Source organism: Methylobacterium sp. FF17 (assembly GCF_025813715.1).
Lineage (GTDB): Bacteria > Pseudomonadota > Alphaproteobacteria > Rhizobiales > Beijerinckiaceae > Methylobacterium > Methylobacterium flocculans.
On sequence record NZ_CP107532.1, the window covers coordinates 1814300 to 1871179 of the forward strand.

The window sequence follows — 56880 nt, forward strand, 5'->3', positions numbered from 1 at the left end:
TGGCCGAGGGCGGCGTCGACGGCATGCTCTGCGGCACCACCGGCACCTACCCGGCCCACCTCGCCGAGGTCTCGGGCACGATCGGCCTGAAGGCCGGCGCCCGCGGGCTTGCCGCCATGGGGCTGCTGCAGCTGCCCCGGCACACGCTGTTCATCTGCGACCCCTACATCCACCGCGACCCCAGCGCGGAGGAGATCGCCGAGATGACGGTGCTGGCGGCCGCCGAGATGCGCCGCTTCGGCCAGATCCCGCACGCGGCCCTGGTCGCCTCCTCGAACTTCGGCAGCGTGGACGATCCCGCGTCGCGCAAGATGCGGGAGGCCCTGGAGCTCATCCGCGCGCGGGCGCCGGAGCTCGAGATCGACGGCGAGATGTCGGCCGACACCGCGCTCAGCCGGACGATCCTCGGGCGCGTGCGGCCGGATTCCAGCCTGACGGCGGAGGCCAACCTCCTCGTCATGCCGAATCTCGACGCGGCCAACATCACCTTCAACGCCCTCAAGGTGATCGCCGGCCAGGGGGTCTCCATCGGCCCGATCCTGCTCGGCGCGGCCCGGCCCGTGCACATCCTGACGCCCACCGCCACGGTGCGCGGCATCGTCAACATGACGGCCCTGACGGCGGCCTCGGCCGACATAGCGGGCTGAGCCTGGATGCGCCTGTCCGGATCCCCGCAAGGGGCGCGGGCAGGCGCGCGATCAAAAAATAAGCCGGCTCTCCTGTAGGTGAGCCGGCTACGGACGAACCGGGGTCGACGCCCCGGATGTTGCGTACCCGCAAGGGCGCCGTCGAAAATCCCCGGCTAGCCGATGTGCAGGCGGGTGCGCGGGCCGACCCGGCGCAGAAGGCGCACGAGGTCCGCCCGCCGGAGGGCGACGCAGCCTTCGGTCGGCAGGTAGCCCGGCCGCGCCACGTGCAGGAAGATCGCCGAGCCGTGGCCGCGCCGGATCGGATCCCGGTTGTAGTCGAGGTCGACCACGAGGTCGTAGAGTCCGTCCTCCCGCCACATCCGCTCGTGCCCGACGCCCGGCGCCGGCAGGCGGATCGGCCGGTTGTAGCGCCGGTCGCGCGCGTCGTCGCACCATCCGTCGCCCGGCGCGCTCGGCCGCAGGGGGAGGGGGCTCGGCGGGCGCCCGCCGAAATGGTCCGGCCGGTACACCCCCCCGCGCAGGCGGAACGCGCCCCGCGGCGAGGCGCCGTCGCCCTCCCGCTTGGTCTGGGCGATGCCCGCGCGCCCCAGGGCGCAGGGGATCACCGCCGCGCCCGCCAGGAGCTGCCCCCGCGTCCGGTCGGCGACGAGGGCGCGCACGCGCAGGCGGGAGAGGGTGGTTCGCTTCATGCCTCGCCTTATCACCGCGGCGCGGCGCCGGGGCTACGAATTGCCGCGCACGTGTGAAACCTAAAGACACGCGCAGACGTTGTGGGGTAGTTTGACTGCGCACAACCGTATTGTGCGCATTCGGATTTGCTGCATAGGTATGCAGAAGGCGAATCTGCGGAGGCGGGAAACGGCGTCCATGTCATCATCTTCCCAACGGACACCGCGTCGCGCGCGCCTGCTGTTTCTCTTCCATCGTGCGCGGAAGCCCGCCCGCCGCCCTGCCCTGAAATCTGCCTGAAAGTCCTTCGGTCGATGCCGAATAAACACTGCTTGCTGATCTGTGACGACGATGAATCCCTGCGGGAGACATTGACCGAACAATTCGACCTCCACCCCGAATTCACCGTGATCGGCGCCGCCGACGGGCAGAGCGCGGTCACCCGCGTGACGGAGGGGCGGGTCGACCTTGCGGTGATGGATGTCGGCCTGCCCGACATGGACGGGCGCGAGGCGGTGCGGGCCATGCGCCGCAACGGCTATCGCGGCCCCGTCATCATGCTGACGGCCCAGGATTCGGAGGACGACACCGTCGAGGGGCTGGAAGCGGGCGCCAACGACTACGTCACCAAGCCGTTCAAGTTCGCGGTCCTGCTCGCCCGCATCCGCGCCCACCTGCGCAGCCACGAAGCCAGCGAGGACGCGGTCTTCCAGATCGGCCCCTACACCTTCCGGCCCGGCGCCAAGCTGCTGGTGGGCGAGCGCGGCTCGAAGCTGAAGCTCACCGAGAAGGAGACCGCGATCCTGCGCTTCCTCTACCGCGCCGGGCGCGAGGTGGTCGGCCGCGACACGCTGCTCGCCGAGGTCTGGGGCTACAACGCGCAGGTCACCACCCACACGCTGGAAACCCACATCTACCGCCTGCGCCAGAAGATCGAGCCGAATCCGGCGCTCGCCGCGATCCTGGTCACGGAGGGCGGCGGCTACAAGCTGCTGCCCTGACGGATCGCAAGGTTGCCCTGACGGATCGCAAGGCTGTCCCGACGTATCGCAAATCCGCCGCCTCGGCTAAGCTCCCCGCCTGATCGCGACGGGATGAGGCGGCACGTGGGGCTCGACGACGACATCGCGATCCTGAGCGCCGCGCCGCTGTTCGGGTTCATGGACCGGGACGCCCTGCGCCTGCTCTCCTTCGCCGCCGAGCGCCGGAGTCTGGCCGCCGGCGAGCGCCTGTTCGCCCGGGGCGAGCGCGCCGATGGCGGCTTCGTGGTGATGTCGGGCACCCTCACGCTCACCCCTCACGGAGCCCAGGCCGCGCCCGTCACGGTGGGACGGTCGAGCCTGATCGGCCGCCTCGCCCTGTTCCAGCGCGGGGAACGCCCGTGCGACGCCGATGCGGCGCAGGCGGCGGAGGTGGTCCGCATCACGCCGACGCTGATGCGCCGCGTGCTGGAGGAATTCCCCGACGCCGCGCGGGCGATCCACGCGGACCTGCGCTCCGATCTCGCCGACTTCGCGGGGAGCCTCGTCGGCCTGAGCGTGCGGTTCGACGCCATCGCCCCCTGAGGGCGCGCACGCACGGTCCGCGTTTCGAAACGATTTGTCACCACATTGCGTCCATTCTGGCGAAGCGAAAGGGTCCCGCGCGGGGCCGACACGCCACCTCGGGGTTCGTCGGGGCCGCGCAGGGATTGGGGATGTGATGACGGGGCGCGCGGAGGACGAGCGGAAGGGATGGCCCGCGCAGGCGGCGGCCATCGCCGTCTTCGCGACGGTGATCGCGGGGGCGGGCTACCTGCTCTACGAGCGATCGACCCGCCTGCTGATCTGCTACGAGACCAACGCCACCCTGCCCGACGAGGCCTATGTCGACATCATGATCCGCGACATCGTCAAGAACGGCGATCACGGCGGACGGGCCTATGCCAACCGGGTCGAATATCTCGAAGACAAGACCGAATGCTGCACCATCGAGCGGGTGCCCAGTGCCATCGTGGAAGGACGGACGGGCCGGCGCGAGGTCGCGGTCTCGGCCAAGTACTACAACACCGCGATGAAGGACTACTTCTTCATCGAGCGCCGCTACGACGCCTGCGGCCATGCCAGCGGGAAGCCGATGACTGCGGGGTGATGACTGCGGGGCGATGACGGCATGCCGAGGCGGTCTCGTCGGTCACCCGCCGCCAGGGCCGGGATGATCGAACCGAAACGGCGTCTCGCGCGCGCGCGGATGCGTGTCCCCGCGTGACGCTCAGGGTGGAGGGAACCGTGTCCGGGCCGGTGTGAACGACCCGCTGCTCCCGAAAGTCCTTCGACTGCTCCCGAAAGTCCTGCGACGGCTCCCGAACGTCCTGCGACGCACCGGCTTCCCGGCAACGTCGCTCCGCACAGAACGCTTCACGGGAGGCCGCCCACGGAAGGCGCGCCGCGAAGGTGACAGGCCGGGCGGGCTTTTGTAAGCACGGGGCCCGTTCCCCGAGCCCCTTCCGGAAGGCCCCGTCCATGTCCCACGCCGACCTCGCCGCCACCATCGAGTCCGCCTGGGAGGAGCGCTCCGGCATCGACACCGGCACCAAGGGCGCCGTGCGCGAGGCCGTCGAGGCGGCCCTCGACCTGCTCGATTCCGGCGAGGCCCGCGTCGCCGAGAAGGCCGGCGACGACTGGCAGGTGAACCAGTGGCTCAAGAAGGCGGTGCTGCTGTCCTTCCGCCTCAACGACATGGAGATCATCCATGGCGGCCCCGACGGCGCGACCTGGTGGGACAAGGTGCCCTCGAAGTTCGAAGGCTGGAAGAAGAAGCATTTTCGCGAGGCCGGCTTCCGGGCGGTGCCCGGCTGCATCGTGCGGCGCGGCTCCTACATCGCCCCCGGCGCGGTGCTGATGCCGAGCTTCATCAACCTCGGCGCCCGCGTCGGCGAGGGCACCATGGTGGACACCTGGGTCACCATCGGCTCCTGCGCGCAGGTGGGGAAGAACTGCCACATCTCGGGGGGCGCCGGCATCGCGGGCGTACTCGAGCCGCTCCAGGCCAACCCGGTCATCATCGAGGACAATTGCTTCATCGGCGCCCGCGCCGAGGTGGCCGAGGGCGTGATCGTCGGCGAGGGCAGCGTGCTCTCCATGGGCGTCTACATCGGCGCCTCGACCAAGATCATCGACCGCACCACCGGCGAGGTCATGTACGGCCGCGTGCCGCCCTACTCGGTGGTGGTGTCCGGCACCACGCCGGGCAAGGACCTGCCGGACGGCAGCCCCGGCCCCGGCCTGTACTGCGCCGTGATCGTCAAGCGCGTCGATGCCGGAACGCGCTCCAAGACCGCGATCAACGAACTCCTGCGCACCTGATCCGCAGCGGGCCCCATCGCACGACCGGGCTCCGAGCGTCGTCCCATCCGGGGCGGCGCTCGGTCGCGTGCCGGTGCGGGCGGTGCCGCCCCATCTGGGGGCCGTGATATCGTCCGGGATGCCAGGATCCGGGATCCTGAGTCCCGGATCCAGGGTCCCGTATCCAGGACCCAGAAGGCGAGGACGAGGCGAGCGATGACCGAACCGGCCCATTCCACCCGGACGTTCGAACTCGGGTTCGCCGGGCGCCGCGTTCCGACCCCCTACGACGTCGTCGGCAACGGTCCCGACGCCCTGCTGCTGCCGGCCCTGTCGTCGATCTCGGCCCGGGTGGAGATGCGGTCCCTGGCCAAGGATCTCGGGCACGGCTACCGCTGCCTGGTGCCGGACTGGCCGGGCTTCGGCGATCATGTCCGCGCCCGGGTGCCGATGACTCCGGGGACGATGCACGCCTTCCTCGACGCCCTGCTGGCGGCGGCGCCCGGTCCCTACGCGCTGGCGGTCGGAGCCGGCCATGCGGCCGGCTACCTCGTGGCCGCCGCCCGGCGCCATCCGGGGGCCTTCGCGCGCCTCGTCCTCGTCGCCCCGACCTGGCGTGGCCCGCTGCCCACCGCCCTGGGGCCGGAGCGCCAGGGCCTGTTCGCCGGCCTGCGCCGGGCCGTCGAGCTGCCGCTGCTGGGCGACGCCCTCTACCGCATCAACATCAGCCGCCCGGTCATCGGCCGGATGATGCGCGCCCATGTCTACGCCGACCCCGACCACGTCACCCCGGGGGTGATCGCCGACAAGCACGCCATCACGCGCCAGAACGGGGGCCGCTTCGGCACCGCCGCCTTCGTCACGGGCGGCCTCGACCCCTTCGCGACGCGCCGGGACTTCCTCGACCAGTTCGAGGCGCCGGGCCTGCCGCCGATCCTGGTGCTGCGGCCGGAACGGGCGCCCCGCCGCTCGGGGGCCGAGATCGACGCGCTGATCGCCACCGGCCGGGTCGCCCGCGCCTCGGTGCCGGGCGCCCTCGCTCCGCACGAGGAATATCCCGGCGCGGTCGCGGACGCGATCCGCGCCGCCTGAGCGGATTTTTGCGCACGGATCGCCCTGCCGTTGCGGGGAGGGCCAGGGTGCCGGCACGCCGGTCCTGAATTCCTGCGAACCGGATCGCCTGGAGCGCTTCAGCTTCCGAAGTGAGGCGCCGGCACCCCCACCTCCGGCTCCTCCCCGCAAGGGGGAGGAGAGCGGTGCTGGACCTTTGTAGGCTTGCGCTCGTGCGATCGGTTTTCCTGCCCCGAGCGCGGATGTGAAAGCTGACGCTATCGGGAGTTCGAACCACAACGGCTTCCCCTCCCCCTTGCGGGGAGGGCCAGGGTGGGGGTGCCGGCACGCCGCTCCTGAGGTCCCCCAAACCGGATCGCCAAGGGTGCCTCAACGTCCGAAGTAAGGCGCCGGCACCCCCACCTCCGGCTCCTCCCCGCAAGGGGGAGGAGAGCGGTGCTAGACTGTCTTGGGTTCGTGCTGGGAGGATCGGTTTCTCTGCCCCGAACGCGGCTGTGAAAGCTGGCGCTATACGGCGTTCGAACCACGACGGCCTCCCCTCCCCCTTGCGGGGAGGGTCAGGGTGGGGGTGCCGGCACGCCGGTTCTGAGTTCCCCCGAACCGGATCGCCAAGGGTGCCTCAACGTCCGAAGTAAGGCGCCGGCACCCCCACCTCCGGCTCCTCCCCGCAAGGGGGAGGAGAGCGGTGCCGAACGGACTTGGGTTTATGCTGGGCCAATCCGTTTCTCCCACCCGAACGCGGATGTGAAGGCCGGCGAGATCCGGCGTTCGAACCACGACGGCCCCGTTGCGGCAGGGCGTCCGGCGGCATCGAAAGCCCCGCCACGCCGTGTCATCCCGGAGCGGCGCAGGGGAACCCGGGACCCACAAACCCAGGTTCGACAAGGTCCTGCTCCGGCGGCGCCCGGAATGCCAGCGCGGCCATCTGGGATCACCCGCCCGTCACGGCAGGGCTGAGGTGAGGTGGCGCCCATCTCCGGACAGGTCACGCACCGCACCCCGTTCCTCTCTCGAAGGAGAGGAAACCCGAGTCACATCTGCTGGGTCTGGGCGCCGCTGTCGGGCCGCGCCGGACCGAGGTTCGGCACGTCGCCCATGGGCTCGTTCTGGACGACGGTGAACTCGCCCTTGCCGTCCAGCGAGGGGCCGCTGGTCCAGCGTCCGGCCGGCGGGGCCGAGCCGTCGCGGGTGGTGGCGAAGAAGTTGTAGTTGAACTTCTCGTGCTCCTTGCTCTGCGGGAAGCTGTTGGGGATCGGCAGGTTGCCCTCGTAGCCGCCGAGCTCCTCCACCACCGCGAGCCATTGCTGCTGGTGCATGGTGTCCCGGGCGATGAGGAAGTGCAGCATGTCCTTCATGCCGGCATCGTGGGCGGCGTTGAACAGGCGCACCGCCAGCACCCGGCCTGTCGCCTCGGCGGCGACGTTGCAGTACATGTCCGCCGCGAGGTTGCCGCTGGCATAGACGTGGCTCATGTCGAAGGGCAGGCCGTCGCAATTGGCCGGGTAGGCCGCCATGCCGGTGGAGAGCACGTGCCGGTGCAGCATGCCCTCGATGGTGTGGCGCGGGTTGCCGCCGCCCATCACGGCCCCGACCACGCTGTCGGCGGCGCCTTCCTCCTGCAGGGAGGTCGGAGCGTTCTCCAGGTTCAGCGCCACGGCCGTGGCGAGCATCTCGATATGCCCGACCTCCTCCGTGGCGGTGTTGAGGAGCATGTCACGGTACTTCGTCGTCGGTCCGCGCGCGCCCCAGCCCTGGAAGAAGTACTGCATGCAGACGCGGATCTCGCCCTCGATGCCGCCGATCGCCTGTTGGAGCATGCGGGCGAAGATCGGGTCCGGGCTGTCGACCTTGACCGGATACTGGAGGCGCTTGTCGTAGTATAACATGCGTTAATCTCGCTCAGCTCGAACAAAAAGAGCCCGCACGTCATGAAGACGGCGGTGCGATCGGGGCCGCATCGAAAGCATCGTGCTTCGATTAACCGGAGAACCGACGTATTCACCTCGGGTTCAGTCCTTCGTTTGCTGAAATTTATCTCCGCCTTTGTGCCTGCCGCGGGCGAATCCGGGCCGAACCCGATCGCCGGATCGGGGTTGACCGACGCGGCCGGACAAGCGGCGGAGTCAGGCGGGGGAGGGGATCGTGAGCGAGTGGCGGGGAGAACCCGGGACGCTGGGGGCGACGTGCCTGCACCTGTGCGTCGACATGCAGCGCCTGTTCCGGGAGGAGACCGACTGGCACACGCCCTGGATGAGCCGGATCCTGCCGAACGTGGAGCGCCTCGTGGCGTCGCATCCGGAGCGGACGATCTTCACCCGCTTCATCCCGGCCCAGCATCCCGGCGAGGGGCGGGGCACCTGGGCCGGCTATTCCCGGCGCTGGGCCGCGATGACCCGGGACCGGCTCGCGCCGGGCCTCGTCGACCTCGTGCCCGAACTCGCGCGGTTCGTGCCGCCGGCGCAGACCCTCGACAAGGCGGTCTACTCGCCCTGGCTGGGCAGCGACCTCGACGCGCGCCTGCAGGCGCGGGGAATCGACACCCTGGTGGTGACGGGCGGCGAGACGGATGTCTGCGTGCTCGCCTCGGTGCTCGGCGCCGTCGATCTCGGCTACCGCGTCGTCCTCGTCACCGACGGCCTGTGCAGTTCCTGCGACACGGCGCACGACGCGCTGATCACGATGTACCACGCCCGCTACGGCCAGCAGGTCCATCCCGCGACCACCGAGGAGGTCTGCCGGGCCTGGACGTGATCACCCGGCGAGGCTGAAGCGGTCCACGTCGCGCAGGAGGTCGAGGAAGGCGCGGGCGCCGTGGTCGAGGGCCCGGGCACCGGCCTCCGCCGTGCCGAGGCGGGCGTCCCCGATGGCGCCCGCCGGGTTGAGGTCCTCCGCCTTCCAGGCGAAGGCGGCGGGCCGGCCGGCGCGCAGGTGGGTGAAGGTCCGGGCCATCACCACGGTGCGGGGGGTGAAATCCGCGACGGCGTCGCGGCGGACGAGGTCGGGCCGCAGGGCCAGCATCAGGGCGGTCTCGATGCCGCCGCCATGGATGCCGTGGCGGATCTCCTCCTCCGGGAACAGCCCCTCGGGGTAGCCGAAGCGGCTCCAGGCGGTCGTCACCGCCACCATCCCGTGGCGCCCGCGCAACTCGCCCGCCACGAGGTCGATGAGGCCGCTGTTGCCGCCATGCGCGGTGACGAGGACGAGCTTGGCGCAGCCCGCGCGGTGGACGGCGTCGCCGAGGCCGGTCCAGGCGCGCAGGGCCGTCTCGGTGGAGAGCGTCAGGGTGCCGGGGAAGCCGTCATGCTCGTCGGACTTGCCGATCGCCTGCACGGGCAGCAGCAGCACGTCGAGGTCGTCCGCCGGCAGGGCCGCGAGGCGGGCGAGGTAGCCCTCGGCGATGAGGGTGTCGGTGGCCAGCGGCAGGTGCGGCCCGTGCTGCTCGATGGCCGCCACCGGCAGCACCGCGATGGCGCGGCCCATGTCGCGGGTCCGAAATTCGTCCGTGGTCAGTTCGGCCCAGTGGCGGATCGGCATCCCGGTGAACCCTCCAGCGCCCGCGATCCACCGGGCGTCGCGGCCGGGATCGGCGGCCCGTATACCGATCCTTATCCCCGCCCGTGCCTTCAGGGACAAGAACGTTCGAGAGCGCCCGCCGGTCCTGCCCCATGCCAAAGACGAACCGTGGCGCATCCGGGCCCACCCTGGCCGACCTGGGGGAGGACGAACTCCGCCGGGAGGTCGAGCGCCTGAACGCGATGCTCGACACCAACTCCGACTGGATCTGGGAGGTCGACGCGCAGGGGCGCTACACCTACGCGTCGCGCCACGTCCTGGCGCTGCTCGGCTACGAGCCGCACGAGGTGCTGGGGCGGACCCCCTTCGACCTGATGCCGCCCGACGAGGCCGCGCGGGTGGGGGCGCTGTTCGGCGCCATCATCGCGGAGAAGCGGGCCTTCGCCGGCCTGATCAACCGCAACCGCCACCGGGACGGGCACATCGTCGTGCTGGAAACCAGCGGCGTGCCGCTCCTCGGCGCGGAGGGAAGCCTCCTCGGCTATCGCGGGATCGACCGGGACGTCACGCTCCGCGACGCGGAGAACGCGCGCCTGCACGACATCGCGCGGCGCGACGACCTCACCCAGCTCGGCAACCGCCTCGCCCTGCGTGAGCGCCTGATCGCGATCCTCGACGGAGCCGGCCCAGGAGCCGGCCCAGGAGCCGGGCAAGGGGCCGGGCAAGGGGCCGGGCAAGGGGCCGGGGAGGCGCGCGGGCACCTCGTGCTCCTGCTCGATCTCGACCTGTTCAAGGCGGTGAACGACACCCTCGGCCACAAGGCCGGCGATGCGCTCCTCGCGCAGGTCGCCGCGCGGCTCGACCACGCGACCGCGCGCCATGCCGCCCGGGCGTTCCGGCTCGGCGGCGACGAGTTCGTGGTGGTCGGGCAGGGAGACGGGGTGGAGGATGGAACGTCCGTCGTGGCGGCGGTCGAGAACTGCTTCCTGATGCCGTTCGACATCGAGGGCACGTTCCTGTGCATCTCCGCGAGCCTCGGCGTCGCCCACTGCGGCGGCCCGGACACGCCCGAACATGTGCTCGCCCGCGCGGACCAGGCTCTCTACGCGGCGAAGGACCGGCGCCAGCGCGGTCCTTCGCTCAGGGTTTGAAGGGCTCCGCCCGATAGAGCGATCCGGCGCGTCTCAGCGCGGCCGGCGCAGAAGCCAGCCCGCCCCGAAGGCGGCGGCGGCCACCAGCAGGAGCGTGGCGCCCCTGTTCTCGTCGGCCCGGCTGGCGACGGCCCGGCCCCGGCGGACGGCCTCGCCCCGATAGACCCGGCCCCGGTCCTGAAGCTCGTCGGCGAGGGCGCGGCCGCGATGCTGGGCCTCGCCCATCAGGTGGGCGCCGTCGCGGTGCAGGTCGTCGGCCGCGTCGCGCGCCCGGCCATAGGCATATTGCACGGCCCCGGCGGCCTGGTCGAAAGCCCCCTCGGCCTGGGGACGCACGCGCCCCGTCACGGCACCGAGGGCGGAGCGCCCGCGACCCCGGATGTTGCGAAAGCCACCCTCGATCTGATCCCGGTTCATCGGCGAATATCCTCATTCTGCCGGCCCGGACCGGCGCGCCCGGATCGAACCGGGGGCGCGGCCGCGGGCCTGTCGGGCGCGGGGCGGGGTCGAACCCGTCACCGCGCGACGGTCTGCGCTGCGGCGGTCCTTGAAGGACCGCGGCGATCCGCGAGGGATCGCGGGGCGTCCGGTGGATCAGATCTTCTTGACGGCGTCGGCGGCGCTCTGGGCCGCGCCCTTGATGCCGTCCTTGGCATCGCCGACGGTCTTCTGGGCTTCGCCCTTCAGCTCCTGGGCCTTGCCCTCGGCCTGCAGCTTGTCGTTGCCGGTGGCCGAGCCGATGCCCTGCTTGATGTTGCCGACGGCCTCGTTGGCCAGACCCTTGATCTTGTCCGTCGTGCTGCTCATCAAACGCTCCTGACTCTGCTGCTCCCCTCGAACGCTGGTTGCCGGATGCAACCGGTCGTCGGCGGCCAAGCGTAACGGCGAAGCCGCCGCATGGTTCCTTTTCCGACATTTCCCGGGCCGCCCGGCCTGCCGGCCAGGAGCACGCCCACCGAGGTTTCGCGCTGCAGCGCAAGGATCGGTCTGTTGCGGCGCAATAGAACGCCGAGATGTCCCGGGGTCCCGGCTTCGCAACTCAAATTTTTTCGCAGCTTACCCAAAAATTTTGCAGCCGACGTCAAGGCTTAGGCCTACCAAAGCTTCTTGAATTCAAAATAATTGCCGATAGAACCGGACGGCATCAATAAGAGTTTGAGCCGAGGAAGACGTTCATGACCGCGCGCACTGCTGCGCCTGCCTCCGCCGGGCCGACATCCCTTGCTCAGGCCGGCGTGGATTCCCCACCCCTGGGCCGTTGGGGACAGCTGTTCCTCGGCGTCCTGTGCATGTCGATGATCGCGAACCTGCAATACGGCTGGACGCTGTTCGTCGATCCGATCCAGCAGAAATTCGGCTGGGAGCGCACCGCGATCCAGTGGGCCTTCACGATCTTCGTCGTGATGGAGACCTGGCTGGTGCCGATCGAGGGCTGGTTCGTGGACAAGTACGGCCCGCGCCTCGTCACCATCTTCGGTGGCGCCCTCTGCGCGCTCGGCTGGGTGATGAACTCCTACGCCGACACGCTGGGCCTGCTCTACGCCGCCGCCGCGATCAGCGGCATCGGCGCGGGCGCCGTCTACGGCACCTGCGTGGGCAACGCCCTGAAGTGGTTCCCCGACCGGCGCGGCTTCGCGGCCGGCCTCACCGCCGCCGGCTTCGGCGCGGGCTCGGCCCTCACCGTGATCCCGATCGCCAACATGATCCGCGATTCCGGCTACCAGCACACCTTCCTGGTGTTCGGTCTCGGCCAGGGCCTGATCGTGATGCTGGCGGCCCTGCTCCTCGTCTCCCCGAGCGCCGCCTTCAAGGACCGCATGCTCGCCGGCCGCAAGGTCACGGTGAACACCGTCACCCGGCGCCAGTATTCCACCGCCGAGATGGTGCGCACGCCGGTGTTCTGGCTGCTCTACCTGATGTTCGTGATGATGGCCGCCGGCGGCCTGATGGCGGCGGCGTCCCTCGCCCCCATCGCCAAGGACTTCAAGGTCGCGGGCGTGCCCGTCTCCCTGATGGGCCTGACCCTGCCGGCCCTCACCTTCGCGCTGACCATCGACCGGGTGCTCAACGGCGTGACGCGGCCCTTCTTCGGCTGGGTCTCGGACAAGATCGGCCGCGAGAACACCATGGTCATCGCCTTCATGATCGAGGGCGCCGGCATCCTGGCGCTGGGCATGTTTGCCCATATCCCGATGGCCTTCGTGCTGCTCACCGGCCTCGTGTTCTTCGCCTGGGGCGAGATCTACTCGCTGTTCCCCGCCACCTGCAGCGACACCTACGGCGACAAGAACGCCGCCGCCAATGCGGGCCTGCTCTACACCGCCAAGGGCACGGCCGCCCTGCTGCTCCCCGTCATGCTCACCATCCAGGCCCAGACCGGCACCTGGCAGACGGTGTTCTACGTCGCCTCCGGCATGGCCTTCCTGGCCGGGTTCCTCGCGCTCTTCGTGCTGAAGCCGATGCGCGCCCGGTTCATCGCCCGGAGCTGACCGACCATGGCCCACTGGCTGCGCTACATCCACGAGGGCCGGGGCGGCTTCGGCCGCCTCGACGGCGAGACCATCGCGGTCCATGCGGGCGACCTCTTCGACGGGCCGACGCCCACGGGCGAAACCCTGGCGCTGTCGCAGGTCACCGTCGACCTGCCGTGCCGGCCCTCGAAGTACATCGCCCTGTGGAACAACTTCCACGCCTCGGCCGCGAAGCAGGGCCTGACCCGGCCGGAGGTGCCGCTCTACTTCGTGAAGCCGGCGAGCTGCTACCTCGCCAGCGGGCAGACGATCACGGCGCCGGACGGCGCGGGGCGCCTGCTGTTCGAGGGCGAGCTCGGGATCGTGATCGGCAAGCGCGGTCGCGACCTCACCCCGGAGACCGCGGGCGCGCACATCTTCGGCTATACCTGCGTGAACGACGTGACCGCCCTGGACGCGCTCAGGGCCGACCCGAGCTTCACGCACTGGACCCGGTCCAAGGGCCATGACGGCTTCGGCCCCTTCGGCCCCGTGATCGCCACCGACGTCGATCCGTCGGCCCTCGAGGTCGCGGTCCGGGTCAACGGACGCGAGCGCCAGCGCTATCCGCTCTCCGACATGATGCGGACGGCCGCCGAACTCGTGGCCGAGCTCTCGCGGGACATGACCCTGGAGCCCGGCGACCTCATCGCCTGCGGCACCTCGGTGGGGTCCGGCCCGATCCCGAAGGGCGCCACGGTCGAGGTCGAGATCGCCGGCATCGGCGTCTTGTCGAACGGATTTTCGTGAGCCGCCCGCCCGTCAACCCATCGGACGTGACCGGGACGGTTGGCGGGGGCAGATTTGCCGGGCAGGCTTGCAGGATGGATTTGAAGGACACCACAGCATGAGCATCGCGATCGTCGGCGCCGGCGCCATCGGAGGATTCCTGGGCGTGCGCCTCGCCCATGCGGGCGAGGACGTCACCTTCATCGCGCGCGGCGCCAACCTGGAGGCCATCCAGGCCAACGGCATGCGGCTGATCGAGGAGGACGGCTCCGAGATCCACGTGACCAACCTCAAGGCCACCAAGTCGATGGCCGAGGCGGGCAAGCACGACATCGTGCTCCTGACGGTCAAGGCGCATCAGGTCGGCCCGATCGCGGCCGACCTCCACCACCTCATCGGACCCGACACGATGGTGGTGACGATGCAGAACGGCATCCCGTGGTGGTACTTTTCGCAAGGGCACGGCGGCGATCTGACCGGCACCCACCTCGAGACCGCCGATCCGGGCGGGCTCATCGCCCAGCACCTCGACCCGAAGCACGTCATCGGCTCCGTGGTCTATCCGGCGGCGGTGCTCACCGAGCCCGGCGTGGTGCAGGTGGTGGAGGGCCACCGCTTCGGCCTCGGCGAACTCGACGGTTCCATGTCCCCGCGCGTGCAGTCGCTGGCCCAGACCCTGATCAAGGCGGGTTTCCGTGCGCCCGTGACCAGCGACATCCGGGCGGAGATCTGGCTCAAGCTCTGGGGCAACCTCAGCTTCAACCCGATCTCGGCCCTCGCCCATGCCACCCTCGTGGACATCTGCCAGTTCCCCGAGACCCGGGCGCTCGCCGCCGACATGATGCGCGAGGCCGAGACCATCGCGAACCGCCTCGGCATCACCTTCAAGCTCGGCATCGAGCGCCGCATCGCCGGGGCCGAGAAGGTCGGCGCCCACAAGACCTCGATGCTGCAGGACGTGGAGGCCGGGCGCCCCATCGAGCTCGAGGCCCTCGTCGGCTCGATCATCGAACTCGGGCGCCTCACCGACACCCCGACCCCGCATATCGGCACCGTCTACGCCCTGATGCGCCTCCTCGCCCAGAGCCTGGAGCGGGCCCAGGGACGCCTCTCCATCACGCCGGCCTGACCGCCACGCCATTCGAGGACGATTGACCATGGCCGACACTTCGAACGCCCATTCCGCAGCCACCACCCTCCACGCCCTGATCCAGGCCGGCGCCGACGCGGCCACCGCCCTGTCGAGCCCCGGCGGCGTGCCGCTGACCTTCGGGCGCCTGCGCGCGCTCACCGACCGGACCATCGCGGCCCTGAACACGCAGGGCATCGGCCGGGGCGACCGCGTCGCCATCGTCCTCGACAACGGCCCCGAGATGGCCGCCGCCTTCATCGCCATCGCGGCGGGCACCACCTCGGCGCCCCTCAACCCGAGCTACAAGGCCGACGAGTTCACCTTCTATCTCTCCGACCTGAACGCGAAGCTCCTCGTGGTCGCCGAAGGCTCCGAGAGCCCGGCGGTGGCGGTGGCCGGACGCCTCGGCGTGCCGGTGGTGCGCCTGACGCCGACCCCGCAGGAGGGCGCCGGCAGCTTCACCCTGGCCTTCGAGGGCGCCGCCGCCGCCCCCGCCGCCCAGGGCGGCCCGGCGCACCCGGACGATATCGGCCTCGTGCTGCACACCTCCGGCACCACCTCGCGCCCGAAGATCGTGCCGCTCAAGCAGTCGAACGTCTGCGCCTCGGCCCGCAACATCCGCAACACCCTCGGCTTCACGGCCGAGGATCGCGGCCTCAACATCATGCCGCTGTTCCACATCCACGGGCTCATCGCCGGCATCCTGGCCCCGCTCTCGGGCGGCGGTCAGGTCTCGTGCACGCCGGGCTTCAACGCCCTGAAGTTCTTCGGCTGGATGGGGGAGGTCCGCCCGACCTGGTACACGGCGGTGCCGACCATGCACCAGGCGATCCTCGGCCGCGCCGCCCGCAACCGGGAGGTCATCGAGGCCAACCCCCTGCGCTTCATCCGCTCCTCCTCCTCCTCCATGCCCCCGCAGGTGATGAAGGAGATCGAGGACGTGTTCGGCGCGCCCCTGATCGAGGCCTACGGCATGACGGAGGCCTCCCACCAGATGGCCTCGAACCCGCTGCCGCCGCGCCCGCACTATGCCGGCTCGGTCGGCCTCGCGGCCGGCCCCGAGATCGCCATCGTGGACGAGGACGGCGAGCCGCTGCCCGCCGGCGAGATCGGCGAGATCGTGATCCGCGGCGACAACGTGATGACGGGCTACGAGAACAACGACAAGGCCAACGCCGAGGCCTTCACGCCACAGGGCTGGTTCCGCACCGGCGACCAGGGCTCGCTCAGCCCGGAAGGCTACCTGACCATCACCGGGCGCCTCAAGGAGATCATCAACCGGGGCGGCGAGAAGATCTCGCCCCGCGAGGTCGACGAGATCCTCATGGACCACCCGGCGGTGTCGCAATGCGTCACCTTCGCGATGCCCCACGACAAGCTCGGCGAGGACGTCTGCGCCGCCATCGTGCTGCGCGAGGGCCAGCACCTCGCCGAGAAGGACCTGCGCGGCTTCGCCTCGGAGCGGCTCGCCGCCTTCAAGGTGCCCGCCAAGATCCTGATCCTCGACGAGATCCCCAAGGGCGCCACCGGCAAGCTCCAGCGGATCGGCCTCGCCCAGAAGCTCGGGCTGGTCTGACCGCGCCCGCCCTCACGCCAGCGGCGGGATCGCCAGCGAAAAATGGGCGCCCCGGACATCCGGGGCGACCCGCAGCGTCCCGCCGAGCTGGCGGGCCAGGCTGTTGATGATCCGCATGCCGAGGCTGGCGCTGCGGGCGGCCGTCGGGTCGAACCCGTCCGGCAGGCCCGCGCCGTCATCCTGAACCCCGAGGATCAGGCCGCCCGACGCGTCGGGCTGCGCCGCGACGCGGATCTCGCCCTCGCCATCCGCGTAGGCGTACTTGATCGCGTTGGTCACGAGCTCGTTGACGAAGAGCCCGAGCGGGATCGCGAGATCGGCGGGGATGTTGATGCGCGCCGCGTGGCAGATGATGCGGTGGCGCGGGGCGCTTTCCTGCAGCTTGATGCACAACGCCTCGAGGAAGCCCGCCACGTCGATCGCCTCCAGGCTGGGCTGGCGCCAGAGCTGGTCATGGACCTGCGCCACCGCCTCCACCCGGGTCCGGGCATCGGCCAGGGCGTTCTTCACGTCGGCATTGTCGGAGCCCCGGGCCTGCAGCCCGAGGAAGCCCGCCACCACCGCGAGGCTGTTCTTCACCCGGTGGCTCATCTCCCGCGACAGCAGCTCCTGGCGCTCCAGGGCCGCCTTCAGCCGGGCCTCGGCCCGCTGGCGCTCGATGGCGCCCCCGACGAGGTTGGCGAACCCCTGCATGAAGGCGATGTCCGCCTCCTCGAACCGGCCCTCGCGGGTGTCGTCCACCTCCAGCACGCCGTAATTGCCGTCGCGGTTGGCGATCAACACGTTGATCGCACGGCGGATTCCGTGATCGGCCATCAGCTTCGGGGTGCGGAAGCGCGTCTCGTTCTCGAGGTGGTTCGAGATCACGGGCCGGCCGGTCTTGAGGGCGTAGCCGGCCGGCGAGGCGAGGTCGGCGCCGATGATCGTGGTGCCCACCGCGTCGGGCGCCCACCCGATTCCGGCGCAGACGAGGAGGCAATCCTGGTGCGGCTTGTATTCCAGGGCCTTGCAGAACTCGGCCTCCATGCCCTCGGCACAGAGTTCGGTGGCCCGCTGGAGGAGCGGCAGCAGCTCGGTGGCGCGCAGGGCCTCGACCCCGAAATCGGAGAGGATGGCCTGCTGCCGCAGGCGGATCGCCAAAGCCTTCGGCGCCAGGTCGGTCATCGGAAGAACGTCGCTTTTCTGGTTGGGCGGCCCGTTTATCGCCCCTTGTGCGACACCCCGGGTGATCGTCGCAAGGTCATGCGGCAACGGTTGACCGGGAGTTGATGTCCGGTCGCCGCGCTCAGATCTCGATCTCGGTGCCGACCTCGACCAGTTGGCGCGTCGGCACGCAGAAATGCGCGCCGGTGCGCTCGGCGTTGCGCAGGAGGAAGGCGTAGATTTCTTCGCGCCACGTCGCCATGCCGCGCGCGTTGCTCTTCGGAATGATGGTCTCGTGGCCGATGAAGATCGTCAGGTCTTCCAGACACGCGGCCGGCAGACGCTTGGCCTCGACCGCGCAGCGCAGGCCGTCCGGCACCGAGGCATCCTCCATGAAGCCGTAGCGCAGGATCACGCGGGTGATGTCGGGCGTGATCGCGATGACCTCGGCGCGCCGGTCGCGGGAGACGGTCGGCTCCTCCTCGTAGCGGGTGGTGACGATGAGGATGCGCTTGTGCAGCGCGTGGCTGCGCTCGACGAAGCGCGACAGGTGCAGCGGGATCGCGCTGGTGGCCGAGGACAGGAAGGCGGCGTTGCCCGGCAGGGTGATCGGCGGATCGCGCTGCAGCTGCCTCAGGAACGCATCCTCCGGCTGCCGCAGCGAGACCCGGGCGGCCTCGACCAGCTGGTTTCCCTTGCGCCAGGTGAGCATCAGGAAGGCGACGACGGCGGCGAGAAGCAGCGGAAACCAGCCCCCCTCGAACAGCTTCACGCTGTTGGCACCGAGGAAGACGAGGTCGATCGCCAGGAAGAAGCCGTTGACGGCCAGGACCGCCACGGGGTTGTAGCCCCATTTCAGGGCGACCAGCGCCGCGAGCAGGGTGGTGATCGCCATGAGCGACGCCACCGCGATGCCGTAGGCACCCGCGAGCGCATCCGACGAGCCGAAGATGAGGACCGCGCTCAGGGTCGCGGCCGCGAGCAGCCAGTTCACCATCGGCACGTAGATCTGCCCGCGCTCGTGCCGGGCGGTGTGCACCACCCGCATCGGCGGCAGGAATCCGAGCTGGATCGATTGCTGGGTCAGCGAGAAGGCCCCCGAGATGATCGATTGCGAGGCGATGACGGTGGCCAACGTCGCGAGCCCGATCAGCGGGTAATGTGCCCAGTCGGGGCTCAGGCGGTAGAACGGGTTCTCGATGGCGTCGGGCTCGACGAGGAGCACGGCACCCTGCCCGAAATAGTGGATCACAAGGGCCGGCAGCACGAGGCCGAACCACGAGGCGCGGATCGGCCCGGCTCCGAAATGCCCGAGATCGGCGTACATCGCCTCGCCGCCGGTCACCGCCAGGAAGGCGGCGCCCAGCATGGCGAAGCTCACGTGCCAGCCCGCATGGGTCAGGAAGTCGACGGCCTTCAGCGGGTTGATCGCGGCCAGGATCTGCGGCGCGTGCCAGATGCCGCCGAGGCCCAGGAGCGCCAGCACGACGAACCAGACGAGCATGACGGGCCCGAAGATGCGGCCGATGAAGGCGACGCCCCGGCTCTGGACCAGGAACAGCCCGACCAGGATCGTGATCGTGATCGGAACCACGAAGCGCGCCAGGCCCGGTGCCTCGACCTTGAGACCCTCCACCGCGCTGAGCACGGAGATCGCCGGCGTGATGGCGCCGTCACCGTAGAGGAGTGCCGCCCCGATCAGCCCGACGACGAGGAGCACGCCCGCCCACGACCCCGGCTTGGCGTGGCGAGCGCCCAGCAGCGCCAGCATCGCCACGATGCCGCCCTCGCCGCGATTGTCGGCGCACAGGATGAGCACCGCGTACTTGATCGAGACGATGAGGATCAGCGACCACAGGATCAGAGAGACGGCCCCCGTCACGGCGATCGGCGTCGGCGGCGCACCGGCGCTGGCCGCGCGCACCGCCTCCTTGAAGGCGTAGAGCGGGGAGGTCCCGATGTCGCCGTAGACGATGCCGAGCGCCCCCAGCATCACGGCTGGGCGCGAGGCCCCAGGCGTGGTTCGAGACTCCGACCCCGTTCGGGATTGCTCTTGAGCCACGCGCAGATTCTCCGGGAACGGCGCTGATATCCGCCGACAAGCGAGGTAGGCCCGCGACCTTGGCCGTCCAGAGTAGGCAATGAGCATTCCGGGACGGATCCGTCGGCCCGTCACACGAGGCGGGCGAGGGCCTCCGGGCAGGCGCCATCGCGCGTGACGATGTGGCTCGCCGTCGCCCCGTGCCGGGCGATGGCGGCAGCGACCGTCCCCGGCGGCGTCGGCGCCTCCGCACTCTCGCAGATTACGGTCCCGAGGAGCGGTACGCCGTGCGCCCGCAGCACTTCGATCGCGGTCAGCGCATGGCTGATGGCGCCGAGATAGGAGCCCGAGACGAGGAGGGCGGGCATCCCGAGGGCCTTGAGCCAGTCGAGCCCGGTGGCATCCGCAGTGACCGGGCTCATCAGACCGCCCACGCCCTCGATCAGCAGCGTGGTGTCGGGGGGAAGCGCGGTGATCTGCGCACGGCACCAGCCGACGAGGTCGTTGAGGGCCAGGGAGCGGCCTTCGCGCGCGGCGGCCAGGTCCGGGCTCAACGGGGCGGCGAAGCGCCAGGGCGAGCAGGCCGCCACCGTCTCCGGCGTGACCGGCAGACCCTGTGCCGCGAGCAGGCGTGCCGTATCGCTCTCGCCGAAGCTCGGATCGTCGAGGGGAGGGACGCCACTGGCCAGGGGCTTCAGGGTGCGCACGGCGCGTCCCGAAACCCGAAGGCGCCGCGTCAGGGCGGCGGTGACGTAGGTCTTGCCGATCTCCGTCCCGGCACCGACGAGGAAGACGGCCGGTGCGCGGCTCACGTCTCGACGCGGGTCACTTCTCGACAAACGCCTTCTCGATGACGTAGTGGCCGGCCTCGCCGTGGTTGCCCTCCTCGTAGCCGCCCTCGGTGAGGAGCTGGCGCGTATCCCGGATCATATCGGGCGAGCCGCAGAGCATGAAGCGGTCGTTCTCCACCGACATCGGCGGCAGGCCGATATCCTCGAACAGCTTGCCGGAGGTCATGAGATCGGTGATGCGGCCGCGATTGCGGAAGGGCTCGCGGGTGACGGTGGGATAGTAGATCAGCCCGGCGCTGATCACCTCGCCGAGGAATTCGTGGTTCGGCAGGTCCTGCGTGATGGTCTCGCCATAGGCGAGTTCCTGCACTTGCCGGCAGCCGTGGACGAGCACCACCTTCTCGAAGCGGTCGTAGGTCTCCGGGTCCTTGATGATCGACATGAAGGGGGCAAGGCCGGTGCCGGTGCCGAGCAGGTAGAGGTTCTTGCCCGGCATGAGGTTGTCGAGCACCAGGGTGCCGGTGGGCTTCTTGCCGACGATGATCGGGTCGCCGACCTTGAGGTGCTGCAGCTTCGAGGTGAGCGGGCCGTTCGGCACCTTGATCGAGAAGAACTCCAGCTCCTCCTCGTAATTGGCGGAGACGACGCTGTAGGCGCGCAGCAGCGGCCGGCCCTCGACCTCAAGACCCATCATCACGAATTCGCCGTTGCGGAAGCGGAAGGCGGGATCGCGGGTGGTGCGGAAGGAGAACAGCGTGTCGGTCCAGTGATGGACGCTCAGCACACGCTCCTCGTTGAACTTGCTCATCGACGGTCCGTCTCGAATCTCTCTCGAAGCTTTGCGTGGGGTCTTCTCGCACCTGCGGCACGCCCGTCAAGGCATAGCAGGCGCGCAGGCAGCGAAACCGCCAACTGTTTGGAATTGCTCCGACTTAGGGGTGCCGGCGCCGTGAGGGATATGATCGCGTCCCGAATCCTCACCCTGGGCGTTGCGGGAACGCCCGCCGCGGGAGGCGGTTCGGCGAGGGCTCCGCTGCTCCTCACCGAGGGACGGGTGTCACCAACGCTCCGGCGACGACGCACGCCGCCTGCCTCATCGCGAGGCAGGCGGCGCTCACAGCCCCTGGCGGAACAGGGGCGATCAGGCCTCGGTTCAGGCGGCGCGGACCGTGTGAAGGAACGTCCGTACCTCCGCGCTCAGCCGTTCGGCCTGCCGCGCGAGTTCCGACGAGGCGGTGAACACCTGGCCGGCCCCGGCGCCGGTCTCCTGAGCCGCGCGGGCGACGCCAATGATGTTGGCGCTGACCTCGCCGGTGCCGATCGAGGCTTGCGCCACCGAACCGGCGATCTCCCGGGTTGCGGCATCCTGCTGCGCGACCGATGCCGAGATGGCGGCGGCCGTCTCGTCGATCCCGTGGATCGTCGAGGAGATCCCGTCGATGGCGCCCGCCGCCTGGCGGGTCGAGGATTGGATCGCCGCGATCTTCGCGGAGATTTCCGTCGTTGCCTTGGCGGTCTGGTTGGCGAGTTCCTTCACCTCCGAGGCGACCACGGCGAAGCCCCGGCCCGCTTCTCCGGCCCGCGCTGCTTCGATCGTCGCGTTGAGGGCGAGGAGATTGGTCTGTCCGGCGAGGTTGGTGATGAGGTTCACGACATCGCCGATGCTGGCGGCGACCTCGCGGAGTTCCGCGACCGCCAGTGCGGTCTGCTCCGCCTCGCGGACGGCGGCGGCGGTCATATCCGCCGAGCGGGCGACCTGACGGCCGATCTCCGCCACGGAGGTTCCCAGTTCCTCGGCCGAACCGGCTACGGCGGTGACGTTGGCCGAGGCTTCCTCCGCGGCTGCCAGGACCGCACTCGACTGTGCCGACGTCTCCTCGGCGGATGCCGTCAGCTGCGAGGCGGTCGCTTGCATTTCGATGGCCGCAGCAGACACCCTGTTCACGATCCCGCCGACCGCCGCCTCGAACTCGTTGGCGAGGGTCTGCATCCCGGCCTTGCGTTCCGTCTCGGCGGCGAGGCGCAGGCGCTCGGTTTCCGACTCGAGGGCGCGGTTGCGGATCATGCCGTCCTTGAACACCTGCACCGCCGCCGCCATGGCTCCGAGTTCGTCCCCGCGCGTCCGATCCGGGATCGCGACCGCGACATCGCCTTCGGCGAGCCGGTTCATGGCGTCCGTCATTCCGCGTATCGGGCGTGCGACCATCGTCATCGAGAAGAGGGCCGACCCGGCCTGAAGGAGGGTCGCCACAAAGCCGATCACGAGGCCCAGAACGGTGGCGGTTTCCACGGCGCTGGAGGACGACAGCCGCGCCTCATCGGTGAAGCGTTGCGCATTGGCGAGAGATTGCTCGATCGCGACGAGCGCGTTCTTGCGGGCGGTCATCCGCTGGTCTGCCGTGGCCGCCAGGGCCGCCTCGTCGATCCTCTTGCGGCCCTGGTCGAAGGTCACGGCGGCCGCCGACTTGAGGGCCAGATCGGTGAATTGCGCCAGCGCGGTGTCGATATCCTTGAGGACGTCGGGTTTCAGGGCGATCCGGATCGGTGTCTTGAGCCCCTCGCGGGCGGAATCGAAGTTGGTCCGGATCCGGCCGACGGCCTCCTTGAAGGTTGCTTCCGTCTCGAACAGGCGCGTGTCACGGAAGGCGACCTGGATCTGCGCCAGGGCGAGCTGCGCGTTCTTGATGCCGTCGAGGATCGTCTGCTCCCGCCACACGGTCTCGATCGACTGGGTGATCCGCTGGTTGGCCATCCACTGATTCGCGACCATTCCGACCGCCAGGAGAATACCAAGGCCTGAGAAAAATCCTAATTTTTTGGCGATCGACAACTTGAACATTGTTCAGCCTGAATTCCAATGGGATGGGGGAATGTCGGAGCCTTATCATTGCTCTTGCCGACCGGAGGTTTTGCCTCCGGGATCCATCATCGCCAATACACGCTAAAACTTGTTTAATCGATTTTGTTTTCGCCGACGACTGTATTCGGACAGTCAGTACAGCTCAAACATTAGTCTGGTCGTCTTCTGGTCTCGCTCCCAGCCTTTCCATGGGAGAAGTCGCCCCTCCGGGAGTGGAGAATCGTGTTCCCCGCGGCGATGTAGGAGACAGGGTAAAACCAAGATCATCGGCTGGGCCGGTCCGATCAGCCTCACCAGGTCGGTAGGCTGGCGCGGGGATCATCGCCGAGCGGCGATAATACTTGTCGGCCCGAAGCAGAGGCCTCGCTGAACCATCCCTTCGCCGCTTCACTCGAGCCGGATCGCGCCGGTAGGACGAGTGATGGCGACCTCGTCGAGGAAATGAGGGCGAGCCGAGCGGCCGGATCCCCCTCAGGGACCCTCGGCCGCAACAGATCATTCCGCCCAGCCGATCCGCCTCGGCGCGTTTCGTTTGCGAAACGCGCTTGGTACGGTGCTCTTGCGATTACAGGGGCTTCAGCCCTGCCTCGATCTCGGCGCGGCGACCTTCGAGGAAGGGCGGCAAGGCGAGGCGCTCGCCCAGCGTCTCCATCGGCTCGTCCGTCGCGAAGCCCGGTCCATCCGTGGCGATCTCGAACAGGATGCCGTTCGGCTCGCGGAAGTAGAGGCTGCGGAAGTAGTAGCGGTCCACCGGCCCGCTGGAGGGCATGCGGCGCTGCTTCAGGCGATCGGCCCAGGCGTCGTAAGCCGCGTCCGGGATCCGGAAGGCGACGTGATGCACGGCGCCCGCTCCCTGGCGCGCCTGCGGAAGATTCGGCTCGGCGACGAGGTGGAGTTCGGCCGCCGGGCCGCCATCGCCCATGCTGAAGACGCGAACCTCGCCCTCGGGCAACTCGTAGATCCGGTCGTGGCGCATGCCCAGCACCTCGGTGAGCACGGCCGCCGTGCGCTCGATCTGGGCTACGCTGAGCCGGATCGGGCCGAGGCCGCGGATCTGGTGCTCGGTCGGCACGGGGCTCTGCGTCCAGGGATGGGCCTCACCGATCCCGCCATCGTCCACCAGCATCAGGCGCTGGCCCTCGCCATCCTCGAAGTCGAGGGTCAGGCGGCCGTCGCGCTCCACCGGGACGGCGTGATTCACGCCCTGCCGCGCCAGATGTTCGCGCCACCAGTCGATGGCTCCGGAGCCGGCAACCCGCAGGGCGGTGCGGCTGAGGCTGTTGGTGCCGCGTCGCTCCGATGGAGCCGGCCAGTCGAAGAAGGTGATGTCCGTCCCGGGGGAGGCGAGGCCATCGGCGTAGAACAGGTGGTAGGCGGAGACATCGTCCTGGTTCACCGTCTTCTTCACCAGGCGCAGGCCCAGTACGCGTGTGTAGAAGGCCAGGTTGTCGGCCGCTTGCGCGGTGATGGCGGTGAGGTGGTGAATACCGGTGAGTTGCATCGGCTGATCCCTGAACGGTGGACGGGCCCGTCAGATGGGTGCGCGAACGGCAAAAACAAAAACGGCCCCTCGCGGGGGCCGTGCGAAGCGCGCAGGCGCGGCGTTCAGAGCGCGCCGGCCAGAAGGCCGAGGCCCGCGACGGCGAGGCCCGCGCCGGCCACCCGCAGGGCGGGAAGGCTGCGGGCGAGGCGCCCGGCGGACAGGCCGAGTCCGAGGCCAATCGCGTGGAGGAGCGCGGTCGCGCCGAGAAAGCCGAGGCCGTAGGCGAGGCCCGAACCTGTCTCCGGCATCTCGGCGCCGTGGGCATGCCCGTGGAACACGGCGAAGGCGCCGACCAGCACCATGGCGGCGGCGACGGGCAGGGGCGGCCGCAGGGCGAGTGAGGCCCCGAGCACCACCACCGAAAGGGCGATGCCAATCTCCACGAAGGGAAGGCCGATGCCGCCGGCTCCCAGAGCCCCACCCAGCGCCATCATGCCGAGGAAGGACAGGGGCACCAGGACAAGGGCCCGGCCTCCGATCCGCGCGGCGATGAGGCCGACCGCGACCATGGCGAGGAGATGGTCGAGGCCGCTCAAGGGGTGGAGGAAGCCCTGTGACAGCCCGCTGGCCGCCTCATGGCCCGGATGCGCCAGGGCAGGCGTTGCAGCGAGTCCCATCGCGGCGACGAGGGCGATTCGGCCCGGCAGGGAGGCGAGGCGTGATGTCATCCGGACTGTCCCGAGCTTGAAAGCGAGCGGCGCAGCATCGTCGCTGCTCCGGCGGAAACTAGCAACCGCCATGCCCGCGTACAGTCCCGAGAAGCCGCAAAGAGGCGCGGCGGTTCGTCCGAATCCGCGCGCAACCCTGCGGTCCGTCAGAAATCGGTGGGCCGGCCAGCGGCCACCACCAGCATCTTCCCATCCGCGAAGGTGCGGGCACCGGCGCGCCGGATATCGGCCTGGGTGACGTTGGCGACGAGGTCGTTACGCCGGGCGATGTAGTCCATGCCGAGGCCCTCGAAGGCGATCTGCACGAGCTGGTGCGCGATCTTGGTCGAGGTGTCGAAGCCGAGCGCGTAGGAGCCGGTCAGGTAATCCTTGGCCTTCTGCAACTCCTCGTCCGAGGGCCCCTCGGTGATGAGGCGGCCGATCTCCTCGCCGATCACCGACAGGGCTTCGCCGACCCGCTCGTTCTTGGTGGCGGTGTAGCCCCAGGTCATCGAGGCGGCGCGGTGGCTGACCAGCGAGGTTCCCACCGAGTAGGCCAAGCCGCGCTTCTCGCGCACCTCCTGGAAGAGACGGGAGGTGAAGGAGCCGCCCCCGAGAATATGGTTCAGGACGTAGGCGGGGATGAAGTCGGGGTCGCGCCACGGCACGCCGTTCATGCCGAAGCGGATCACGGATTGCGGAACATCGAGATCGACCACGTGGCGCTGGCCGAGGTTCTGCACCCGCGTCTGCGGCACGGCTGCGAGGGGCTCGGCCAGGTCGAGCTTGCCGAAGGCGCGATCGAGGGCCTCGGCGAGGCGGGCGGCGTCGATGGCGCCCACGGCCGCGACCTTCACGGCGCCGCGCCCGATGATCCGGCGATGCATCGCCACGAGGTCGTCGCGGGTGATCGCCGCGATGCTCTCGGCGGTGCCGGAGGAGGGACGGGCATAGGGATGGCCCGCATAGGCTTCCGCGAAGAAGCGGCGTGACGCCATCACGCCTGGGTCGTTCTGCTGGTAGCGCAACCCGGCGAGAGTCTGGGCCCGCACCCGCTCGATGGCGTCGGGGTCGAGGCGGGGCTTGGCCAGGGCGAGCGCCAGGAGGTCGATGGCCTCGTCCGCGTGCTTGACCAGCATCTTCAGGGAGCCACCCAGCGCGTCGGCGCCGGCGTGGAAGGAAAGCTCGATGGCGCGGGAGGCGAGACGCTCCTGGAAGGCATCGGAGGAGAGGTCGCCGGCGCCCTCGTCGAGGAGGCGCGCGAGCATCTGCGCAACGCCGGCCTTGCCGTCGGGATCCTGTGCGGCGCCACCCTCGAAGGTGAAGGCCAGGGCGATCAGGGGCACCACCGGGGATTCGACGTGCCACGCCTCGATGCCGGTGGCGGTCGCGACGGGCACGGCCTGGGTCGGCGAGGTCGCGGAGCGGGCGGTATCGACGAGATTGACGGTGGCCGTCATGGAAACCTCATGCTGTGCGGGGCGCGGCGGCGGGCGCCGCGGCCTCCGAGAAGGGCGATAGCCGGCTTGAGGGCCGGGGCGGCTCAGGCCGATTCAGCCTCTCGGGCCTTGGTCAGGTATCCGGTGACCGACCGGGACGGCGTCAGGTAGCGCTCGGCCACCGCTGCGAGGCGGGCCTGCGTCACGCCTTCGATGTCGGAGGGCCAGCGGCGGACCTCCTCGATGCTCTCGCCGATGGCCAGCGCCGAGCCGTAGATGCGGGCGAGGGAGGATTGGCTGTCGGAGGAATAAACCGTCTCGGCCACGAGCCGCGTCTTGGCCCGCTCGATCGCCTCCGCACCGAGCGCCTCTGAGGGAACGCGGCGCAGGACGCGGTCGACCTCTTCTTCGAGCTTCTCGAGGCTGACGCCCTCGGCCGGGATCGCGTAGACCGAGAAGCGGGTGTCGTCGATGGCGGAGCCCATGTACCAGGCCCCCGCATTCACGGCGACGCCGAGTTCCATCACCAGCTTGCGGTAGAGATAGGAGGTGGAGCCGCCGCCCATCACCTCGGCCAGCAGTTCCAGCGCGTGGCACTCGCCGTCGCGGGCGGTGATGCAGGAGGGTGTGAGGTAGAGCCGCTGCAGGGTGGGCTGCTCGACCTTCGGGTCGGCCACCGCGAGGCGGCGCAGAGCCTTCGGCTCCGGCTCCCTGGCCCGGACCCGCACGGGCCGGGCGCCCTGAGGGGTGACGCGGCCATAGGTGTCGTCGGCCATGCGGCGGACGTCGTCCGGCGTCACGTCGCCCGCCACCACCAGAATGGCGTTCTCGGGTGTGTAGAAGCGCTTGTAGTAGTCGAGGGCGTGGGTGCGGTTCAGCTCCTCGATCTCATGCATCCAGCCGATGATCGGCGTGCCGTAGGGATGGTGCACGAAGAGGGAGGCGGCCATCGCCTCGGAGAGCTGGGCCGAGGGGTCGGTCTCGACCCGCATGCGGCGCTCCTCCAGCACCACGTCACGCTCGGGCGCCACCACGGCGTCGTCCAGAACGAGGCCGGTCATGCGGTCGGCCTCGAACTCCATCATGGTCCGGAGGTGGTCGCGGGCCACACGCTGGAAGTAGGCGGTGTAATCGTAGGAGGTGAAGGCGTTCTCCTGGCCGCCGAGGCCCGAGACGGCCTTCGAGAAGGCGCCGATCGGATGCCGCTCGGTGCCCTTGAACATCAGGTGCTCGAGGAAGTGGGCGATACCGGACTGGCCCAGCGGATCATCGGCCGAGCCGTTGCGGTACCACACCATGTGGGTGACGACGGGAGCGCGATGATCCGGAACGACGACGACGTCGAGGCCATTGTCGAGGGCGAAGGCGCTGACCTCAGGACCACCGGCCTCGGAGCGCCCGAAGGGAGCGGCTTCCGCCCGGCCCGCGCTGGCATGGCCACGCGACGGTCCGAAGAGGGGCATGTCCTTCCTGAACAGGTGCATCGAAGCTCTTCTTTCCGCGTCCGGCTGCTACGGCGGCCGTCCGTCATGTTGGTATTGCGCCGGCTCCGCGCCACTGGGCTGCGTCGGAGGGGCAGGAGACGGGTCGTCTCGCGGTACCCGCTGCCCCTGCGGCAGCGGGCGGGACCCGAGGTTCAGTTCGCCGAGCGTGCGCGCACGTAGGCGGCCGGATCGGATTCCTCGCGCTCGCGGTAGGGGTTGTTCACGGGATCACCGTTGGACTTGGCGACCTTGCGGGGCGCCTTCCGGTAGCCGGTCGGCGGATCGGTGAGCACGTCGCGGTCGGGCTCCACCGCGGATGGCTCCGACACTTCTGCCGAACGCAGGCCAAAGGGGTTCGCCCAGAACGAATTGCGGTCGTCGTTGTCACCCTCGGTCCGACCCGCCTCGGTACGGACCTGGGCATCGGCCCGGCGCCCACCGCGCATTTCGTCGACGGACAGGGTCATGTTGTTGTCGTTCATCCGTCCCTGCGCACCGCGCAGGACCGGCTTCTTAGCCTCCTCGCGGTCCCGCTCGCGCTGGACGACCTCGGGGTCCTTGGGCCATTGCGCCGAGGCCTCGGGCTGGCGCGGCGGCGGCAGGGCCCGTCCGTCGAGCTTCGGTGGCATGACCAGGGGAGCCCGCTCGCGGTAGGTGATCGCCGGCTTCTCGGGTTCAATCAGGCCGATATTGCTCAAGGCGTCACGCATGAACACGCCCTGCTGGGCCTGTGCGCTTCCGGCGCTCAGAATGCCCACCGCCACCAGCCAAACGCGATGCCCGATCATGCTGTCCCCGCTTTCCGCCCGGTGAGTTGGTCCCGGTTCCCCGAGTCCGGCTGGTCGCCGTGTGCCGCGATCCTGATCCGACCCGTCCGGCCTGATCCTGGTTTCGGGCGATCGTATGGCGCCTTGACCGCAGTGCACCAGCCTTGCCGGCACAACGAATCCGGGTGTGGTTTATGGAACACAGGCGCGCACCACCCGCGCGACCGCCCTCAAAGATCCGAACTGGTGCTTTTGGGTGTCGGCCAGAGGCTGTCGAGAATCAGGCCCACGACACCGGCGACGATGGCCGCATCGGCGACGTTGAACACGTACCAGGACCACGTCCCCCAGTGCAGGTGCACGAAGTCGAACACCGCGCCGTAGGCGGCCCGGTCGATGGCATTGCCGATGGCACCCCCCGCCACCAGCCCGAGGGCCAGGCCCAGCAGGCGCGTTTCAGCCCGGCGCATCCAGATCGTCAGGGCGATCGCCGCGAGGCACGAGACCGCGACCAACACCCACCGGCCGAGGTTGCCTTCCTGCTGGAACATCCCGTAGGACACGCCCCGGTTCCAGACCACCAGGAGGTCCATGAAGGGGGCAAGGCGCCAGGGCTGCGTCAGCACGAGGTCGGTGCCGAAATAGAGCCCGAGCTTAGAGGCCTGATCGAGGAGGAGGGTGGCGAGGAGTGCAGCGAAGCCGAGGCGGAACGGGGTCAGGCGCAAGGGCTGGTCCTCACGCTGTGGCAGGCTTTTGATTTCATGCATGCGGCCTTTGGAAGAGCCCACATGTCCCTCTCCCCTTGTGGGGAGAGGTTGGGAGTGGGGATGACTTCGCTGGCCTCGGGCGGCGGAGGGTTGCCCAGCCACCCCCACCTCCAACCCTTCCCCATAAGGGGGACGATGGCCGCGTCGCGTCTGAGAAGACGATGGTCGGTCCGCTCACGCGGCGCCCATCCCCGCATGGGCGTCGTCCCACTCGCGCAGGGCGCGGGCGTCGCGGGGCGTCACGTCGGGATAATCCGGATCGCTGCCGACCTCGGGGGTCACACGCCACGAGCGGGCGCACTTGCGTCCCTCGGCGAGGGCGGGAACGACCCCGACGCCGCGCACATCGTCCAGACGGAAGGCGTCCGACGGGCCCTCGCCCTCCGCGATACGGATGGCGGAGGTGATGCAGATATCGGCGAAGTCCACTCCCTCAATGACGGACCGCAAGGCCGCGTCGGCGATGAATACGGTGGGCGCCGCCTCCAAGCTTGCGCCGATGCGCTTGGCCGTCCGCTCGATCTCGAGCGCCCCGGTGACCACCCGGCGCACGCGACGGATCGCCTGCCAGCGGGTTGCCAGAGCCTCGTCCCGCCAGGAGGCCGGCGTCTCCGGCAGGGTCTGAAGGTGGACCGAGCCCGTCTCGGACGGGTAGCGGTCGAGCCAGGCCTCCTCGGCCGTGAAGGCAAGGACGGGCGCCAGCCAGATCGTGACCCGGCGGAAGGTCTCGTCGATGACCTGGAGAGCGGCCCGGCGCACAGCCGAGGAGGCCGGATCGCAGTAGAGCGCGTCCTTGCGAACATCGAAGTAGAAGGCCGAGAGGTCGCCCGTCATGAAGCCGTTGAGGAGCGCCACCACGCGCTTGGTATCGAAGGTGGCATAAGCCTCGCGGATCTCGCCATCGAGTTCGCTCAAGCGATGCCGGATCAGGCGCTCCAACTCGGGCAGATCCGCATGCGCGATCTCGGTGCCCGGCTCGAAATGGGCCAGCGAGCCCAGCATCCAGCGGATCGAGTTGCGCAACTTGCGGTAGGTCTCCGCGAAGGTCTTGATGATCTCCGGGCCGATGCGCAGGTCGTCGGCATAGTCGGAGGCGGCGACCCAGAGGCGCAGGATATCCGCGCCGGAATCCTTGATGACGTTCTGGGGCGCCACCACGTTGCCCTTCGACTTCGACATCTTCAGGCCCTTGGGGTCGAGCACGAACCCGTGGGTGAGGACGATGTCGTAGGGCGCGCGCCCGCGCGTGCCGGCGGATTCCAGCAGCGAGGACTGGAACCAGCCGCGATGCTGATCGGAGCCCTCCAGGTACATCACTGTATCGGTGCCGCCGTCGCGCTTCCGCTTCACGCCGGAGAGCCCCGGGAACTGCTCCGGATCGTCCAGCACGAAGGCGTGGGTCGAGCCGGAATCGAACCAGACGTCGAGAACGTCGGTGACTTTTTCGTACTCCGACGGGTCATAGTCGGGCTGCAGGAAGCGGGCGCCGTCCGCATCCGTGAACCAGGCATCGGCGCCCTCCGCCTGGAAGGCCTCCACGATCCGGGCGTTCACGCGGTCGTCGCGCAGCACCTCGTGGGTGCCGTGCTTGACGAAGACGGTGATGGGCACGCCCCAGGCGCGCTGGCGCGAGACTACCCAGTCGGGGCGGTTGGCCACCATGCCGTTGATGCGGTTCTTACCCTGCGGCGGAACCCATCGCGTCTCCTCGATGGAGCGCAGGGCCACGTCGCGCAGGGTGTCGCCGTCGAGGGACGGCACGGGCTTGTCCAGCGCGATGAACCATTGCGGCGTGTTCCGGAAGATCACCGGTTTCTTCGAGCGCCAGGAATGCGGATAGCTGTGCTTGAGCGTGCCGCGCGCCACCAGGGTACCGGCCTCGGTGAGCGCCGCGATGACCGCCTTGTTGGCGTCGCCCTTCTCGCCCTTGTGGTTAAGAACGAGTTTTCCCGTGAAACCGGGTGCTTCCTCGGTCAGCGCCCCGTCGGCATCCACGGTGTAGGGGATGCGGGTCTCGATGCCGCGCGCGGCGAGGGCCCGACCGTTGGCCGTCCAAACCTCGAAATCCTCGCGGCCATGGCTCGGCGCCGTATGGACGAACCCGGTGCCGGCCTCGTCGGTGACGTGCTCGCCGTCGAGGAGCGGAACGGAAAAGTCGTAGCCGGGGACATGGCCCGCGAGCGGATGGCTGAGGGTGAGGCCCGCGAGTTCGGCAGGTGCCACCGCGCGCAGGCGTTCGAAACCCTCGACGCGCGCAGCTGCGAAGACGGAAGCCGCGAGCGTGTCGGCGAGGATGTAGGCGTCGCCCACCTTGGCCCAGTTGTCCTCGGCCGCCGCCGTCACCCGGTAAAGGCTGTAGGCGACCCGCCGCGAATAGGCGACCGCGCGGTTTGCCGGCATCGTCCAGGGCGTCGTCGTCCAGATCACGACTCGTGCAGCATCGAGATCTTCGGCCGCGCCGGCGGTGATCCGGAAGGCGGCGAAGATCGCGTCGCTGACGATGTCCTCGTACTCGACCTCGGCTTCGGCGAGGGCGGTCTTCTCCACCACCGACCACATCACCGGCTTCGAGCCGCGATAGAGCTGTCCGGTCGTTGCGAAGGCCATCAGCTCGCGGGCGATGGCGGCTTCCGCCGGGAACGACATGGTGACGTAGGGGTGGTCCCAGTCGCCGGTGACGCCGAGGCGCTTGAACTCCTCGCGCTGCACGTTCAACCAGTGGCCCGCGAAGGTGCGGCATTCCTGGCGGAATTCGATGACGGGCACGTCGTCCTTGTTGCGGCCCTTGGCGCGGTACTGCTCCTCGATCTTCCATTCGATGGGCAGGCCGTGGCAGTCCCAGCCGGGCACGTAGTTGGCGTCGAAGCCGAGCGACCCCTGCGCCCGGACGATGACGTCTTTCAGGATCTTGTTCAGCGCCGTGCCGATGTGGATGTTGCCGTTGGCGTAGGGGGGCCCGTCATGCAGCACGAATTTCGGCCGGCCGGCGGCCTGTGCGCGGATCTGCCCGTAGAGAGCGATGGAGGCCCAGCGCTCCAGCAGCAGAGGCTCGCGCACGGGCAGCCCGGCCCGCATCGGGAACTCGGTCTGGGGCAGGAACAGGGTCTTGGAATAGTCGCGAGTCGGGACGGTCTGGTCGCTCATGGGAATCTGTCGGGTCTTCGGCGCGAAGGATGGAGCGGGTGGTGACGCGGCACCGGCCCGGCGGAACGGAGGCGAAGCTTCGCCCTCCCGGCCTTCGCATCGGGCCGCCGCGGCGGCCCTCAGGCGGAGGCCGGGCTCATAATTCGCGGACCGGACAGGGTCTGCGGACCAGCCCAGCTACGGGGATCACCATCAGCGCACATGCGGCGGCTTCTAGCAGTGGCACCGGCGTGAGACCAGCGAGCTTTGCGCTGCCGGAAGGCCGCGCGAACTTTGGATGCCACCTTTTTCAAGCTCGGCGGTTGTCTCACACGCGCTCGGGATTGGTTCGCCATGAGAACCCGGCCGAGACGCAGCGTCATCAGGAGGTTCCGCCATGAGAAAAGCTCTGCTCGCCGCCAGCCTCGTCCTCTCCGCCTTCGCCCTGTCGGGCGCGGCGCAAGCGCAGGGCCTGCCGGGCGGCATCCGGCGTGGCGCCGCCGAGGGCGACCGGGTCGCCGGCCCGGTGGGCGGCATCGTCGGCGGTGCGGTCGGCGGCGCGGTCGGTACGGTGAACGGGGCGCTCGGCATCGATCCGGGCCGTCGCGCCTACCGCACGCGCATGAAGTCGCGCCGTCCCGCGCATCGCCGCCGTCACCGCTGAGGCGTCGCGCGGCGCTCCTGGGCCAAGAGGTAGAGCCCGGATCCGATGACGATGGATGCGCCCGCCAGCGTCCATCGGTTCGGCACGTCGCCGAAGACGAAGTAGCCGAGCAGCACCGACCAGAGCAGTTGCGTGTAGATGAAGGGCGCCAGCACATTGGCCGGTGCCCTCGCATGGGCCAGCACCAGCAGCCAGTGCCCCAACGTGCCGAAGAGCCCGACGCCGATCAGCAACGCCCAGGCGCCCCAGGCCCTCGGCGTCGTCCAGATCCAGGGCAGGAGCGGGCTCATCACCGCGAGCCCGGCGAGTCCCGAATAGAACACCGTGGTGGCCGTCGAATCGACACCCGCGAGCTTTCGCGTGGTCAGCACGTAGAACGCGTAGCACAGCATGTTGCCGATGCTGAGGAGCACCGCCGGCTGGAACGCACCGACCCCCGGCCTGACGATCACCAGCACGCCCAGGAAGCCGATCCCCACCGCCGCCAGGCGACGCGGTGACGACCACTCGCCCAGGAGCGGTCCGGCGAGCAGCGCCACCATGAGGGGCGTGGCGAACTGGATCGACAGGGTCTCGGCGAGTTGAAGCTGGCGCAGGGCCAGGAAGTTGAGGGCGGTGGAGCCGAACAGCAGCAGCGAGCGCAGGATCTGGAGCGCCGGTCGGTTCGTGCGCGCGACTCCCGGACTTCGCACCGGGTTGAGCACCATGAGAACCAGGGTGACGTTCACCGCGTAGCGCATGAAGGTCGAGAGCAGCGGATCGACGCCCATGCCGGCCAGGGATTTCGCGGAGGCGTCGAGGCAGGCGAAGAACGCCAGGGTCCCGCACATGAGCGCGATGCCGGCCAGTCGCCGGCCGGATGCCGGAGCGTCCCTCGAATCCCTCACCATGGCACGATCCCGATCGCCGGTGCTCCACCCCGGTGCGGGGTCCGCCAGGGAGGTGGCTTTAAACAACGTCGCCCCGGCGGACATCCGCACCCGGCGCGGGGCTCAGCCGGACGAGTGCGCGACTCCCATCCACCGAAAGTTATGATTTCATCTGGATGCTATAGCGCGCCGGAATACGGGGGTGGCTAATATGGCAAGGGCGATCCCCATGCTGGCGAGCGTTGGATTGATCAGTCTGATGGCCGTGCCCGCGCCTGGGATCTGGGGGCTCGTGATCGGCGTAGCCTGCTCCATCGCGATCCTCCTGTCCGCACTCCTGTTGCTGCTCGACCGGATCGCCGCAAACCTCGCGCTCCGATGGGCGCGGAGGAGCACGCGCCGCTCAGGCCGTCGGTTGCATGCCGGCTCGGGGATGACCCGCAAGCAAGGGGCGCCGGCGGCGACCGTGGCGCCGGCCCGCCCATCTCCAGCCCAGGCGCAGACCCGCCTCGCAGACCAGCGCCGCGCGACGGGCCGCCTCGAGCCGTTCCGTCTGCGCTGATGGCGCTACGGGGCGTCCGACACCGCGAGAAGGTCGGATTCGTCTTCGTCCAGGTCGGAATCGCCCTCGACCTCGTGGCCGCTGACGCCTGAAACATCCGCGAGGTTGCGGGCCACCTTCCGCAGCAGCTTGCGCAGGCGCCGCTTCTCCTTGCCGTCGAAGCCGTCGAGAAGTTCGGCCTCGACCTCGTCCCAGAGGCGCTCGATGGCGGCGGCCTTGGCGAGGCCCGCTTCGGTGAGGCGAACGCGCACGATGCGGCCATCGCCGGCCTCGGCCCGGCGCTCGACGAAGCCGAGGGCGGCCAGCCGCGAGATGGTCTTCGAGGCGGTGGGCGGGCGCACCCGCAGGGTCGCTGCAAGGTCGCCCATCGTCATGGTGCCGGCCGCCGCAAGCGCCTGAACCACCTGCTCCTGGCCGGCGAAGAGGTCGAGGGCGGCGAGCCGGTCGCCGATCCGGGAGCGATGCAGGCGCGCGGCCTGGACCAGGGCCCAGCCGACGCTCTTGGCGCCGGGTGGGCGCAGGCGCTTGTCGGACTTCGTCATGGTTCGCTCGGGCCCCCCGTCGCCCTTCAAAGCCCTGGGGCATGGGTCCATCGCGGCGCCGGCCGAGCCCTCGCCGGGTTCGGCCCTCACGCGCTCGTCCGCCGCCCGCATTGTCCATCCTCTTCGATACGATAGCGTGCGGGCGATGCCCCCGCGCCGGTCGATCCGGGTGCGTCCACCGGCAAACGGGGTCACCGGGCAAGGTGCAACCTCGCCGCAAGCAGGGCCGCGCCGCCCGGTGGGGCATGGCCCGCGCATGTGAAGCTGGCATGACAGCGATGGACCGGCGTCCGATTCTCAACTCGAAAGCGCCTCTGCAGGGGGCACGCCGTTCATCGGCCCGGCCTGATGGGCTGCCTGGACGAAGCTGGACCCCTCGACTAAGCCTTGCGACGGTCCTGCGCACCGTCCTTCCGGGGATTGCGATCTCCAGGCCCTGGAGGCTTTCGCCCCCGTCACGATCCGACCCGGAACCGCCCAAGGACTATCCAGGCCCCATGAAGGCAGTGATCCTCGCAGGCGGCCTCGGCACGCGCCTCTCCGAGGAGACGGTAACGCGTCCCAAGCCCATGCTGGAGATCGGCGGTCGCCCGATCCTCTGGCACATCATGCAGATCTTCGCCGCCCACGGGGTGCGCGAGTTCGTGATCTGCCTCGGCTACAAGGGCTACGTCATCAAGGAGTTCTTCCTGAACTACCGCCTGCACCTGTCCGACGTCACCATCGACGTCGGGCGCGGCCACGTGGATTTCCACCGCAGCACCGCCGAGGACTGGCGCGTCTCGCTGATCGAGACCGGCGAGACCACGATGACCGGCGGGCGCCTGAAGCGCGTGCGCGAGTACCTCGGTGACGAGGACTTCTTCATGACCTACGGCGATGGCGTCGCCGACGTGGATCTGACGGCGCTCGCCGCCTTCCACCGGGCGCATGGCAGGCTCGCCACCCTCACGGCGGTGACGCCGCCCGGCCGCTTCGGCGCCCTGGAAATCGAGGACGGGGCGGTCCGCAACTTCCGTGAGAAGCCGGCGGGCGACGGTGCGACGATCAACGGGGGCTTCTTCGTGCTCTCGCCAAGCGTCCTCGATCGGATCGCAGGCGATTCCACCGTCTGGGAGGCCGAACCGCTGGAGGGTCTGGCCGCCGACGGGCAACTCGCGGCCTTCGTCCATTCCGGCTTCTGGCAGGCGATGGATACGTTGCGCGACAAGAACCACCTCGAAGCCCTCTGGGCGGGCGATGCCGCGCCCTGGAAGTGCTGGTAGTCTCGAGATCCGCCTGAAATCCGCCGACGACGCGTCAAGCCACCGGAGACCGATCGAAGCGTGCAGCCCTCGCCCTTCCCCCTGCCGCGTACCCGCGACCCGAACCCGGATCCCGCCTTCTGGGCCGGGCGGCGGGTGCTCGTCACCGGGCATACCGGCTTCAAGGGCGGGTGGCTCTGCCTCTGGCTGGAGCGTCTGGGCGCGCGGGTGAGCGGGCTGGCCCTCGCCCCGGAGGAGACGCCGAACCTGTTCGCGGCAGCACAGATCGACTCCGGCCTCGACTCGCACTTCGTCGACATCCGGGATGCGGGCGCCGTGCGCGACGCCCTCGCGGCGACCGCGCCCGAGATCGTCATCCATATGGCGGCGCAGGCCCTGGTACGGGCCTCCTACCAGGAACCGCTCGCCACCTACGCCATCAACGTCATGGGCACCGCCCACCTGCTGGAGGCGGTACGGGCGACACCCTCCGTGCGCGCGGTCGTGGTGGTGACGAGCGACAAGGCCTACGAGAACCGCGAATGGCCCTACGGTTACCGTGAGACCGAGGCCCTCGGGGGGCACGACCCCTACAGCAGCTCCAAGGCCTGCGCCGAACTCGTTGCGGCGGCCTACCGCGCCTCGTTCCTCGCCGAGCGGGATTGCCGTCTCGCCACCGCGCGCGCGGGCAACGTCATCGGCGGCGGCGACTGGTCGAAGGACCGGCTCGTGCCCGACCTCGTCCGGGCCTTCGCGCGGGGCGAGTCCGTGGAAATCCGCGCGCCGCACGCCACCCGTCCCTGGCAGCACGTGCTGGAACCCCTGAGCGGCTACCTGCGCCTCGCCGAATGCCTGTGCGGCGAGGCGGGCGCCCGCTATGCCGAGGCCTGGAACTTCGGCCCGGCGGACGAGGATTGCCGGCCCGTGGCCCATATCGTCGATGAACTCGCGCAGGGCTGGGGTCCGGAGGCCCTGTGGCACCTCTCCGAGGCGATCCACCCGCACGAGGCGACCTTCCTCAAGGTCGATTCCGCCAAGGCCCGGGCCCATCTCGGCTGGGACCGGCGCCTGCGCCTCGACGCGGCGCTCGCCTGGACCGCCGCCTGGTACCGGGCCGAGGCCACGGGGGCCAGCGCCCGCGATCTCACCCTGGCGCAGATCGGCGCCTACGAAGCCCTGGGAGCCTGACCGGCGTGACCGCACTCCGCACCTGCCGTCTCTGCGGCGCGCGCCTCGATCGGAGCCTGGTCGATCTCGGGCTGTCGCCGCTCGCCAACGCCTATGTGCCGGCGGAGCGGGCGAACCGGGGCGAGATGTTCCACCCGCTCCATGCCTTCGTCTGCGAGACCTGCTTCCTCGTGCAGCTCGAAGCCTTCGAGACGCCGCAGGCGATCTTCTCGGATTACGCCTACTTCTCGGGCTTCTCGGCGGGCTGGCTCGCCCATGCGGAGGCCTATGTCGCCGCCATGCAGGCGCGCTTCGACCTCGGCGCCGACAGCAAGGTCGTGGAGGTGGCGAGCAACGACGGTTATCTGCTGCGATATGTGGTGGCGCGCGGCATTCCCGCCCTCGGCGTCGAGCCGGCCGCCAACGTCGCGGCGGTGGCGCGCGCGCGGGGGATTCCCACCGAGGTCGCGTTCTTCGGAGCCGAGACGGCCACCCGCCTTCACTCCGCGGGCCACGCGGCCGACCTGATGGCGGCCAACAACGTGCTCGCCCACGTGCCCGACCTCCACGATTTCGTAGCCGGCTTCCGCATCCTCCTGAAGCCCGAGGGTGTGGCCACCTTCGAGTTCCCCCACCTCCTGCGGATGCTCGAGCAGCACCAGTTCGATACGATCTACCACGAGCATTTCTCGTATCTCTCCCTCGGGGTGGTGATCGGCCTTCTCCGCCAGCACGGCCTGCGGGTGTTCGATGTCGAGGAATGGCCGACCCACGGCGGCTCGCTGCGGGTCTTCGCCTGCCACGAGGGGGCCGCCCACGTTCCGACCCCGGCCCTGGAGCAGGTCGTGCTCAGCGAATGGTCGGCGCAGCTCTTCGAGCCGGCGGGCTATGCGGGCTTCGGGCAGGCGGTGGCCGACATCAAGTGCGCCGCGCTCCGCTTCCTGATCGCCGAGCGTGAGGCGGGCCGGACGGTCTGCGCCTACGGGGCGGCGGCCAAGGGCAACACCTTCCTCAACTATTGCGGCATCGGCCCCGAACTGGTGCGGGCGGTAGCGGACCGCTCGCCGCACAAGCAGGAGACGCAGCTCCCCGGCAGCCGCATCCCGGTGGTTTCGCCCGACGCGCTCCTCGCCCTCAGGCCGGACTGCGTCCTGATCCTGCCCTGGAACCTCAAGGACGAGATCGCCTCCGAGATGACCGCCATTCGGGATTGGGGCGGGCGCTTCGTCACCGCGATCCCACGTCTGACCGTATTCTGAAGCGATGGTCTTCGAAGCCCTGCCGCTCGCAGGCGCCTTCCGCGTCAGCCCCGAGCCCCACGCCGATGAGCGGGGGTTCTTCGCCCGAACCGCCTGCGTGGAGGATTTCGCGGCACTGGGGCTGACCGGCGCCTTCGCCCAGTCCAGCATCTCCTTCAACGCCCGGCGCGGCACCGTGCGCGGCCTGCACTTCTCAGTGGAGCCCCACGCGGAGACGAAGCTCGTGCGTTGCACCGCCGGGGCGATCCACGACGTCATCGTCGATCTGCGCCCCGGCTCCGCCACCTACCTCCAGGCGTTCGGCGCCGAACTCAGCGCCGCCAACCGGCAGGCCCTCTACGTCCCGGCGGGCTTCGCCCACGGCTTCCAGGCGCTCAGCGACGGGGCGGAGGTGCTCTACATGATCGACCGGCCTTACGTGGCCGGCAGCGCGCGCGGCCTGCGCTGGAACGACCCCGCCCTGCGCGTGGCCTGGCCCGAGCCCGTCACCCTGATCGCCGAACGCGACCTCGCTTATCCGGACTGGGAGCGGTGAGCGGCCGCGTTCTCGTCACCGGCGCCACCGGCTTCGTCGGTCGCCACGTGCTGCCGGCCCTGGCCGCGCGCGGCTTCGCGGTTCACGGCGTCGGACGCGCGCCAGGGGCGGATCCGCGAATCCGCTCCGTCGACCTGCTGGTTCCCGAAGCGCGGCGCGCCCTCATCGACGAGGTCCGTCCGACCCACATCCTGCACCTCGCCTGGGATGCCGAGCCGGGCCGGTACTGGACGTCCCCGACCAACCTCGACTGGGTCGCCGCCAGCCTCGACCTCGCGCGGCTCTTCGCGGCGGCGGGTGGGCGGCGCTTCGTCGGCGTCGGCACCTGCGCCGAGTACGAATGGGGCGCGCCCCGCCTCGACGAGGCGACGACCCCGTGCCGGCCCGCGACCCTCTACGGGGCGGCCAAGGACGGCACGCGACGCATCCTGTCGGCTCATGCCGATACCGAAGGCGTCACCTTCGCCTGGGGCCGCCTGTTCTATCTCTACGGCCCGGGCGAGCGACGCGGGCGCCTCGTCTCCGATGCGATCCACGCCCTGATGACCGGCGCGGTGTTCCCGACCTCCCCCGGCCATCAGCGCCGGGACTTCCTTCATGTCGCGGACGCTGCTGCCGCGCTCGCCGCGCTGGTGGCCAGCGACGTGACGGGGCCTGTCAATATCGGCTCCGGGGCGGCCATGCCGGTCCGCGCCCTTCTCGACGGGCTCGCCACCCGGATCGGAGGCGCCGAACGCCTCGCCTACGGCGCCCGCACGCTCGGCGCGATGGAGCCTCCGGTGATCGAGGCGGAGACGCGCATCCTCACCGAGGCGGTGGGCTTCCGGCCAGCCTTCGCGGGTGCACGCGGCCTGGACGATACGGTGGCCTGGTGGCGGGCACGGGGCACCGCGTCCGCCTGAATCGGTCCGCCGTGGCGGACCCGGTCTCTCAGCAGGGCAGCAGCCCCTTCAACTGCGAGAGGATGTCCTCGCCGGTGCAGGGGCGCGAAATGAACTTCGCGCCCGGCGGCATCCGCTCCGGATCGGGCGCGGCCCGGCCCGAGACGATGACGATCGGCAGGGTCGGACGGGCCTCAGAGACGGCGGTGGCGAGTTCGAAGCCGTTGGTCTTCCCCGACAATTCGACATCCGTGATGAGGCCGCAAATGTCGGGTCGGGCCCGGATGATGCCGAGCGCCCGCTCGGCGGAGGCACATTGCACGGTCTCGTAACCGCCATTCTCGAGCACGTCGCCCAGATCCATGATCGTCAGGGCCTCGTCCTCGACGAGAAGGATCACCGGCCGATCATCGTTCGCGTTCGTCGCCTCATCCACCACGATGCACCCTCCAGCCTGATTGGCGGCGGGCCCCGCCCAGAGCGTCGTGACCGGCGCCTTGTGCGCGGAGCTTCGCGCGACACGGTCACAGGCGCGAGGCCGGTGCCACGTACCCCAACGAGCGACGGGGGCGCGGGTTGCACCGCGCGCCACGCGAGCCGGCGCAGCGATCAGGACCCGCTTTGCCCGACCACAGCGCGCATCGCATCGAGAAGTCGCGCGAGGTCGTCGGGCGCGATGGTAAGGGCCGGCGTGAGGTAGACGATGTCGCCGAAGGGGCGCACCCAGGTGCCGCGCGCGAGGAAGCGGCGCTTCAGGTCGGCGAGATCCGGAGCGTGCCGGAACTGTACCGCGCCGATCGCGCCCAGGACCCGGATGTCGGCGACATGGGGCAGGCCGCGCAAGGGTTCGAGGCCCTCCGCCAGGGCGTCCGTGATGGCGGCGGCCTGAGACAGGCGCGGCTCCCGATCGAACAGGTCGAGGCTGGCATTGGCGGCGGCGCAGGCCAGCGGGTTCGCCATGAAGGTCGGTCCGTGCATCAGGGCCGCGGCGGGATCGTCGGAGAGGAAGCTCTCGAACACGCCGCGCGTGGCGACGGTGGCGGCGAGCGCCATCGTGCCCCCGGTCAGCGCCTTCGAGAGGCAGAGGATGTCGGGCACGATGCCCGCCTGCTCGCAGGCGAACAGGGTTCCGGTACGCCCGAATCCCGTGAAGATTTCGTCGGCGATGAGGGGCAGGCCATGCCGTCCGGCGAGGCGTGCCACCGTCGCCAGCACGTCGGGGGCGTGCATCCGCATCCCACCGGCCCCCTGGACCAGGGGCTCCACGATCACGGCCGCCAGGGTCTCGCGCTCGGCGGCCAGCGTTGCGTCGAGGGCGGCGACCTGCGCCGCCGTCCGGGGCAGGTCGCAGAAAACCTGGGCCGGCAGGTAGGCGCCGAAGCGCCGGTGCATGCCCTCGTCGGGGTCGCAGACCGACATCGCCCCGAGGGTGTCGCCGTGATAGCCCTCGCGGAACGCCAGGATGCGCGTGCGGCCGCGGATCCCCCGGTTGAGCCACATCTGCACGGCCATCTTCAGGGCGACCTCGACGGCCACCGAGCCGGAATCGGTGAAGAAGACGTGGTCGAGGTCGCCCGGTAGCAGCGCCGCGAGGCGCGCTGCGAGCCGCTCCGCCGGCGCGTGGGTCAGCCCCCCGAACATCACGTGCGGCATCGCCTCCAACTGGCTCGCCACGGCGGTGCGGATGTGGGGATGATTGTAGCCGTGGGCCGCCGTCCACCATGAGGCGATGCCGTCGATGAGTTCGCGCCCGTCGGCGAGCACGATGCGCGACCCATGCGTGCGCACCGCCTCCAGCGGTGGGGCTGCCCCCTGCATCTGCGTGTAGGGGCGCCAGAGATGGTGGGGGCCGGAGCTGTCCATGCGCCCAGGGAATGGGAGCGCGACCACGTCCGGTCAAGGCCGACGCGCGTCGGCCCCCGTGGCGGGCGGGACGATCCGTGTCGGGTCCTCGTCGGCAGCTTGCGATGTTCCGCCCAGACCTCAAGGAGGGCATCCATCGCGGGCGAACCCGACGTGGTTTCGTTCAACATGGAACGGTGCTGAATTCAGGTACGAATACAGATTAGATTCATGAAATTTAGCGGAATATGTATTGGACCAAAACAAGATTGTTCTAAGCGCGAGTGTGAGGATATTGAATGAGTTCATCTTTTAGAATTCGATGGTAGAATATTTATATATTACGTTAAATTGGTATTTGCGCGTGCCGGTTTTCTATTGTTTATGGTAATAATTTATTGGTTCTGAGTAACATTCGTAATTACGGCGTGTTTGATGTATCGTATTGCTTGGGTATAAACTTTAAATACTTGGTGTGATCATGATGTTGGTGTGACCGGGAGGACGATCCCTGGGGCCTGCGGATACGCCGGACAGGACGGCTCCGGACAGATCCCCCGATGACATCCCCAACTCCGGATTCGCCCGCGATCGGGGCAGCCACCCGTGTCGCCCGGACGTTCAATATCGGAAATCCTTTGTGTTGACGAAAATCATCGAATGTCGGGTGATTCAAAGTATTGTTCCCGATTTTATCGATTCTAATGTTTTGCGTTCCCCTTGCGACCTTGGATGCGGCGCACTACGGCGAAGCTTCCCTGTCGTCCGAGAGCCGAAATGCCGCGCCCCACGCAACCGTCCCGTTCCTCCCGGCATCGTCGGCTGGCCGGTAGCGCCCTCTGGCTGCTCTCCGGTGGTGCGGCCCTCGCGCAGGCGACGCCGGGGTCTGGCGTCACCCTCGAAGAACTCAGCATCGCGGGCCTCGGTGACGGGGGCGCCACCATCGGCTACCAGCCGAAGCGCTCGACCTTCGGTGCCGGGTCCGACACCGCGATCCTCGACACGCCGGCCAACATCGCCGTGGTCTCCGCCAAGGTGCTGCGCGACCAGCGCGTGATCTCCCTCGACGAGGCCCTGCGCAACGTCAGCGGCATCGCCCAGACCAACAACGTCGGCGGCACGCAGGAGGCGGTGGTCCGGCGCGGATTCGGCACGTTCCGCGACGACTCGATCCTGCGCGACGGTCGGCGCACGGTCCTGCAGCAGAACTTCAGCTACGCCATCGAGCGCGTGGAGGTGCTGAAAGGTCCCGCCTCGCTCCTCTACGGCATCACCGACCCGGGCGGGCTCATCAACCTCGTCTCGAAGCGGCCTGAATTCACGTCCCACGGCTCGCTCAACCTCACGAGCACCAGCTTCGGCGGCGGCCTCGTGCAGGGCGATCTCACCGGACCGATCGAGGGCACCAACCTCGCCTACCGGATGGTGGCCGACATCCAGAGCTACGATTACTGGCGCAACTTCGGGCACTTGAGCCGGCAGGTGGTGGCGCCCTCGCTCACCTGGAAGGGCGACGACACCACCGTGACGGTGGGCTACGAATTCAGCCACTACCGGGTGCCCTACGATCGCGGCACCATCTTCGACCCGCGCACGGGCCGGCCCCTGGCCGTACCGCGCAGCCGACGCTTCGACGAGCGATCGAGCCAGCACGAGGCCACCAGCCATCTCGCCACCCTCGACGTCGACCACCGCTTCGACGCCGATTGGAAGCTCCACTTCGGCTACAGCTACTCGCATCTCGGCTACGACGAGAACCAGATCCGGCCGGTCACCTACTTTCCGGCCACCGGCCTTCTCACCCGCCGGGCCGACGGCACTCGCGACGCCGACTTCAACGCCCATGTCGCCCGCCTCGACCTGACGGGCCGCTTCGACACCTTCGGCCTGCGCCACGACCTCCTGGCGGGCGTGACCTACGAGAACATCGACTATGGCCGCTCCTACATCATCCGGGGGGCGAACCGGACCGGCTTCAATCCATTCCGGCCGGTCTACGGAACCCTCTCCACCGTGCCGGTGATCTCGGCCGCCGACAGCAACCTGCGCGAGCGCCTGTCGACTATCAGCCTCTATTTGCAGGACTCGCTGCACCTGACCGACCAGTGGATCCTGGTGGCCGGGTTCAGCACGCAGATCTTCGACCAGTTCGGCGCCAAGGGCACCCCGGCGGTGGCCTATACCGACATCGACGGTGTGCGGGTCCTGCCGCGGGTCGGGCTCGTCTACAAGCTCGCCCCCAACCTCTCGCTCTACGGCAGCTACTCGCAATCCTTCAAACCCAACACGTCGCTGGCCACCATCGTCGGGGCCCTCGCGCCCGAGGAGGGCGAGGCCTTCGAGGTCGGCGTGAAGGCCGACATCGCCGCCGGGCTCACGGTGACGGGTGCGATGTTCGACATCGACAAGTCGAACGTGCTGGTGACGCAGGTCGTCAACGGAAGCACCGTGGCGAGCACCGCCGGCAAGGTGCGCTCGCGCGGGTTCGAGCTCGACGTCGCCGGCCAGATCCTGCCCGACTGGGCGGTGATCGCGAGCTACGCCTTCACCCAGGCGGAGGTCACGAAGGATCCTCTGCTGGTGGGCAAGCAGCTGCTCAACACCCCGCGCGTCACCGCCTCGGCCTTCCTGACCCACCAGTTCGGCGCCGTGGCGGAGGCCGTCGAGTTCGGATCGACGCGCTTCGGTGCGGGCTTCCTCGAGGCTGGCTTCGGCGCGCGCTATGTCGGCGCCCGGCCGGGGGATGCCGCCAACAGCTTCAAGCTGCCCGAATACGTCGTCTGCGACGCGTTCCTGGCCTACAACACCCAGGTGAACGGCCTGCCGACCACGCTCCAGCTCAACCTGAAGAACCTGTTCGACCGCACCTATTATTCCTCCTCCGGCGGCAGCAACCTGCTGGTGGCGGTCGGTGAGCCGTTCCAGGCCCTCGTGACCGCGCGGGTGTCATGGTGAAGCGCCTGCGCGCCGTCCTGTTCCGGCTTCACTGGCTGCTGGGCCTGGGGGCTGGCCTCATCCTGGCGGTGGCGGGGGTGACGGGGGCGCTCCTGAGCTACGAGGACGCGATCGGCGAGATCATCGACGCGGACCTGATCCACGTCGCCGCGCGCTCCGAGGAGGTGCTCGGGCCGGACGCGCTCCTCGCCCGCTTCCGGGCCCAGCGCCCCGAGAGCGTGGCGAACCTCACCCTCTCGGCCGGGCCCGGCATGGCCGTGATGGTCCGCCTCGGGCGCGACCCCGGCACGGGCCAGCGCCCTCCCTCGCTCTATCTCGACCCGCATGATGGCACGGTACGGGGCGCGGCACGGACGGAGGACGTCTTCGCCACCATCCGGCGCCTGCATCGCTGGCTGCTCCTGCCGGGGGACGGCAAGGGCTGGGGTCGGACGCTGACGGGTGCCAGCGTGATTGCCCTCCTCGTGCTGCTCTGCACGGGGCTCTACCTGCGCTGGCCGAAAGTGATGAGCCTGCGCATCTGGCTCAAGCCGAATCTGCGCCAATGGGGCCGGCCCACCTACTGGTCGCTGCATTCGGTCGCCGGCACTTGGGTGCTGCCGGTCTACCTCGTCATCGCTCTGAGCGGCCTGTGGTGGTCCTACGACGGGTATCGCGAGGTTGTCACCGCATTCCTGACGCGGGGCGAGACCATCGCCCGGATGGCGGATGGCAAGCCTGCTGCAGGTAAGGAGAAGCGCCCGGCAGGCCAGGAGAAGCCGCCAGCAACCCAGGAGAAGCCGCCGGCAAGCCCAGAGACGCGGCCAGGGGCCGCTGGGGGGAGCGAGGCACCCGGGAAGCCCGGCCGGAAGGACGAGGGCCTCGGCGGACCCGGGGCGCCGTCCCTCGACACGGCCTGGGCGGCCTTCCGGACGGCGGATGCGGGGCAGTTCACCCGTGCGACCCTGCTGCTCCCGGCAGGTGTGTCCGGCCCCGTGCGCATCCGCTCCGAGAATCGGAACGGCTGGCGGGACGACACCCGGATCGAGGCCGCCAGCGGGCGTATCCTCGTGCGCGAGGTCGGGGGGGAGCGGTCCCTCGGCGTCCGCATCGCCGGCAACATGCTCGACGTGCATAGCGGCCGCTTCTTCGGCGTGCTCGGGCCGCCCATCTTCCTCGTCGCCGCACTGCTGATGCCGCTCTTCCTGGTGACGGGGCTGCTGCTCTATGTCGGACGTCGCGCGGCGGCGGCCCGGCGGCGTGGGACGTCCACCGTCACGCCGGCCGTAACCTCCGCCCGCTTGACCCCCTGAACGGTTTTCGACAGGTTCCGCCGCCACAGCCCCGACCCCGCGAACGCCCGAGATCCGATGCCGTCTGGCGACGAACCCGCCGTCCCGTCCGCCGCATCCCCGCGCGCGCGACCCTTCACGATCTGCCGCGCGGACGAGGCGGTGCCTCCGGCCATCGCGGGCGCCATCGCGGCGATCGGGAATTTCGACGGGGTGCATCTCGGTCACCGGGCGCTGATCGCGGCCGTGCGCGAGACCGCGCGGGCGGCCGGGCGTCCGGCGGTGGCGCTCACCTTCGAGCCGCATCCGCGCGCCTATTTCGCGCCGCACCTGCCCATGTTCCGCCTCACCGACGCGCAGGCCAAGGAGATCGTCTTCGCCCATCTCGGTCTCGACGGGCTGATCGTCCGGCGCTTCGACGCGACGCTGGCGGGCACCGGGGCGCGGGATTTCGTGGAGGGGCTGCTGGTGCGTGACCTCGGAGTGGCGGGCGTCGTCATCGGGCACGACTTCCATTTCGGCCGGGGCCGAGAGGGCACCCCGGCGGTGCTCGCCGCGCTCTGCGCGGAAGCGGGCCTGAGCTGTCGCGTCATCCCCCCCGTCGCCCTCGACGCAACTGCCGAGCCGGTCTCGTCGAGCGCCATCCGGGCGGCTCTGGCCGAGGGCGTGATCGCACGGGCGAACGCGTTGCTGGGCTACCGCTGGTTCGTCTCGGGCGACGTGCGCCACGGCGACAAGCGGGGGCGCACCCTCGGCTACCCCACCGCCAACGTGGTGCTCTCCGATTGCGGGCTCGCCCACGGCATCTACGCGGTCCGGGTGCGTCTGCCCGATGGCGCCGTGAAGGACGGGGTGGCGAGCTACGGCCGGCGCCCGACCTTCGACGATGGGGCGCCGCTCCTCGAGGTCAACCTGTTCGACTTCGCGGGCGACCTCTACGGCCAGGCGATCGCGGTGGAATTCCTGGGCTACATCCGGGGCGAGGAGCGTTTCGACGGGGCGGAGTCCCTGATCGCCCGCATGCATTGCGATGCGGCGGAGGCCCGCCGGATCGTCGCCGAGGATCCCGTCCCGTCGATGTTCGAGGCCTGAGGCCCGCTCAGTCCGCGTCGTCCTCGGTCTCTGGCGTGCGGTTGGGCCAGGTCACGATCCGGTCGAGGAGCTCGTCGGCGGTAAACTCCTCCTCGTTCCCGGAGACCCGGCCGCGCACGGAGATGCCGGCCTCGTGCACGCTGGCCGCGCGACCCGAGACGAGAGGGTGCCAGTCGTGGAGGTCCCGGCCCTCGCGGACCAGGCGGTAGGCGCAGGTCGGCGGCAGCCACGGGATCGTGCGCACCGCCTCCGGCGTCAGGCGCACGCAATCCGGCACCCGCTTCTGGCGCCGGGCATAGTCGCGGCAGCGGCAGCCATGGCCGTCGAGCAGCGTGCAGCCGACATCGGTGTGGTAGACCTCCGCCGTGTCCTCGTCCTCCAGCTTGAGGAGGCAGCAGCGGCCGCAGCCGTCGCAGAGGCTCTCCCACTCGGCAGGCGACATCGCCTCCAGGCTCTTCGTGCGCCAGAAGGGTTCGGCGGTGCCGGTGGGATCAGGGCGCCGCGTCGCGGGCGGCACTGTGTCGGGGAAAGCCTGCGGCGTCGGGAAACGCGCGGCCGAGCGGTCCCGCATGGGGAACACCTTGGGCTGGAAGCGGCGAGGGATCCGGGTGAACCGCCCCTGTGCCGCAACGGAACGCGGGGAGCAAGCGTTGCCGGCTCCGGGGCTGACGGAAAGTCAAGGCCGCCGCGCCGCCGGCCTGCCCCAATCCGGCGTCAAGGTTAAGAAGAGGTTGTTGCCTGGGGCGGCGGGACGCCGGCTCCGGAGGCGGCGTTCTCCTCAACGAAGCCTCGCGGCGGGATGCAGGGCTTGCTAAGCAGGTGTCGGGGACGTGGTCGCCAGTCTTGCGGCAGAAACCCGCGTCACGGCAAAACGCTGAGCCGGGTGACGCGTTGGCCTGGGGATGCGAACCGGCTTAGGATCGGCGGGCCCGGCGACGTGCCGGATCCGGGTGCTCGAAGGACTGGAATACAGGTGCGCCTGCCCAAAGCGACCTCGATCACCACGCGCATCAAGCGTGCCGCCCTCGGCTTCGACGCCTGGGTGAATGCGAGCCTGTACGACAGTGGCCGCTCGGCGGGAGAGACCTACGAGCGCTTTCAAGAGCGCATGAACGTCTTCGCCGTGCGCGGCTGGAAACGCGTCGCCCTCGACCTGACCAGCGAAGGCGTGACGATCGGGACCGCCGGCGCCGTGCTGATGCTGGCGCTCGCCCAATCCGCCTTCAACCAGACCAGCGACAACTGGCTGAAGGCCCAGGATCTGGCGGTGACCTTCCTCGACCGCTACGGCACCGAGGTCGGACGGCGGGGCATCAAGCACGACGACTCGCTCAAGCTCGACGACTTCCCCGACATCATGATCAAGGCCCTGGTCTCGACGGAGGACCGGCGCTTCTACGAGCATTGGGGCATCGACCCGATCGGCACGGCGCGCGCGCTTGTCTCGAACTCGCGCGGCGGCGGCAACACCCAGGGCGGCTCCTCGATCACGCAGCAGCTCGCCAAGAACCTGTTCCTCACCAACGAGCGCTCCCTCGAGCGCAAGATCAACGAGGCGTTCCTGGCCCTCTGGCTCGAGAGCCACCTCAGCAAGAACGAGATCCTGAAGCTCTACCTCGACCGGGCCTATATGGGCGGCGGCACCTTCGGCGCCGTGGCGGCGGCGGACTACTATTTCGGCAAGCCGCTCAAGGACATCACCCTGGCGGAGGCCGCGATGCTCGCCGGCCTGTTCAAGGCGCCGACGAAGTACGCCCCCCACGTGAACCTGCCGGCGGCGCGCGCCCGCGCGGCCGACGTGCTGCACAACATGGTGGAGGCCGGCTTCGTCACGGAGGGGCAGATCCAGACGGCCCTGCGCAACCCCGCGACCCCCGTGACCCGCACCCGCGACATCACGGCCGATTACTACCTCGACTGGGCGTTCGGCGAGATCAAGCAGATGGCCGATGCGGGGCGCTTCCGCAGCGACCGGGTGCTCACCGTAAAGACGCCCCTCGACCTCACCATCCAGCGCCGGGCCGACGAGGTGGTGCAGGGGACCCTGCGCCGCCTCGGCGACCAGTACGAGGTGGACGAGGCCGCAATGGTGATCCTCGATCCGGACGGGGCGCTGCGCGCGATGGTCGGCGGCGCCGATTACGGCGAGAGCCAGTTCAACCGCGCCACCGATGCGCTCCGCCAGCCCGGCTCGTCGTTCAAGCCCTACGTCTATGCCGCCGGGCTCGCGGCCGGCCTCTACCGGCCCGATACCCGCGTGGTCGACCGGCCTGTCTGCATCGGCAACTGGTGTCCGCAGAATTACGGGCGCTCCTTCTCGGGGGCGACCAGCCTCACCGTGGCGGTGGCCAAATCCATCAACACCATCCCGATCCAGGTCTCGATCGCGCTGGGCAAGGCCATGGGCATCTCGCACGAGGCCCGGGCGGCGGCGGCTGGGCGCAAGAAGATCATCGAGACGGCGCATGCCATGGGCATCACCACGCAGCTGACCGACTCGGTCTCGCTTCCCATCGGCTCGGCCGAGGTGAACGTCATCGATCAGGCCGCCGGCTACGCCGTGTTCGCCAATGGTGGGCGCAAGGCCAAGCCCTACGCGGCGATGGAGGTGAAGAACTCGTCCGGCGAGGTGATCTACCGCCACGCCGACGAGCGGGTGGAACAGGTGCTTTCCACCCAGGTGGTCGGGGACATGAACTTCATGCTCACCAAGGTGGTGGAGGAGGGCACGGGCAAGCGCGCGGCCCTGGAAGGCATCAAGGTGGCAGGCAAGTCCGGCACCACGAACGCCTATCGCGACGCCTGGTTCGTCGGCTACACGGGCAATTACGTCGGCGCCGTCTGGTTCGGGAACGACGACCACACCTCCACCAACAAGATGACCGGCGGATCGCTGCCCGCCATGGCTTGGCACGACGTGATGGAGGTCGCTCACCAGGGTATCGAGCTCAAACCGATGCCCGGCCTCAAGGATCCGGGTCGTGCGGTGGCCCAGTCGGGGCCGAGTGCCGCGCCCGTCAATGCAGCGGCGAGTGCGGCCGGCAAGCTCTCGCGGCGCTCCTTCGAGGTCATCGGTGCGATGAACGGCCTGTTCCGTCAGGTGGAGAAGGCCTCCGAAAAGGCCGTCGAGAAATCCTCCGCGTTCCGTCCGGCGCGCGTGCCGGGCGCCGTCGCGGACGGGACGCGGGCGGTCGACGGCCGCATCGGCACGCCGTAACCGACACGCATGCGCATGAGATTGGCCGAAACGGTCGCGCGGTTGCGCACCCCGACCCGAACCCCACCGCCCGAGGCCCCACGCGCGGGTCCCGGCCCTCAAGGCCCCAAGGGGTTCGGCTCCGAGCAACTCGGGTCCGGCCGACACGTGGCCGCTGCCCTGCGCGGTGGAATCCGGCGGGCCTCGACCGTCACGCTGGTCCTCTACGCCCTGGCGCTGGGCGCCGGGATCGGACTTGCCACCGCCGATTACGCCACCCGGGGCGGCTATCCCTTCGGGGGCGTGCGAGTGGGCGCCTGGACGGCCTGGCCCCGGGTCGGGGCGCCCGGCGCCGACCCTTATGCCCGCGCGGTCAATGCCCGGCGGGGCGAGATCCCCCTGACGATCGGAGAGGGCATGCTGCTCACCGCCGACCAGGACGATGCCGGCCGGCCGCTGGATGCGGCCTGCTCCTACACGGTGGCGGGCGTGACGCCCCCCGCCCGGGCCTGGACCGTGACGGTGGCGGGGCGGGGTGTCCGCGATCCGGGCTCCGTGCTGACGCGCGTAGGGTTCACTGCCACCGAGATCCTGCGCGAGACCGACGGTCGCTTCGTGATCGCGCTCTCGCCCGATGTGCAGCCGGGCAACTGGTTGCCGATGCCGCGCGCTCGGGGCCCCGTGCGCCTGGCCCTGCGCCTCTACGACACCCCCGTGGCGGCGAGCGCGGGCAACCTCGACCGCTCGGCCGTCCCGGCCATCACCCGCACCGGATGCGCCGCATGAGCCCACGCGGACGCTTTCTCCTGGCGACCCTGTCGGGACTGGTGCTTGCCGGCCTCGTCCATGTGGGCGTGGTCCTGCTGATCCCGCGCCTGTCGGAGGCCGATGCCCTGTCGCGGGCACGCTCCAGCGAATCGCTCGACCATCCGATGCCGGTGAGCACCGTGGCCGGCGGCGAGGCACCCGCCGCCGAGGATGGGCTTTCGATTCCCGACCCCGCCGTGGCGGTGGGGCTCTGCGCCTACGACCTCACCGAGGGCCCGATGCGGGTCTCCGCCCGCACGGGTCCGCTCATGATGTCGCTGGCCGTGCACGGGCGCCGGGGCGCCTTCTACGCGGTGACCGACCAGGCGGCGGTGCGTGGCGCCCTCGACCTCGTGGTGCTCACCCGCACCCAGTACGACGAGGCGCTGGCCAATGCCGACGAGGACGAGGTCAGCCATGACGTCCGCATCGTTGCGCCCGACACCCGGGGCTACGTGGTGGTGCGGGTGATCGCGGGGTTGCCGAGCCAGCGCCCGGCCGCCGACGCGGCGGTCCAGGCCGTTTCCTGTACCGTCGACAGCCCGGCCGACGAGGCCAAGCCCGGCGGCTGAACGGGTTCAATACTTCGCGACGATCGGCTTCGCGGCGACCGTCTTACGAACCGTCTCGACTTCCACCTCCGGCACGAGGCCGCAGCGGACCTCCGCCTCCGGGGGGACCAGAGGGTCGAGGAGGGGACGGCGGCCGTCGAGGGCCGCCAGCGTGCGTTCCGCCAGCACGGCCTCCGGTCCGGGCGCCTCGATCAGCAGATGCTCCAGGGCGTAGCGATAGCCGGCGGCGCGCAAGCCCGTCTCTAGGCGGACCCAGGCGATCAGACAGCGATTCTCGGCTACCCGCATGGCGGCGTGGTGGATGTCGTGGTCATCCAGAGTCTTGACGAAGGGCAGGCTGCGCAGGCGCAAGGCATCGGCCTCCTTCACCCGCGCCGCCAGCGCAACGAATTGCGGGATCAGCCGGGCATCGGTGCCGATATCCTCCGACAGGCGTCGATAGCGCGAGACCGGCGAACGGAAATCCTCCCCCATCAGCGTATCGTGGTAGGCGGATGGATCGGACGGGCGCCAGGCGGGCGGCAGGAGGCGGCTTCGGGTGAGGTTGGCCAGTCCGTCGGTGAAGGCGTCCCGCCCGGCCGCCGGCATCAGGAAGCGCCAGGCCCGGTCGCGCAGGATCCGCTCCTCATCCGTGAAGGGGAAATCCGAGGACGGCTCGTCGCGCCCGCGCGCGGCGAGGGTTCCGGTGGTGTCGATGAGGCTGTTCCAGGCGCCGGGCTTCGGACGGCCGAAATCTCCCTCCTGCGCGCACCCGGCCAGCAGGGCCAGCAGGACCAGGGGCGCTGCGACGGATCGGCTGGCGCGTGGGCGGCCGGCTTCGGAAGCGGGCGACATGCGGGTACGCGCCGGTCCGGTCAGGAGCGACGGCGCAGACGCGGCGGCGCGGCTTCGGTCTCGGGCATCCGTTCGTAGCGGATCCCCGTGAAGAACAGGATGGCGCCGCGGGGGGCGTCCGCATCCTGGCGGCGGAAGCGGCGGCCGGTGGCGGGGAAGGTCACGACGGTGGCCGTCGGACGCTCGGAAGGGCGCTCGTTGCCCCTCGTCTGTGGCGACCTGTCAGGGTTCATCGGCTCTGTTCCGATCCCATTCATCCTCTGGGGCGATCCGTCATCGGGGCTCGCCGCCCCCGCCTCCGGGCCGTACCGGCGTCGCGGGGGAGCCCTCGGACATCAGCACGGCGTGGTTAACGGAAAGTTGCCAGCGCTGCCGTCCGCCCTGTCCCTGTGGAGGCGCTTCAGACCGTGACATTCAGGCCACGCCGGGTCTTCCATGTGCTGGCGCGCCTTTTGCATGGGGGATGCTTGCCCATGGCGGGCATTTCCTCCCTTGCACTCGGCCCCGCTCGCCTGGCGAGCGGGGCTTTTTTGAGCGCGTCGACCTGGCTCCACCTGACGGGGCCGCGCCGTTGGCGGGAACACCCGGCGTCCCGGACGCTTGCTAAGGGCGGGGCGCGCCCGATATGCCGAGGTCCTCCGGGAAGAGGCCGACGCGACGTCTCCCCGCCCCATCCACCTCGAAGCCATTTCATCCCGAACGAAGGACGCCGCAGCATGCGCGTGTTGACCGCACGACCCACCCGCCCGGTCCTGGGCCTCCGCAAGGCCCTGACGGTCGCGCCGTTCGCCCTGCTGTTGCTGGCGGCGGGCCCCGCCCAGGCCCAGCGCGAGGATCAGGGCCTTCAACTGGGTTGCGCGAACGATTATTTCCGGCTCTGCGCCGGCGTCGATCCCAACAGCCAGGATGCCGAGCGCTGCATGGATCGCAACCGCTCGCGCCTCTCGCCGGAATGCAAGAGCGCCATCGGCGATTACGACCGGCGCACGGGCGGCAAGTCGCAGAAGTAGGTCGGGTCCGGGATGAAGGGCGGGGCCTCGTGCCCCGCCACGATCGGAGCCGGTTCCAGGACGGAGATGTGAGAGCATGGCCCTGACCGTCGCGGTGCAGATGGATCCGATCCAGGGGATCCGGATCGCCGGGGATACCACCTTCGCCCTGTTGCTCGAGGCGCAGGCACGGGGACACCGGCTCCTGCACTACACGCCCCACCGCCTGTCGATGCAGGGCAACACCGTCACCGCGCGGGTCGAGGCCCTCCGCGTGCAGGATGTCGAGGGCGCGCACGCGACCCTCGGTGCACCCGAGCGGATCGACCTGTCGGGTGTCGACGTGGTCCTGATGCGTCAGGATCCGCCCTTCGACATGGCCTACATCACCGCCACCCACATGCTGGAGCGCATTCACCCGCGCACCCTGGTGGTGAACAACCCTTCGGAGGTGCGCAACGCGCCCGAGAAGCTGTTCGTCCTCGACTTTCCCGAACTGATGCCCCCCACCCTGATCACCCGCGACAAAGCGGAGATCGAGGCGTTTCGGGCGGAGCACGGCGCCATCGTGATGAAGCCGCTGCATGGCCATGGCGGCGCGGCAGTGTTCCGGGTGCTGCCGGAGGACGCGAATTTCGGCTCGATGTTCGACCTGTTCTCGGTGACGTTCCGGGAGCAGTGGGTGGTGCAGCGCTTCCTGCCGCGCATCACCGAGGGCGACAAGCGCATCATCCTCGTGGATGGCGAGCCCATGGGTGCCATCAACCGCGTCCCGGCTCTCAACGACATCCGCTCCAACATGGTGCGTGGCGGGGCGGCGACGGCCTCCGACCTCACCGAGCGCGAGCGCGCCATCTGCGCCAGCATCGGCCCCGAACTGCGTCGGCGTGGCCTCATCCTGGTCGGCATCGACGTCATCGACGGCAACCTCACCGAGATCAACGTGACCTCGCCCACCGGTATCCGGGCGATCAAGCGCCTCGGCGGGCCGGATCTCGCGGTCTCGGTCTGGGACGCGATCGAGGGGCGCCTCGGCGTGGTGGGCTGAGGCGGGCACGAGGGGATGCGACGATGACCGTCACACGGGTGCCGGTCCCGTGCGCGGCGACGGACATCCGCAGCGCGCGGGATCACCAGCGGCGGGCCTGAGGCGTCCGCATTCGGCTATTCTGGCGATGCTTCGCAACGCGTCTGAAGCGCCGGGGCACCGCCCCCCTCACGTATCCCCTCGCGGCGTCGCGTTCATCTCGGCCCAGTCGAACTCCTCTTCCAGCACGTAATAGGCGTCGTCGCCGATCGCCCCGGAGCTGCGCAGGGCCAGCACCCGGTCGCGGGCGGCCTCGATGGCGCGGCGGCGGGCGGCGTCGGCTGGAAGGGCCTCGGCGGCAAAGCCGTTGTCGCGGGCCTCCGCCTGCTCGAGGGCGATGCGGAACTCCTCGCGAAGCGCCTTCGAGGGGGCGTCGTCCACATCCTCCAGGGTCTCCAGGGCGGCGCGGAACGCCTCGGTGCGGCCATGTCCGACCTCGCGCCCGACGGGGTCGTTATCCTCCAGCCCGAGACGGTTCAGGAGGAGGCGCAAGGTCAGCCCCTGGATGGTGAGCGTGCCGATGATGACGCAGAAGGCGGTCAGCACGATGAGGTCGCGGAACGGGAAGGCCGGGTCCCGCTCCGGCAGGGCCAGCGCCGTCGCGATGGTGACGATCCCGCGCATGCCCGCCCAGGAGACCGCGATGCCGGCGGAGAGGCCCCGGTCGCGGGTCTCGGATCCCTCGGCGCCGAGGCGGGCGAGGTGGGCCGTCGGCAGCACCCAGGCGAGGCGCACCACCACGACGGTGAGGAACACCGCCGCGCCGACGAGGGCGTAGGAAACCTGCTGCTCGTGGGTCAGCCGTTCCAGGATCGGCCCGATCTGCAGGCCGATCAGGACGAAGGCGAGGACATTGAGGACGAACACCGCCGTGTCCCAGACCGCGTAGGAGACGATGCGGGTACGGGGCGGGGTGTGGCCGGGGGCGATCCGCGCCACCGTGATCGCGAAGGTGACGACGGTGAGCACGCCGGAGAGGTGGAAGGCCTCCGCCCCGATCCAGATCCCGAAGGCGGAGACGAATTGCAGCACGATGACGCTCGGCGCGTCGGCCACCCGGCGCATGGCGGCGCTGTAGAGCAGCGCGAGGACCGGTCCGACGACGATGCTGCCGAGGATCTCGATGGCGAAGGCCGGTCCGACCTCCGAGAGCGCGAAAGTTCCGGTGACCGCGGCCGTGACACCGAACCGGTAGATCAGCAGCGAGCCGGCATCGTTGAGCAGGCTCTCCCCGCGCAGGATCGTGCTCAGGCGGTGGGGCAGGGAAACGTGGCGCAGCACCGAGAGGGCGGCGACCGCATCGGGCGGCGCCACCACCGCGCCGAGCACGATGCAGGCGGCCCAGGGCATGTCCGGCACGAGCCACTTCGCCACCACGGCGACGGCGGCGGTGGTGGCGATCACGGCCCCGAAGGCGAGGCCCGCGATGGGGCGCCAATGAGTGCGCAGGTCCCGCACCGAGGTGTCGTATCCGGCATCGAGCAGGACGGGGGCGAGGAACAGGGCGAGCGCCAACTCCGGGTCGAGCACGAGGTCGGGCACGGCCGGAACGAAGGCGAGGCCGATGCCGCCCAGCGCCAGGA

At 69.7% G+C, this 56880-nt stretch carries 52 protein-coding genes (2 of these 52 only partly in view); 27 read left to right on the plus strand and 25 right to left on the minus strand.

Annotated features, from left to right (window positions below; genetic code table 11):
* Positions 1-647: the final stretch of an NADP-dependent malic enzyme gene (locus OF380_RS08365; RefSeq protein WP_264050311.1), read on the plus strand. The gene continues 1594 nt to the left of window position 1, outside the view; 647 of the gene's 2241 nt are visible here — the last part of the coding sequence; its start codon lies beyond the left edge, outside the window; its stop codon occupies positions 645-647.
* A gap of 155 nt (positions 648-802) precedes the next feature.
* Here the strand turns inward: OF380_RS08365 and OF380_RS08370 are convergent, their stop codons facing one another.
* The gene (locus OF380_RS08370) at positions 803-1339 is read right to left on the minus strand and encodes a L,D-transpeptidase family protein (RefSeq protein ID WP_264050312.1); all 537 of its coding nucleotides are present in this window, start codon (positions 1337-1339) and stop codon (positions 803-805) included.
* 294 nt (positions 1340-1633) lie between these two features.
* Here OF380_RS08370 and OF380_RS08375 point away from each other — a divergent pair, with 294 nt between their 5' ends.
* From OF380_RS08375 to OF380_RS08395, 5 genes are all read left to right on the plus strand, one after another.
* The gene (locus OF380_RS08375) at positions 1634-2320 is read left to right on the plus strand and encodes a response regulator transcription factor (protein WP_264050313.1); all 687 of its coding nucleotides are present in this window, start codon (positions 1634-1636) and stop codon (positions 2318-2320) included.
* A 105-nt stretch (positions 2321-2425) separates the two neighbouring features.
* Positions 2426-2884 (plus strand): cyclic nucleotide-binding domain-containing protein, encoded by a 459-nt coding sequence (locus OF380_RS08380; protein WP_264051246.1) that lies wholly within the window; start codon positions 2426-2428, stop codon positions 2882-2884.
* Between the two features lie 136 nt (positions 2885-3020).
* Positions 3021-3449: a hypothetical protein gene (locus tag OF380_RS08385; protein ID WP_264050314.1), complete on the plus strand. Its 429-nt coding sequence runs from the start codon at positions 3021-3023 to the stop codon at positions 3447-3449.
* A 371-nt stretch (positions 3450-3820) separates the two neighbouring features.
* Positions 3821-4663 (plus strand): 2,3,4,5-tetrahydropyridine-2,6-dicarboxylate N-succinyltransferase, encoded by an 843-nt coding sequence (dapD, locus tag OF380_RS08390; protein WP_264050315.1) that lies wholly within the window; start codon positions 3821-3823, stop codon positions 4661-4663.
* Between the two features lie 195 nt (positions 4664-4858).
* Entirely contained in the window at positions 4859-5734 is an 876-nt protein-coding gene (locus OF380_RS08395; RefSeq protein ID WP_264050316.1) for an alpha/beta fold hydrolase, read from the plus strand.
* A 1010-nt stretch (positions 5735-6744) separates the two neighbouring features.
* Here the strand turns inward: OF380_RS08395 and OF380_RS08400 are convergent.
* Positions 6745-7599: a manganese catalase family protein gene (locus OF380_RS08400; protein ID WP_264050317.1), complete on the minus strand. Its 855-nt coding sequence runs from the start codon at positions 7597-7599 to the stop codon at positions 6745-6747.
* 319 nt (positions 7600-7918) lie between these two features.
* On the opposite strand from OF380_RS08400, the gene OF380_RS08405 reads away from it, so the two are divergent.
* A complete protein-coding gene (locus tag OF380_RS08405; RefSeq protein ID WP_264051247.1) occupies positions 7919-8464 on the plus strand; it encodes a cysteine hydrolase family protein in 546 nt (181 codons plus the stop codon).
* On the opposite strand, the gene OF380_RS08410 is transcribed toward OF380_RS08405, so the two are convergent.
* A complete protein-coding gene (locus OF380_RS08410) occupies positions 8465-9247 on the minus strand; it encodes a creatininase family protein (protein ID WP_264050318.1) in 783 nt (260 codons plus the stop codon).
* A 131-nt stretch (positions 9248-9378) separates the two neighbouring features.
* Between OF380_RS08410 and OF380_RS08415 the strand changes: the two genes are divergently transcribed.
* Complete coding sequence (locus OF380_RS08415; protein WP_264050319.1) at positions 9379-10377, plus strand: sensor domain-containing diguanylate cyclase; 999 nt, start codon at positions 9379-9381, stop codon at positions 10375-10377.
* 33 nt (positions 10378-10410) lie between these two features.
* Here OF380_RS08415 and OF380_RS08420 read toward each other — a convergent pair whose 3' ends face one another.
* A complete protein-coding gene (locus OF380_RS08420) occupies positions 10411-10794 on the minus strand; it encodes a CsbD family protein (RefSeq protein ID WP_264050320.1) in 384 nt (127 codons plus the stop codon).
* A 177-nt stretch (positions 10795-10971) separates the two neighbouring features.
* The gene (locus OF380_RS08425) at positions 10972-11184 is read right to left on the minus strand and encodes a CsbD family protein (RefSeq protein ID WP_244010871.1); all 213 of its coding nucleotides are present in this window, start codon (positions 11182-11184) and stop codon (positions 10972-10974) included.
* Positions 11185-11552: 368 nt separating this feature from the next.
* Between OF380_RS08425 and oxlT the strand changes: the two genes are divergently transcribed.
* The 4 genes from oxlT to OF380_RS08445 all read left to right on the plus strand — a co-directional run bounded on the left by oxlT (position 11553) and on the right by OF380_RS08445 (position 16324).
* Positions 11553-12866, plus strand: a complete 1314-nt coding sequence (gene oxlT / locus OF380_RS08430; protein WP_264050321.1) for an oxalate/formate MFS antiporter — start codon at positions 11553-11555, stop codon at positions 12864-12866.
* A gap of 6 nt (positions 12867-12872) precedes the next feature.
* Positions 12873-13637, plus strand: a complete 765-nt coding sequence (locus tag OF380_RS08435) for a fumarylacetoacetate hydrolase family protein (protein ID WP_264050322.1) — start codon at positions 12873-12875, stop codon at positions 13635-13637.
* Between the two features lie 97 nt (positions 13638-13734).
* The gene (locus OF380_RS08440) at positions 13735-14745 is read left to right on the plus strand and encodes a ketopantoate reductase family protein (RefSeq protein WP_264050323.1); all 1011 of its coding nucleotides are present in this window, start codon (positions 13735-13737) and stop codon (positions 14743-14745) included.
* Positions 14746-14773: 28 nt separating this feature from the next.
* Complete coding sequence (locus OF380_RS08445; protein ID WP_264050324.1) at positions 14774-16324, plus strand: acyl--CoA ligase; 1551 nt, start codon at positions 14774-14776, stop codon at positions 16322-16324.
* Positions 16325-16336: 12 nt separating this feature from the next.
* On the opposite strand, the gene OF380_RS08450 is transcribed toward OF380_RS08445, so the two are convergent.
* From OF380_RS08450 to ileS, 12 genes are all read right to left on the minus strand, one after another.
* The gene (locus tag OF380_RS08450; protein ID WP_264050325.1) at positions 16337-17488 is read right to left on the minus strand and encodes a sensor histidine kinase; all 1152 of its coding nucleotides are present in this window, start codon (positions 17486-17488) and stop codon (positions 16337-16339) included.
* Between the two features lie 121 nt (positions 17489-17609).
* The gene (locus OF380_RS08455) at positions 17610-19460 is read right to left on the minus strand and encodes a potassium transporter Kup (protein ID WP_264050326.1); all 1851 of its coding nucleotides are present in this window, start codon (positions 19458-19460) and stop codon (positions 17610-17612) included.
* 179 nt (positions 19461-19639) lie between these two features.
* A complete protein-coding gene (gene bioD, locus OF380_RS08460; RefSeq protein ID WP_264050327.1) occupies positions 19640-20320 on the minus strand; it encodes a dethiobiotin synthase in 681 nt (226 codons plus the stop codon).
* Between the two features lie 13 nt (positions 20321-20333).
* Complete coding sequence (locus OF380_RS08465; protein WP_264050328.1) at positions 20334-21107, minus strand: ferredoxin--NADP reductase; 774 nt, start codon at positions 21105-21107, stop codon at positions 20334-20336.
* Positions 21108-21452: 345 nt separating this feature from the next.
* Positions 21453-23051, minus strand: a complete 1599-nt coding sequence (locus OF380_RS08470) for a methyl-accepting chemotaxis protein (RefSeq protein WP_264050329.1) — start codon at positions 23049-23051, stop codon at positions 21453-21455.
* 673 nt (positions 23052-23724) lie between these two features.
* On the minus strand, positions 23725-24660 hold the full coding sequence (locus OF380_RS08475) for a ring-cleaving dioxygenase (RefSeq protein WP_264050330.1): 936 nt from the start codon (positions 24658-24660) through the stop codon (positions 23725-23727).
* A gap of 104 nt (positions 24661-24764) precedes the next feature.
* Positions 24765-25370 (minus strand): HupE/UreJ family protein, encoded by a 606-nt coding sequence (locus OF380_RS08480; protein WP_264050331.1) that lies wholly within the window; start codon positions 25368-25370, stop codon positions 24765-24767.
* A 146-nt stretch (positions 25371-25516) separates the two neighbouring features.
* Positions 25517-26809, minus strand: a complete 1293-nt coding sequence (locus OF380_RS08485; RefSeq protein WP_264050332.1) for a M16 family metallopeptidase — start codon at positions 26807-26809, stop codon at positions 25517-25519.
* An 83-nt stretch (positions 26810-26892) separates the two neighbouring features.
* Positions 26893-28272: a M16 family metallopeptidase gene (locus OF380_RS08490; protein WP_264050333.1), complete on the minus strand. Its 1380-nt coding sequence runs from the start codon at positions 28270-28272 to the stop codon at positions 26893-26895.
* Between the two features lie 152 nt (positions 28273-28424).
* Entirely contained in the window at positions 28425-29060 is a 636-nt protein-coding gene (locus OF380_RS08495; RefSeq protein WP_264050334.1) for a hypothetical protein, read from the minus strand.
* 209 nt (positions 29061-29269) lie between these two features.
* Positions 29270-29758, minus strand: a complete 489-nt coding sequence (lspA, locus tag OF380_RS08500; RefSeq protein WP_264051248.1) for a signal peptidase II — start codon at positions 29756-29758, stop codon at positions 29270-29272.
* A 222-nt stretch (positions 29759-29980) separates the two neighbouring features.
* A complete protein-coding gene (gene ileS, locus OF380_RS08505; protein WP_264050335.1) occupies positions 29981-32950 on the minus strand; it encodes an isoleucine--tRNA ligase in 2970 nt (989 codons plus the stop codon).
* A 376-nt stretch (positions 32951-33326) separates the two neighbouring features.
* Here ileS and OF380_RS08510 point away from each other — a divergent pair, with 376 nt between their 5' ends.
* Positions 33327-33593, plus strand: coding sequence for a hypothetical protein (locus OF380_RS08510; RefSeq protein ID WP_264050336.1), 267 nt, complete (start codon positions 33327-33329; stop codon positions 33591-33593).
* On the opposite strand, the gene OF380_RS08515 is transcribed toward OF380_RS08510, so the two are convergent.
* A complete protein-coding gene (locus OF380_RS08515; protein ID WP_264050337.1) occupies positions 33584-34483 on the minus strand; it encodes a DMT family transporter in 900 nt (299 codons plus the stop codon). The two genes, OF380_RS08510 and OF380_RS08515, sit on opposite strands and share 10 nt — an antisense overlap.
* A gap of 238 nt (positions 34484-34721) precedes the next feature.
* On the opposite strand from OF380_RS08515, the gene OF380_RS08520 reads away from it, so the two are divergent.
* Positions 34722-35024 (plus strand): hypothetical protein, encoded by a 303-nt coding sequence (locus OF380_RS08520; RefSeq protein WP_264050338.1) that lies wholly within the window; start codon positions 34722-34724, stop codon positions 35022-35024.
* Between the two features lie 5 nt (positions 35025-35029).
* Here the strand turns inward: OF380_RS08520 and OF380_RS08525 are convergent, their stop codons facing one another.
* Positions 35030-35566 carry a MarR family winged helix-turn-helix transcriptional regulator gene (locus tag OF380_RS08525; protein ID WP_318784553.1) on the minus strand — a complete coding sequence of 179 codons (537 nt, stop codon included), beginning with the start codon at positions 35564-35566 and terminating at the stop codon, positions 35030-35032.
* Between the two features lie 497 nt (positions 35567-36063).
* Here OF380_RS08525 and rfbF point away from each other — a divergent pair, with 497 nt between their 5' ends.
* Genes rfbF through OF380_RS08550 form a run of 5 tightly spaced genes read left to right on the plus strand, consistent with a single transcriptional unit; the run spans position 36064 to position 40673 of the window.
* A complete protein-coding gene (rfbF, locus tag OF380_RS08530) occupies positions 36064-36831 on the plus strand; it encodes a glucose-1-phosphate cytidylyltransferase (RefSeq protein WP_264050339.1) in 768 nt (255 codons plus the stop codon).
* A 60-nt stretch (positions 36832-36891) separates the two neighbouring features.
* A complete protein-coding gene (gene rfbG / locus OF380_RS08535) occupies positions 36892-37998 on the plus strand; it encodes a CDP-glucose 4,6-dehydratase (RefSeq protein WP_264050340.1) in 1107 nt (368 codons plus the stop codon).
* A gap of 5 nt (positions 37999-38003) precedes the next feature.
* The gene (locus tag OF380_RS08540; RefSeq protein WP_264050341.1) at positions 38004-39236 is read left to right on the plus strand and encodes a class I SAM-dependent methyltransferase; all 1233 of its coding nucleotides are present in this window, start codon (positions 38004-38006) and stop codon (positions 39234-39236) included.
* A gap of 4 nt (positions 39237-39240) precedes the next feature.
* Positions 39241-39771 carry a dTDP-4-dehydrorhamnose 3,5-epimerase family protein gene (locus OF380_RS08545; protein WP_264050342.1) on the plus strand — a complete coding sequence of 177 codons (531 nt, stop codon included), beginning with the start codon at positions 39241-39243 and terminating at the stop codon, positions 39769-39771.
* Positions 39768-40673, plus strand: a complete 906-nt coding sequence (locus OF380_RS08550; RefSeq protein WP_318784554.1) for an NAD-dependent epimerase/dehydratase family protein — start codon at positions 39768-39770, stop codon at positions 40671-40673. The genes OF380_RS08545 and OF380_RS08550 overlap by 4 nt, the downstream gene beginning before the upstream one ends.
* 28 nt (positions 40674-40701) lie before the next feature.
* On the opposite strand, the gene OF380_RS08555 is transcribed toward OF380_RS08550, so the two are convergent.
* Complete coding sequence (locus OF380_RS08555; protein ID WP_264051251.1) at positions 40702-41016, minus strand: response regulator; 315 nt, start codon at positions 41014-41016, stop codon at positions 40702-40704.
* Between the two features lie 245 nt (positions 41017-41261).
* Positions 41262-42515 carry an adenosylmethionine--8-amino-7-oxononanoate transaminase gene (locus OF380_RS08560; protein ID WP_264050343.1) on the minus strand — a complete coding sequence of 418 codons (1254 nt, stop codon included), beginning with the start codon at positions 42513-42515 and terminating at the stop codon, positions 41262-41264.
* Positions 42516-43271: 756 nt separating this feature from the next.
* Here OF380_RS08560 and OF380_RS08565 point away from each other — a divergent pair.
* The 3 genes from OF380_RS08565 to OF380_RS08575 are packed head-to-tail and all read left to right on the plus strand — an operon-like array spanning position 43272 to position 47812.
* Positions 43272-45449 (plus strand): TonB-dependent siderophore receptor, encoded by a 2178-nt coding sequence (locus OF380_RS08565; RefSeq protein WP_264050344.1) that lies wholly within the window; start codon positions 43272-43274, stop codon positions 45447-45449.
* Positions 45443-46741 (plus strand): PepSY-associated TM helix domain-containing protein, encoded by a 1299-nt coding sequence (locus tag OF380_RS08570; protein ID WP_264050345.1) that lies wholly within the window; start codon positions 45443-45445, stop codon positions 46739-46741. Before OF380_RS08565 ends, OF380_RS08570 begins: the two co-directional genes overlap by 7 nt.
* A 57-nt stretch (positions 46742-46798) precedes the next feature.
* A complete protein-coding gene (locus OF380_RS08575) occupies positions 46799-47812 on the plus strand; it encodes a bifunctional riboflavin kinase/FAD synthetase (protein WP_264050346.1) in 1014 nt (337 codons plus the stop codon).
* 7 nt (positions 47813-47819) lie between these two features.
* Here the strand turns inward: OF380_RS08575 and OF380_RS08580 are convergent, their stop codons facing one another.
* Entirely contained in the window at positions 47820-48383 is a 564-nt protein-coding gene (locus OF380_RS08580) for a YcgN family cysteine cluster protein (RefSeq protein WP_404810558.1), read from the minus strand.
* Positions 48384-48785: 402 nt separating this feature from the next.
* On the opposite strand from OF380_RS08580, the gene OF380_RS08585 reads away from it, so the two are divergent.
* The 3 genes from OF380_RS08585 to OF380_RS08595 all read left to right on the plus strand — a co-directional run bounded on the left by OF380_RS08585 (position 48786) and on the right by OF380_RS08595 (position 52387).
* The gene (locus tag OF380_RS08585) at positions 48786-51029 is read left to right on the plus strand and encodes a transglycosylase domain-containing protein (protein ID WP_264050347.1); all 2244 of its coding nucleotides are present in this window, start codon (positions 48786-48788) and stop codon (positions 51027-51029) included.
* 147 nt (positions 51030-51176) lie between these two features.
* Positions 51177-51794, plus strand: coding sequence for a DUF1214 domain-containing protein (locus tag OF380_RS08590; protein WP_264050348.1), 618 nt, complete (start codon positions 51177-51179; stop codon positions 51792-51794).
* A complete protein-coding gene (locus OF380_RS08595) occupies positions 51791-52387 on the plus strand; it encodes a DUF1254 domain-containing protein (protein WP_264050349.1) in 597 nt (198 codons plus the stop codon). The genes OF380_RS08590 and OF380_RS08595 overlap by 4 nt, the downstream gene beginning before the upstream one ends.
* Before the next feature lie 6 nt (positions 52388-52393).
* Here the strand turns inward: OF380_RS08595 and OF380_RS08600 are convergent, their stop codons facing one another.
* The gene (locus OF380_RS08600; protein WP_264050350.1) at positions 52394-53221 is read right to left on the minus strand and encodes a hypothetical protein; all 828 of its coding nucleotides are present in this window, start codon (positions 53219-53221) and stop codon (positions 52394-52396) included.
* Positions 53222-53241: 20 nt separating this feature from the next.
* Positions 53242-53454 (minus strand): hypothetical protein, encoded by a 213-nt coding sequence (locus tag OF380_RS08605; protein ID WP_264050351.1) that lies wholly within the window; start codon positions 53452-53454, stop codon positions 53242-53244.
* Between the two features lie 483 nt (positions 53455-53937).
* On the opposite strand from OF380_RS08605, the gene OF380_RS08610 reads away from it, so the two are divergent.
* Positions 53938-54231 (plus strand): hypothetical protein, encoded by a 294-nt coding sequence (locus tag OF380_RS08610; protein ID WP_264050352.1) that lies wholly within the window; start codon positions 53938-53940, stop codon positions 54229-54231.
* A 76-nt stretch (positions 54232-54307) separates the two neighbouring features.
* A complete protein-coding gene (gshB, locus tag OF380_RS08615; protein ID WP_264050353.1) occupies positions 54308-55258 on the plus strand; it encodes a glutathione synthase in 951 nt (316 codons plus the stop codon).
* Positions 55259-55426: 168 nt separating this feature from the next.
* On the opposite strand, the gene OF380_RS08620 is transcribed toward gshB, so the two are convergent.
* Positions 55427-56880 carry the 3' portion of a cation:proton antiporter gene (locus OF380_RS08620; protein WP_264050354.1) on the minus strand. It continues 91 nt past the right edge of the window, so 1454 of the gene's 1545 nt are visible here — the last part of the coding sequence; the start codon falls outside the window, past its right edge — the gene reads right to left on this strand; it ends in the stop codon at positions 55427-55429.

Coding starts and splice junctions, on each gene's coding strand:
- OF380_RS08370 (WP_264050312.1), bottom strand. CDS start 1,339: ATGAAGCGAACCACCCTCTCCCGCCTGCGCGTGCGCGCCCTCGTCGCC.
- OF380_RS08375 (WP_264050313.1), top strand. CDS start 1,634: ATGCCGAATAAACACTGCTTGCTGATCTGTGACGACGATGAATCCCTG.
- OF380_RS08385 (WP_264050314.1), top strand. CDS start 3,021: ATGACGGGGCGCGCGGAGGACGAGCGGAAGGGATGGCCCGCGCAGGCG.
- dapD (WP_264050315.1), top strand. CDS start 3,821: ATGTCCCACGCCGACCTCGCCGCCACCATCGAGTCCGCCTGGGAGGAG.
- OF380_RS08395 (WP_264050316.1), top strand. CDS start 4,859: ATGACCGAACCGGCCCATTCCACCCGGACGTTCGAACTCGGGTTCGCC.
- OF380_RS08400 (WP_264050317.1), bottom strand. CDS start 7,599: ATGTTATACTACGACAAGCGCCTCCAGTATCCGGTCAAGGTCGACAGC.
- OF380_RS08405 (WP_264051247.1), top strand. CDS start 7,919: ATGCAGCGCCTGTTCCGGGAGGAGACCGACTGGCACACGCCCTGGATG.
- OF380_RS08410 (WP_264050318.1), bottom strand. CDS start 9,247: ATGCCGATCCGCCACTGGGCCGAACTGACCACGGACGAATTTCGGACC.
- OF380_RS08415 (WP_264050319.1), top strand. CDS start 9,379: ATGCCAAAGACGAACCGTGGCGCATCCGGGCCCACCCTGGCCGACCTG.
- OF380_RS08420 (WP_264050320.1), bottom strand. CDS start 10,794: ATGAACCGGGATCAGATCGAGGGTGGCTTTCGCAACATCCGGGGTCGC.
- OF380_RS08425 (WP_244010871.1), bottom strand. CDS start 11,184: ATGAGCAGCACGACGGACAAGATCAAGGGTCTGGCCAACGAGGCCGTC.
- oxlT (WP_264050321.1), top strand. CDS start 11,553: ATGACCGCGCGCACTGCTGCGCCTGCCTCCGCCGGGCCGACATCCCTT.
- OF380_RS08435 (WP_264050322.1), top strand. CDS start 12,873: ATGGCCCACTGGCTGCGCTACATCCACGAGGGCCGGGGCGGCTTCGGC.
- OF380_RS08440 (WP_264050323.1), top strand. CDS start 13,735: ATGAGCATCGCGATCGTCGGCGCCGGCGCCATCGGAGGATTCCTGGGC.
- OF380_RS08445 (WP_264050324.1), top strand. CDS start 14,774: ATGGCCGACACTTCGAACGCCCATTCCGCAGCCACCACCCTCCACGCC.
- OF380_RS08450 (WP_264050325.1), bottom strand. CDS start 17,488: ATGACCGACCTGGCGCCGAAGGCTTTGGCGATCCGCCTGCGGCAGCAG.
- OF380_RS08455 (WP_264050326.1), bottom strand. CDS start 19,460: ATGCTGGGGGCGCTCGGCATCGTCTACGGCGACATCGGGACCTCCCCG.
- OF380_RS08465 (WP_264050328.1), bottom strand. CDS start 21,107: ATGAGCAAGTTCAACGAGGAGCGTGTGCTGAGCGTCCATCACTGGACC.
- OF380_RS08470 (WP_264050329.1), bottom strand. CDS start 23,051: ATGGCCAACCAGCGGATCACCCAGTCGATCGAGACCGTGTGGCGGGAG.
- OF380_RS08475 (WP_264050330.1), bottom strand. CDS start 24,660: ATGCAACTCACCGGTATTCACCACCTCACCGCCATCACCGCGCAAGCG.
- OF380_RS08480 (WP_264050331.1), bottom strand. CDS start 25,370: ATGACATCACGCCTCGCCTCCCTGCCGGGCCGAATCGCCCTCGTCGCC.
- OF380_RS08485 (WP_264050332.1), bottom strand. CDS start 26,809: ATGACGGCCACCGTCAATCTCGTCGATACCGCCCGCTCCGCGACCTCG.
- OF380_RS08490 (WP_264050333.1), bottom strand. CDS start 28,272: ATGCACCTGTTCAGGAAGGACATGCCCCTCTTCGGACCGTCGCGTGGC.
- OF380_RS08495 (WP_264050334.1), bottom strand. CDS start 29,060: ATGATCGGGCATCGCGTTTGGCTGGTGGCGGTGGGCATTCTGAGCGCC.
- ileS (WP_264050335.1), bottom strand. CDS start 32,950: ATGAGCGACCAGACCGTCCCGACTCGCGACTATTCCAAGACCCTGTTC.
- OF380_RS08510 (WP_264050336.1), top strand. CDS start 33,327: ATGAGAAAAGCTCTGCTCGCCGCCAGCCTCGTCCTCTCCGCCTTCGCC.
- OF380_RS08515 (WP_264050337.1), bottom strand. CDS start 34,483: ATGGTGAGGGATTCGAGGGACGCTCCGGCATCCGGCCGGCGACTGGCC.
- OF380_RS08520 (WP_264050338.1), top strand. CDS start 34,722: ATGGCCGTGCCCGCGCCTGGGATCTGGGGGCTCGTGATCGGCGTAGCC.
- OF380_RS08525 (WP_318784553.1), bottom strand. CDS start 35,566: ATGACGAAGTCCGACAAGCGCCTGCGCCCACCCGGCGCCAAGAGCGTC.
- rfbF (WP_264050339.1), top strand. CDS start 36,064: ATGAAGGCAGTGATCCTCGCAGGCGGCCTCGGCACGCGCCTCTCCGAG.
- OF380_RS08545 (WP_264050342.1), top strand. CDS start 39,241: ATGGTCTTCGAAGCCCTGCCGCTCGCAGGCGCCTTCCGCGTCAGCCCC.
- OF380_RS08555 (WP_264051251.1), bottom strand. CDS start 41,016: ATGGATCTGGGCGACGTGCTCGAGAATGGCGGTTACGAGACCGTGCAA.
- OF380_RS08560 (WP_264050343.1), bottom strand. CDS start 42,515: ATGGACAGCTCCGGCCCCCACCATCTCTGGCGCCCCTACACGCAGATG.
- OF380_RS08565 (WP_264050344.1), top strand. CDS start 43,272: ATGCCGCGCCCCACGCAACCGTCCCGTTCCTCCCGGCATCGTCGGCTG.
- OF380_RS08570 (WP_264050345.1), top strand. CDS start 45,443: ATGGTGAAGCGCCTGCGCGCCGTCCTGTTCCGGCTTCACTGGCTGCTG.
- OF380_RS08575 (WP_264050346.1), top strand. CDS start 46,799: ATGCCGTCTGGCGACGAACCCGCCGTCCCGTCCGCCGCATCCCCGCGC.
- OF380_RS08580 (WP_404810558.1), bottom strand. CDS start 48,383: ATGCGGGACCGCTCGGCCGCGCGTTTCCCGACGCCGCAGGCTTTCCCC.
- OF380_RS08595 (WP_264050349.1), top strand. CDS start 51,791: ATGAGCCCACGCGGACGCTTTCTCCTGGCGACCCTGTCGGGACTGGTG.
- OF380_RS08600 (WP_264050350.1), bottom strand. CDS start 53,221: ATGTCGCCCGCTTCCGAAGCCGGCCGCCCACGCGCCAGCCGATCCGTC.
- OF380_RS08605 (WP_264050351.1), bottom strand. CDS start 53,454: ATGAACCCTGACAGGTCGCCACAGACGAGGGGCAACGAGCGCCCTTCC.
- OF380_RS08610 (WP_264050352.1), top strand. CDS start 53,938: ATGCGCGTGTTGACCGCACGACCCACCCGCCCGGTCCTGGGCCTCCGC.
- gshB (WP_264050353.1), top strand. CDS start 54,308: ATGGCCCTGACCGTCGCGGTGCAGATGGATCCGATCCAGGGGATCCGG.